Source organism: Rhizobium hidalgonense (assembly GCF_005862185.2).
In the GTDB taxonomy this organism is placed as follows: domain Bacteria; phylum Pseudomonadota; class Alphaproteobacteria; order Rhizobiales; family Rhizobiaceae; genus Rhizobium; species Rhizobium hidalgonense.
This window is the reverse complement of record NZ_CP054027.1, coordinates 4,280,001-4,336,333: the sequence shown is the minus strand read 5'-3', so window position 1 is coordinate 4,336,333 and position 56,333 is coordinate 4,280,001. Positions and strand designations below refer to the sequence as shown.

General features: G+C 61.6%; 53 protein-coding genes (1 of these 53 only partly in view). 24 read left to right on the top strand and 29 right to left on the bottom strand.

The window, feature by feature from the left end:
• Both secB and FFM81_RS21095 read right to left on the bottom strand, forming a co-directional pair.
• Positions 1 to 456 carry the 5' portion of a protein-export chaperone SecB gene (gene secB, locus FFM81_RS21100; protein WP_003571418.1) on the bottom strand. It extends 30 nt beyond the left edge of the window, so the window shows 456 of its 486 coding nt (coding positions 1-456); it begins with the start codon at positions 454 to 456; its stop codon lies off the left edge, out of view.
• Positions 457 to 557: 101 nt separating this feature from the next.
• Positions 558 to 1,064: an FxsA family protein gene (locus tag FFM81_RS21095; RefSeq protein WP_138386381.1), complete on the bottom strand. Its 507-nt coding sequence runs from the start codon at positions 1,062 to 1,064 to the stop codon at positions 558 to 560.
• A gap of 131 nt (positions 1,065 to 1,195) precedes the next feature.
• Here FFM81_RS21095 and FFM81_RS21090 point away from each other — a divergent pair, with 131 nt between their 5' ends.
• From FFM81_RS21090 to gyrB, 5 genes are all read left to right on the top strand, one after another.
• Entirely contained in the window at positions 1,196 to 1,900 is a 705-nt protein-coding gene (locus FFM81_RS21090) for a Tim44/TimA family putative adaptor protein (protein ID WP_138386382.1), read from the top strand.
• Positions 1,893 to 3,011 (top strand): murein transglycosylase A, encoded by a 1,119-nt coding sequence (gene mltA, locus FFM81_RS21085; protein ID WP_138386383.1) that lies wholly within the window; start codon positions 1,893 to 1,895, stop codon positions 3,009 to 3,011. Before FFM81_RS21090 ends, mltA begins: the two co-directional genes overlap by 8 nt.
• Positions 3,011 to 3,574, top strand: coding sequence for a Smr/MutS family protein (locus FFM81_RS21080; protein ID WP_025417402.1), 564 nt, complete (start codon positions 3,011 to 3,013; stop codon positions 3,572 to 3,574). Before mltA ends, FFM81_RS21080 begins: the two co-directional genes overlap by 1 nt.
• The gene (locus tag FFM81_RS21075) at positions 3,571 to 3,948 is read left to right on the top strand and encodes a helix-turn-helix domain-containing protein (RefSeq protein WP_025417403.1); all 378 of its coding nucleotides are present in this window, start codon (positions 3,571 to 3,573) and stop codon (positions 3,946 to 3,948) included. The genes FFM81_RS21080 and FFM81_RS21075 overlap by 4 nt, the downstream gene beginning before the upstream one ends.
• Positions 3,949 to 4,084: 136 nt before the next feature.
• Positions 4,085 to 6,520, top strand: a complete 2,436-nt coding sequence (gene gyrB / locus FFM81_RS21070; protein ID WP_138386384.1) for a DNA topoisomerase (ATP-hydrolyzing) subunit B — start codon at positions 4,085 to 4,087, stop codon at positions 6,518 to 6,520.
• Between the two features lie 66 nt (positions 6,521 to 6,586).
• Here the strand turns inward: gyrB and FFM81_RS21065 are convergent, their stop codons facing one another.
• Positions 6,587 to 7,186, bottom strand: coding sequence for a nitroreductase family protein (locus FFM81_RS21065; protein ID WP_003571410.1), 600 nt, complete (start codon positions 7,184 to 7,186; stop codon positions 6,587 to 6,589).
• 39 nt (positions 7,187 to 7,225) lie between these two features.
• The gene (locus tag FFM81_RS21060) at positions 7,226 to 7,510 is read right to left on the bottom strand and encodes a DUF2218 domain-containing protein (protein WP_003571408.1); all 285 of its coding nucleotides are present in this window, start codon (positions 7,508 to 7,510) and stop codon (positions 7,226 to 7,228) included.
• Here FFM81_RS21060 and FFM81_RS21055 point away from each other — a divergent pair.
• From FFM81_RS21055 to FFM81_RS21010, 10 genes are all read left to right on the top strand, one after another.
• Positions 7,509 to 7,784 carry a hypothetical protein gene (locus FFM81_RS21055; RefSeq protein WP_138386385.1) on the top strand — a complete coding sequence of 92 codons (276 nt, stop codon included), beginning with the start codon at positions 7,509 to 7,511 and terminating at the stop codon, positions 7,782 to 7,784. The genes FFM81_RS21060 and FFM81_RS21055 overlap by 2 nt on opposite strands.
• Positions 7,781 to 8,623 (top strand): fumarylacetoacetate hydrolase family protein, encoded by an 843-nt coding sequence (locus tag FFM81_RS21050; protein ID WP_003571407.1) that lies wholly within the window; start codon positions 7,781 to 7,783, stop codon positions 8,621 to 8,623. The genes FFM81_RS21055 and FFM81_RS21050 overlap by 4 nt, the downstream gene beginning before the upstream one ends.
• A 202-nt stretch (positions 8,624 to 8,825) precedes the next feature.
• Positions 8,826 to 10,103, top strand: a complete 1,278-nt coding sequence (locus FFM81_RS21045) for a polyhydroxyalkanoate depolymerase (protein ID WP_003571405.1) — start codon at positions 8,826 to 8,828, stop codon at positions 10,101 to 10,103.
• Positions 10,104 to 10,248: 145 nt separating this feature from the next.
• On the top strand, positions 10,249 to 10,683 hold the full coding sequence (locus tag FFM81_RS21040; RefSeq protein ID WP_003571403.1) for a DUF2852 domain-containing protein: 435 nt from the start codon (positions 10,249 to 10,251) through the stop codon (positions 10,681 to 10,683).
• A gap of 84 nt (positions 10,684 to 10,767) precedes the next feature.
• A complete protein-coding gene (locus FFM81_RS21035) occupies positions 10,768 to 11,526 on the top strand; it encodes a M48 family metallopeptidase (protein WP_025417406.1) in 759 nt (252 codons plus the stop codon).
• Between the two features lie 75 nt (positions 11,527 to 11,601).
• Positions 11,602 to 12,270: a phosphoribosylanthranilate isomerase gene (locus FFM81_RS21030; protein WP_025417407.1), complete on the top strand. Its 669-nt coding sequence runs from the start codon at positions 11,602 to 11,604 to the stop codon at positions 12,268 to 12,270.
• 2 nt (positions 12,271 to 12,272) lie between these two features.
• A complete protein-coding gene (gene trpB / locus FFM81_RS21025; protein WP_003571397.1) occupies positions 12,273 to 13,493 on the top strand; it encodes a tryptophan synthase subunit beta in 1,221 nt (406 codons plus the stop codon).
• A gap of 3 nt (positions 13,494 to 13,496) precedes the next feature.
• Positions 13,497 to 14,336, top strand: coding sequence for a tryptophan synthase subunit alpha (gene trpA / locus FFM81_RS21020; RefSeq protein WP_003571395.1), 840 nt, complete (start codon positions 13,497 to 13,499; stop codon positions 14,334 to 14,336).
• A gap of 142 nt (positions 14,337 to 14,478) precedes the next feature.
• On the top strand, positions 14,479 to 15,384 hold the full coding sequence (gene accD, locus FFM81_RS21015) for an acetyl-CoA carboxylase, carboxyltransferase subunit beta (RefSeq protein WP_003571394.1): 906 nt from the start codon (positions 14,479 to 14,481) through the stop codon (positions 15,382 to 15,384).
• A gap of 27 nt (positions 15,385 to 15,411) precedes the next feature.
• Positions 15,412 to 16,764, top strand: a complete 1,353-nt coding sequence (locus FFM81_RS21010; protein WP_097537073.1) for a bifunctional folylpolyglutamate synthase/dihydrofolate synthase — start codon at positions 15,412 to 15,414, stop codon at positions 16,762 to 16,764.
• Positions 16,765 to 16,828: 64 nt separating this feature from the next.
• Here FFM81_RS21010 and trxA read toward each other — a convergent pair whose 3' ends face one another.
• The 12 genes from trxA to FFM81_RS20950 all read right to left on the bottom strand — a co-directional run bounded on the left by trxA (position 16,829) and on the right by FFM81_RS20950 (position 34,462).
• Entirely contained in the window at positions 16,829 to 17,149 is a 321-nt protein-coding gene (gene trxA / locus FFM81_RS21005; RefSeq protein WP_003544118.1) for a thioredoxin, read from the bottom strand.
• 71 nt (positions 17,150 to 17,220) lie between these two features.
• Positions 17,221 to 20,772, bottom strand: a complete 3,552-nt coding sequence (gene addA, locus FFM81_RS21000) for a double-strand break repair helicase AddA (protein ID WP_138386386.1) — start codon at positions 20,770 to 20,772, stop codon at positions 17,221 to 17,223.
• Positions 20,765 to 23,959: a double-strand break repair protein AddB gene (addB, locus tag FFM81_RS20995; RefSeq protein WP_138386387.1), complete on the bottom strand. Its 3,195-nt coding sequence runs from the start codon at positions 23,957 to 23,959 to the stop codon at positions 20,765 to 20,767. The genes addA and addB overlap by 8 nt, the downstream gene beginning before the upstream one ends.
• 3 nt (positions 23,960 to 23,962) lie before the next feature.
• Positions 23,963 to 24,694, bottom strand: coding sequence for a nucleotidyltransferase family protein (locus tag FFM81_RS20990; RefSeq protein ID WP_003571389.1), 732 nt, complete (start codon positions 24,692 to 24,694; stop codon positions 23,963 to 23,965).
• 13 nt (positions 24,695 to 24,707) lie between these two features.
• A complete protein-coding gene (gene tsaE / locus FFM81_RS20985; protein ID WP_138386388.1) occupies positions 24,708 to 26,219 on the bottom strand; it encodes a tRNA (adenosine(37)-N6)-threonylcarbamoyltransferase complex ATPase subunit type 1 TsaE in 1,512 nt (503 codons plus the stop codon).
• The gene (locus FFM81_RS20980) at positions 26,216 to 28,798 is read right to left on the bottom strand and encodes a sensor histidine kinase (RefSeq protein WP_037092414.1); all 2,583 of its coding nucleotides are present in this window, start codon (positions 28,796 to 28,798) and stop codon (positions 26,216 to 26,218) included. Before FFM81_RS20980 ends, tsaE begins: the two co-directional genes overlap by 4 nt.
• 203 nt (positions 28,799 to 29,001) lie before the next feature.
• A complete protein-coding gene (gene ahcY / locus FFM81_RS20975; protein WP_003571384.1) occupies positions 29,002 to 30,402 on the bottom strand; it encodes an adenosylhomocysteinase in 1,401 nt (466 codons plus the stop codon).
• Positions 30,403 to 30,574: 172 nt separating this feature from the next.
• Complete coding sequence (locus FFM81_RS20970) at positions 30,575 to 30,850, bottom strand: HPr family phosphocarrier protein (protein ID WP_003571382.1); 276 nt, start codon at positions 30,848 to 30,850, stop codon at positions 30,575 to 30,577.
• Positions 30,851 to 30,859: 9 nt separating this feature from the next.
• On the bottom strand, positions 30,860 to 31,261 hold the full coding sequence (locus tag FFM81_RS20965) for a PTS sugar transporter subunit IIA (RefSeq protein WP_003544139.1): 402 nt from the start codon (positions 31,259 to 31,261) through the stop codon (positions 30,860 to 30,862).
• Between the two features lie 150 nt (positions 31,262 to 31,411).
• On the bottom strand, positions 31,412 to 31,861 hold the full coding sequence (locus FFM81_RS20960; protein WP_025417414.1) for an HPr kinase/phosphorylase: 450 nt from the start codon (positions 31,859 to 31,861) through the stop codon (positions 31,412 to 31,414).
• Positions 31,858 to 33,648 (bottom strand): sensor histidine kinase, encoded by a 1,791-nt coding sequence (locus FFM81_RS20955; RefSeq protein WP_003571379.1) that lies wholly within the window; start codon positions 33,646 to 33,648, stop codon positions 31,858 to 31,860. The genes FFM81_RS20960 and FFM81_RS20955 overlap by 4 nt, the downstream gene beginning before the upstream one ends.
• A 79-nt stretch (positions 33,649 to 33,727) precedes the next feature.
• Positions 33,728 to 34,462 carry a response regulator transcription factor gene (locus tag FFM81_RS20950; RefSeq protein ID WP_003571378.1) on the bottom strand — a complete coding sequence of 245 codons (735 nt, stop codon included), beginning with the start codon at positions 34,460 to 34,462 and terminating at the stop codon, positions 33,728 to 33,730.
• Positions 34,463 to 34,800: 338 nt separating this feature from the next.
• On the opposite strand from FFM81_RS20950, the gene FFM81_RS20945 reads away from it, so the two are divergent.
• From FFM81_RS20945 to FFM81_RS20935, 3 genes are all read left to right on the top strand, one after another.
• On the top strand, positions 34,801 to 36,411 hold the full coding sequence (locus FFM81_RS20945; RefSeq protein ID WP_138386389.1) for a phosphoenolpyruvate carboxykinase: 1,611 nt from the start codon (positions 34,801 to 34,803) through the stop codon (positions 36,409 to 36,411).
• 186 nt (positions 36,412 to 36,597) lie between these two features.
• The gene (arfB, locus tag FFM81_RS20940) at positions 36,598 to 37,041 is read left to right on the top strand and encodes an alternative ribosome rescue aminoacyl-tRNA hydrolase ArfB (protein ID WP_138386390.1); all 444 of its coding nucleotides are present in this window, start codon (positions 36,598 to 36,600) and stop codon (positions 37,039 to 37,041) included.
• Between the two features lies 1 nt (position 37,042).
• Positions 37,043 to 37,660, top strand: a complete 618-nt coding sequence (locus tag FFM81_RS20935; protein ID WP_138386391.1) for an alpha-ketoglutarate-dependent dioxygenase AlkB family protein — start codon at positions 37,043 to 37,045, stop codon at positions 37,658 to 37,660.
• A 17-nt stretch (positions 37,661 to 37,677) separates the two neighbouring features.
• On the opposite strand, the gene coaA is transcribed toward FFM81_RS20935, so the two are convergent.
• The 9 genes from coaA to hisB are packed head-to-tail and all read right to left on the bottom strand — an operon-like array spanning position 37,678 to position 43,110.
• Complete coding sequence (gene coaA, locus FFM81_RS20930) at positions 37,678 to 38,673, bottom strand: type I pantothenate kinase (protein ID WP_003571374.1); 996 nt, start codon at positions 38,671 to 38,673, stop codon at positions 37,678 to 37,680.
• On the bottom strand, positions 38,670 to 38,993 hold the full coding sequence (locus FFM81_RS20925) for a phosphoribosyl-ATP diphosphatase (RefSeq protein WP_003571373.1): 324 nt from the start codon (positions 38,991 to 38,993) through the stop codon (positions 38,670 to 38,672). Before FFM81_RS20925 ends, coaA begins: the two co-directional genes overlap by 4 nt.
• Before the next feature lie 16 nt (positions 38,994 to 39,009).
• Positions 39,010 to 39,798: an imidazole glycerol phosphate synthase subunit HisF gene (gene hisF, locus FFM81_RS20920; protein WP_138386392.1), complete on the bottom strand. Its 789-nt coding sequence runs from the start codon at positions 39,796 to 39,798 to the stop codon at positions 39,010 to 39,012.
• The gene (hisA, locus tag FFM81_RS20915; RefSeq protein WP_138386393.1) at positions 39,799 to 40,545 is read right to left on the bottom strand and encodes a 1-(5-phosphoribosyl)-5-[(5-phosphoribosylamino)methylideneamino]imidazole-4-carboxamide isomerase; all 747 of its coding nucleotides are present in this window, start codon (positions 40,543 to 40,545) and stop codon (positions 39,799 to 39,801) included.
• 6 nt (positions 40,546 to 40,551) lie between these two features.
• Positions 40,552 to 41,109 (bottom strand): hypothetical protein, encoded by a 558-nt coding sequence (locus FFM81_RS20910; protein ID WP_003571369.1) that lies wholly within the window; start codon positions 41,107 to 41,109, stop codon positions 40,552 to 40,554.
• On the bottom strand, positions 41,106 to 41,288 hold the full coding sequence (locus FFM81_RS20905; protein ID WP_097537062.1) for a hypothetical protein: 183 nt from the start codon (positions 41,286 to 41,288) through the stop codon (positions 41,106 to 41,108). The genes FFM81_RS20910 and FFM81_RS20905 overlap by 4 nt, the downstream gene beginning before the upstream one ends.
• 52 nt (positions 41,289 to 41,340) lie before the next feature.
• Positions 41,341 to 41,991, bottom strand: a complete 651-nt coding sequence (hisH, locus tag FFM81_RS20900; protein ID WP_003571365.1) for an imidazole glycerol phosphate synthase subunit HisH — start codon at positions 41,989 to 41,991, stop codon at positions 41,341 to 41,343.
• A gap of 2 nt (positions 41,992 to 41,993) precedes the next feature.
• The gene (locus FFM81_RS20895; protein ID WP_138386394.1) at positions 41,994 to 42,479 is read right to left on the bottom strand and encodes a DUF2628 domain-containing protein; all 486 of its coding nucleotides are present in this window, start codon (positions 42,477 to 42,479) and stop codon (positions 41,994 to 41,996) included.
• A 22-nt stretch (positions 42,480 to 42,501) separates the two neighbouring features.
• Positions 42,502 to 43,110, bottom strand: coding sequence for an imidazoleglycerol-phosphate dehydratase HisB (gene hisB / locus FFM81_RS20890; protein WP_003571362.1), 609 nt, complete (start codon positions 43,108 to 43,110; stop codon positions 42,502 to 42,504).
• Between the two features lie 177 nt (positions 43,111 to 43,287).
• On the opposite strand from hisB, the gene hslV reads away from it, so the two are divergent.
• From hslV to FFM81_RS20865, 5 genes are all read left to right on the top strand, one after another.
• Positions 43,288 to 43,815, top strand: a complete 528-nt coding sequence (gene hslV / locus FFM81_RS20885) for an ATP-dependent protease subunit HslV (protein ID WP_003571361.1) — start codon at positions 43,288 to 43,290, stop codon at positions 43,813 to 43,815.
• Positions 43,816 to 43,905: 90 nt separating this feature from the next.
• Entirely contained in the window at positions 43,906 to 45,213 is a 1,308-nt protein-coding gene (gene hslU, locus FFM81_RS20880; RefSeq protein WP_003571359.1) for an ATP-dependent protease ATPase subunit HslU, read from the top strand.
• Positions 45,214 to 45,402: 189 nt separating this feature from the next.
• Positions 45,403 to 46,350, top strand: coding sequence for a DUF1402 family protein (locus FFM81_RS20875; RefSeq protein WP_138386395.1), 948 nt, complete (start codon positions 45,403 to 45,405; stop codon positions 46,348 to 46,350).
• Between the two features lie 47 nt (positions 46,351 to 46,397).
• Positions 46,398 to 47,810 (top strand): cytochrome P450, encoded by a 1,413-nt coding sequence (locus tag FFM81_RS20870; protein ID WP_025417426.1) that lies wholly within the window; start codon positions 46,398 to 46,400, stop codon positions 47,808 to 47,810.
• A gap of 85 nt (positions 47,811 to 47,895) precedes the next feature.
• Complete coding sequence (locus FFM81_RS20865) at positions 47,896 to 50,067, top strand: malate synthase G (protein ID WP_097537059.1); 2,172 nt, start codon at positions 47,896 to 47,898, stop codon at positions 50,065 to 50,067.
• 77 nt (positions 50,068 to 50,144) lie between these two features.
• Here FFM81_RS20865 and FFM81_RS20860 read toward each other — a convergent pair whose 3' ends face one another.
• On the bottom strand, positions 50,145 to 50,828 hold the full coding sequence (locus tag FFM81_RS20860; RefSeq protein WP_138386396.1) for a L,D-transpeptidase: 684 nt from the start codon (positions 50,826 to 50,828) through the stop codon (positions 50,145 to 50,147).
• 179 nt (positions 50,829 to 51,007) lie between these two features.
• On the opposite strand from FFM81_RS20860, the gene FFM81_RS20855 reads away from it, so the two are divergent.
• Positions 51,008 to 51,502 (top strand): MmcB family DNA repair protein, encoded by a 495-nt coding sequence (locus FFM81_RS20855; protein WP_003571349.1) that lies wholly within the window; start codon positions 51,008 to 51,010, stop codon positions 51,500 to 51,502.
• A 12-nt stretch (positions 51,503 to 51,514) separates the two neighbouring features.
• On the opposite strand, the gene FFM81_RS20850 is transcribed toward FFM81_RS20855, so the two are convergent.
• The 3 genes from FFM81_RS20850 to hrpB form a co-directional block, all read right to left on the bottom strand.
• Complete coding sequence (locus tag FFM81_RS20850) at positions 51,515 to 52,093, bottom strand: ActR/PrrA/RegA family redox response regulator transcription factor (RefSeq protein WP_025417428.1); 579 nt, start codon at positions 52,091 to 52,093, stop codon at positions 51,515 to 51,517.
• Positions 52,094 to 52,161: 68 nt separating this feature from the next.
• Positions 52,162 to 53,490, bottom strand: a complete 1,329-nt coding sequence (locus tag FFM81_RS20845; RefSeq protein WP_003571345.1) for an ActS/PrrB/RegB family redox-sensitive histidine kinase — start codon at positions 53,488 to 53,490, stop codon at positions 52,162 to 52,164.
• Between the two features lie 23 nt (positions 53,491 to 53,513).
• Entirely contained in the window at positions 53,514 to 55,979 is a 2,466-nt protein-coding gene (gene hrpB, locus FFM81_RS20840; RefSeq protein ID WP_138386397.1) for an ATP-dependent helicase HrpB, read from the bottom strand.
• Between the last annotated feature and the right edge of the window lie 354 nt (positions 55,980 to 56,333).

Below are 56,333 nucleotides of genomic sequence, written 5' to 3'. Positions count from 1 at the left end.
GGCCTGCTCTTCGGCAACGCGCTGAGCGAACATCTGCGTGAAGTCGATCGGGTCGATCATCAGCGGCGGGAAACCACCGTTGCGGGTGACGTCGGCGATGATCTGACGGGCGAAGGGGAAGAGCATGCGCGGGCACTCGATGAAGAGCACCGGCAGCATGTGTTCCTGCGGGAAACCGGCAACGCGGAAGACGCCGCCATAGGCGAGTTCGGTATGGAAAACCGTCTTGTCGCCGTCCTTGGCTTCAGCATTCAGCGACAGCACGACGTCGAAATCCGTATCCGAAAGCGGGTTGGCGTTGACGTTCACATTGATGTTGATCGTCGGCGCCTTGTCGCGGGCCTGCAGCGAACGCGGTGCACCCGGATTTTCGAAGGAGAGATCCTTGGTATATTGCGCAAGGATCGAAAGGGTGGGGCTGGCCGCACCGTTGCTGTTGTTATCGTCGTCTGCCATTGGCTTTTCCTCGAGGGGCATGGGAATGGTGCCGCCATCTAACATTTCGGGGAAGGGCTTACAACCCTGGGCGCTTGGTCCGGTTGATCGGTCGAAGCGCCTCAATCGCCGAGATGTTTGCCGGACCATGGCGAGTTGCGGTCCGGCTCCCTATGATAGTCCTCATCGTCGAGATCGACCACCTTCGAGTTCGGCTTGCGGTCGCGGAAATCGGGTTGCGGTCCGGTGGAAAAGCCGCCTCTGGTATGGACGGTGACGAAGCGTTTGGCGACCCACCGCCAGACGAAATCACGCACCGGCGGAATGAGGATCAGGATGGCAATGACATCCGTGATGAAGCCAGGAATGATCAGCAGCAGCGAGGCGATGACGTTCATCGCCGGCTGTAGCAGCTCGCGGCCCGGCATCACCCCGTTTCGTCCTTCGCTCGACATGCGGCGCAAAATACCGATGCCCTGCCGGCGCAACAGAATCATGCCGAGAACGAAGCCCAGCATGACGAGCGCCAGCGTCAGCCACAATCCGATCGCCCGGCCGACGATGACGAAACCGGCAATTTCGGCGAGCGGCAGCAGCAGAATGAAAGCTGGCAGGATCGAAAAACGCATGGTCGTCATGTCCCGGGCTTGCCGGTCTCCTCTTAAGGCCGGCGAAGATGCCAGCCATCATTTGAATCATCTGTATAGGCAGACTATATGGGAGTACAAATCAGAGATGTTAACGGCGGCTGCGATACGATATGAGTTCGAACGACTTCATCACATTATTCTTCCTGGTGGCGGCTGTGCTGATTTTCTTTCAGCTGCGCTCCGTGCTCGGGCGCCGCACAGGAAATGAGAAGCCGCCGCGCGATCTCTATACGCCGCGGGATGCAGCGCCGGCTGAAGCCGCCGATGGCGGCAAGGTCGTAACGCTGCCGCGCCGCGATGCGACGACCGAGGATGAGGATCGCTTCGCCGCCATTGATGCCGTTGCTGCGCCCGGAACGCCGCTCAACGAATCGCTGCGCGCGTTGAACAAGGCTGATCCCGCCTTCAGCCCGAAGGAGTTTCTGAACGGCGCCCGCATGGCTTACGAGATGATCGTCATGGCCTATGCCGATGGCGACCGGAAAACGCTGAAGAATTTATTGTCCCGCGAAGTCTATGACGGCTTCGATGCGGCGATCGGCGAGCGCGAAGCCCGGGGCGACAAGGTGAAGTCCACCTTCGTCGGTATCGACAAGGCCGAAATCACCCATGCGGAGACCAAGGGCAGCGAAGCGCAGATCACCGTTCGCATCATCAGCCAGCTGATATCGGCCACCTACGACAAGGCGGAGGTGCTGATCGAAGGCGACGCCGAAAACGTCGCCGAGGTCAACGATCTGTGGACCTTCGCCCGCGACACCCGTTCGCGCGATCCGAACTGGAAACTCGTGGCGACCGAATCGGAACATGAGTGACCACTCATCGGACTTCGTCCTGCAGGCCATAAGTTTCGACACTCTGGAAGGCTGGAAGGATGATGATCCCTCCGGCCTTTTTGAAGTCATGCGAAATTGCCGTCGCCAGATCACCGATGTCAAACCCTACCGCACCGGATCGCTCGGCCTGAGCGCGGAAGATCTGCTTCCGCTTCTGCTGGCCGCCGAAGATGTCGCGCCGTCGTCTCCGGCATCGGCGCGCGGCTTTTTCGAGACGCACTGTCGGCCCTTCCTGATCCGCCGCAAGGATGGCAATTCCGGCTTCGTTACCGCCTTTTACGAACCGGATATCGAGGTGTCGGAGCGGCCTGACGCAACCTTCCGTTTCCCTTTCTACCGTCGCCCGGACGATCTGATCGATCTCGACGACACCAATCGCCCCGCCGAGCTCGACAAGTCTTATGCTTTCGGCCGTCTGCATGATGGGGGTATCGACGCCTATCCGGATCGCCGCGCGATCGATCAGGGTTATCTCGAAGGTCGCGGTCTCGAAATCGCCTGGGCGAAATCGAAGGTCGATGTCTTCTTCGTACATGTGCAGGGGGCGGCCCGCCTGCGTTACAGTGACGGCCGTATCGGCCGCATCACCTATGCTGCGAAGGCCGGCCATGCTTTCTCCGCTGTCGGCAAACTGCTGATCGACCGCGGCGAGATCGATCGTGCCGACATCTCGATGCAGACGATTCGTTCCTGGCTGGCGCTTAATCCCGAGCGCGTCGACGAGGTGCTATGGCACAACCGCTCATATATTTTTTTCCGCGAGACGCCGGTTGCCGATCCTGAGGCTGGTCCGGTCGCCGCCGCCAAGGTGCCGCTTCTTGCCGGCCGAACGCTTGCAGTCGACCGGTTGATCCATACGTTCGGTTTTCCCTTTTTCATCCGCGCCGAAAGCCTCACCCATCTCGATCACGGCCGGCCCTTCCGTCGGCTGATGCTGGCACTCGATACCGGCTCGGCGATCGTCGGACCGACGCGCGGCGATATCTTCACCGGCTCGGGGGATCTTTCGGGTGATATGGCTGGCACCGTGCGCAACGACGCCGATTTCGCCATTCTCATTCCCAACGCCGCCGCCGGACGATTCGACTGATGGCCAGGGATCGTAAACTCACTGCCGATGAGAGGATCCTCTGGGGCAAGGTCGCCCGCAGCACCCGGCCGATGCCCGGCAAGGCGGGTGAACTGACCGAACTCGACGCTTTTCTCGCCGAAACGACGGCCGAGCAGGAGAAAGCCGAAAAGCAGGTACACACATCACCGATGCCGATGCAGCCGGCAGCACCCGCGACGGCGAAACCATCCGCCGGGGTGCATCATCCACTGGAAAGGCCGGTCAAGCGCAAGATCGCCAAGGGCCGGCTGGCGCTCGAAGCGCGCATCGACCTGCACGGGCTGGTACAGAGCGAGGCTCATGTCATCCTGCTCGATTTTCTCATCCGCGCCCACGAGCGCGGCATGCGCCATGTCTTGGTCATAACAGGCAAAGGCAGCTCGATGGGCAGCGACGGCGCGCTGAAACGGGCCGTGCCGCTGTGGTTCTCGAAGCCGGAATTCCGCTACCTGATCTCGTCTTATGAGTCGGCCGCCCAGCATCATGGCGGTGAGGGCGCTCTCTACATCCGCCTGTCTCGGCGGCCAGGGGAAAGACCATGACACCCTTCGGAGAGGCGGTTCGCAGGCTGAGAGCACGCAAAGGTGTGTCGCAGAAGGAGATGGCGGAAGCGCTGAATGTCTCTCCCGCCTATCTCTCGGCGCTCGAACACGGCAAGCGCGGCTTGCCGACATTCGATCTGCTGCAGCGCATTGCCGGCTATTTCAACATCATCTGGGATGAGGCCGAGGAATTGTTCCTGCTCGCCCGTTCTTCGGATCCGCGCGTCATCATCGACACGTCAGGCCTGCCGCCGGAATATACCGAATTTGCCAACCGATTGGCGCGGCGGATCCGCAACCTTGACAGTGCAGAGATAGGCCGGCTATCGGCTCTTCTCGAAAATGACGGCAAAGGTGACGGAAAAGCGTCATAATCCCCTGATTTATGCCAGGTTCAGGGGAGTTGCCATTGGGAACCGGGTTCAAAAAACCCTATATACGAGGGTGAAGAAAGCCGGTGATTCGCAAGGCCCGCCGCTGCTTTACGACAACAGGGAAAATCTCGACAGAATGAGCGATACATCCGCGACGGAAAACGGCGTAAGCACCGAATATGGCGCAGATTCCATCAAGGTTCTGAAGGGCCTCGATGCCGTGCGCAAACGTCCCGGCATGTATATCGGCGATACCGACGACGGCTCCGGCCTCCATCACATGGTCTATGAAGTCGTCGACAACGCGATCGACGAAGCGCTCGCCGGCCATGCGGACATCGTTACCGTCAGCCTCAATCCGGATGGCTCGGTGACCGTCACCGATAACGGCCGCGGCATTCCGACGGACATCCACACCGGCGAAGGGGTGTCGGCGGCCGAAGTCATCATGACGCAGTTGCATGCCGGCGGTAAGTTCGACCAGAATTCCTACAAGGTGTCAGGCGGCCTACATGGCGTCGGCGTTTCCGTCGTCAACGCGTTGTCCGTCTGGCTGAAGCTGAAGATTCGCCGCCAGGGCAAGATCCATGAAATGAGCTTCACCCACGGCGTGGCCGATGCGCCACTGAAGGTCACCGGCGACGCGCCCAATGAGACCGGCACGGAAGTGAGCTTCATGCCGAGCAGCGACACCTTCACTATGACGGAGTTCGATTACGGCACGCTGGAGCATCGCCTGCGCGAACTCGCCTTCCTGAATTCCGGCGTCCGCATTCTGCTGACCGACAAGCGCCATTCCGATATCAAGCAGGAAGAACTGCGTTATGACGGCGGCCTCGAGGCGTTCGTCGCCTATCTCGACCGGGCCAAAAAGTCGCTCGTCGACAAGCCGGTCGCCATCCGCGGCGAAAAGGACGGCATCACCGTCGAAGTCGCGATGTGGTGGAACGACAGCTATCACGAGAACGTGCTCTGCTTCACCAACAACATTCCCCAGCGCGACGGCGGCACGCATATGGCCGGCTTCCGCGCGGCGCTGACGCGACAGGTGGTTTCCTATGCCGACAATTCCGGCATCACCAAAAAGGAAAAGGTGACGCTGCAGGGCGAAGATTGCCGCGAAGGCCTGACGGCGGTGCTGTCGGTCAAGGTGCCCGATCCGAAATTCTCCTCGCAGACCAAGGACAAGCTGGTTTCCTCGGAAGTTCGCCCTGTCGTCGAAAGCCTGGTCAACGAGGCGCTGAACACCTGGTTCGAAGAACATCCGAGCGAAGCCAAGATTCTCGTCGGCAAGGTCGTCGAGGCCGCCGCCGCCCGCGAAGCGGCCCGCAAGGCCCGCGAATTGACCCGCCGCAAGGGCGCGCTCGATATCGCTTCGCTGCCCGGCAAGCTTGCTGACTGCTCCGAACGTGATCCGGCAAAATCCGAAGTCTTTCTGGTCGAGGGCGATTCCGCCGGCGGCTCGGCCAAACAGGGGCGGTCGCGCGAAAACCAGGCGATCCTGCCGCTGCGCGGCAAGATCCTCAACGTCGAACGCGCCCGTTTCGACAAGATGCTGTCGAGCCAGGAAATCGGCACGCTGATCACGGCGCTCGGCACCGGCATCGGCAAGGACGAGTTCAACGTCGAAAAGCTGCGCTACCACAAGATCATCATCATGACGGACGCCGACGTCGACGGCGCCCATATCCGCACCCTGCTGCTCACCTTCTTCTTCCGGCAGATGCCGGAACTGATCGAGCGCGGCCATCTCTATATCGCTCAGCCGCCGCTCTATAAGGTCGCGCGCGGCAAGTCGGTGCAGTATCTGAAGGACGAAAAGGCGCTCGAGGAATATCTCATCAGCCAGGGCCTGGAAGACGCGGCGCTGAAACTCGGCAGCGGTGAAGTTCGCACCGGCCAGGATCTGCGCGAGGTCATCCTCGACGCGCTGCGCATGCGTGCTTTGCTCGACAATCTTCATTCGCGTTACAATCGTGCGGTCATCGAACAGGCGGCGATCGCCGGTGCCCTCAATGCCGAACTCGTCAGCGACCGGGCAAGAGCCCAGGCATTGACGAGCGAGGTGGCAAGGCGCCTCGACATCATTGCCGAGGAAACCGAGCGCGGCTGGCAGGGCGATCTGAGCGGCGATGGCGGTCTGCGCCTCGAACGCATGGTCCGCGGCGTCAAGGAAATCGTCGTGCTGGATATGGCGCTGATCGGCTCCTCGGATGCCCGGCACATCGACCAACTGACGTCACGTCTCAAGGAAATCTATCAGACGCCGCCGTCGCTGCATCGCCGCGAAGGCGATGTCGAAATCTCCGGCCCGCGCGCCTTGCTCGACGCAATCTTTGCAACCGGCCGCAAGGGCCTGAGCATGCAGCGGTACAAGGGTCTGGGTGAGATGAATGCCGAGCAGCTCTGGGAGACGACGCTCGATCCGAATGTCCGCTCGCTGCTGCAGGTCAAGGTCAACGACGCCACCGATGCCGACGGCCTCTTCGCCCGGTTGATGGGTGATGAAGTCGAGCCGCGGCGCGAATTCATCCAGGACAACGCGTTGAGCGTCGCAAACCTCGATATCTGATGGATATTCGACATTAAAAAAGCCCCGCCGTCCTTGGAATGGCGGGGTTTTCGTTTTCGAGATTGCTCAGTTCGCAACGAAACGGCCGTTGAAGGCGACCTCGGCGAGTGGCTTGCGCTGGCTGGGGAATTCGCGCGCCTGATTGCGTTCGGAAAGCACGCTCTTGTCGGCTAGGCGGCCGACGGCAACACCGGCCTCAACCCGGTAACCCTCGGGAATGCCGAAGGTCTTCATGATTTCCTGGTGTTTGATGCCGCCCATGCCGTGGGCATAGAGGCCCGAGAGGCGGGCCTGCAGCGCCAAGTATCCCCAGGCCGTGCCGGCGTCGAAGGAATGGGTATAGCTTGGTTTTTCCTCGCCGGAGCCGGCAGCGCCGGTGAAGCTGCGCGACACGACGAAGATCAGCGCCGACGCATTTTTAGCCCATTCCTGATTGGCATCGACGAGCAATGCGACGAATTTTTCCCAATGCTCCGAACCCTTGAGCGCGTAAACGAAACGCCAAGGCTGTTGATTGGACGAGGAGGGCGCCCAATGGGCGGCGTCGAGCAGGCTGAGCAGCTGGGCTTCCTCGATGATTTCGCCGGTGAAGGCGCGCGGTGACCAGCGGTCGAGAAATATCGGATCGATCGGATATTGCGATTCGCGGCTATTGCTCTGTGTCATGCTTATTCCCAGGGTTGGGGCGTAAATGCGCGGGTGCGGTCAGTCCGTCCAGACGATGTCGAGTTCCTCGCGGAAGGCGAAGCGCTTCAGATGATCGTCGATCACGCCCTGCATTCTTGCCTGCTGTGCCGGGTCGGCGACGGAAAGCATCATGGTCAGCGCCGCATCGTCGGCGGTGAACGTCACCTCGGCCGTCTCGCTGAACGGCACCCGGCCCTTGTGCGGATCGAAATCGACGCTGAATTTATGGCTCCAGTGTTTGCAGAGCTGCTGCAGGTAGCGGCTTGCATGTTCTGTGCGCACGACGGCCTGGGAGAGGTGCATGTCGAACTCCATCTCATCTTGGACTGGAGCCAAGTCATATTTCCTGCTTCGCAGCCTTGGCAAGCGCAGTGTCGTCGCAGTTGGATGGACGGACTGTCTTCAAAAAGCAGCTCACGCCAGCGTCGATGATGCCGCAATTCATGCGGGTTGCGCCGAAATCCATTCGAATTCGGGAAAAGCCGTACCGCTTGGCGGCAAAGCCGTAATGACACCGGTGAATAATTCGTTCATAGGTGGCTGCAAATCCGTTTTCGATGAGGAGGAAATTCCATGAAGCTGATGCGTGTTGGCGAAGCAGGCAGTGAAAAACCGGCACTTCTCGATGCCGATGGCAAGATCCGCGATCTCTCCGGTCATGTCGCCGATATCGGCGGCGAGGCGATTTCGCCGGCAGGCCTCGCAAAGATCGCAGCGATCGATCCGAACAGCCTTCCGGAGCTTGCCCCCGGCCGTATCGGCGCCTGCGTTGCCGGCACCGGCAAATTCATCTGCATCGGCCTCAATTTCTCCGACCATGCCGCCGAAACCGGTGCGACGGTGCCGCCCGAGCCGGTGATCTTCATGAAGGCGACCTCGGCCATCGTCGGTCCGAATGACAGCGTCCGGATTCCGCGCGGTTCGGAAAAGACCGATTGGGAAGTCGAACTCGGCGTCGTCATCGGCAAGACTGCGAAATACGTCAGCGAGGCCGACGCGCTCGACTACGTCGCCGGCTATTGCGTGTCTCACGACGTTTCCGAGCGCGCCTTCCAGACGGAGCGCGCCGGTCAGTGGACCAAAGGCAAGTCCTGCGACACCTTCGGACCAATCGGTCCCTGGCTGGTCACCAAGGACGAAATCGCCGATCCGCAAAACCTCGGCATGTGGCTCAAGGTCAACGGCCAGACGATGCAGAACGGTTCGTCCAAGACCATGGTCTATGGTGTCGCCCACATCGTTGCCTATCTCAGCCAGTTCATGTCGCTGCATCCGGGCGACGTGATTTCGACCGGCACGCCTCCGGGTGTCGGCATGGGCATGAAACCGCCACATTATCTCAAGGCCGGCGACGTGGTCGAACTCGGAATCGAAGGTCTCGGCACCCAGAAGCAGACCTTCGTAGCGGATCGTTAACAACGATTCCTGCTGAGAACCTTAAGTTTTCCAGTCGATAATGATGCCGGAGAGTCACTTCTCCGGCATTTCTTGTGCGGGTCTGGTTCGTCTATGTTGCTGCGCAACAAAAAACTGTTAGTCTGAGTGACGTGCCCGCGTAACGGAAAGAGTCGATGCCTTTCAATCGGCGTCATCTTTTCGATAGAGAAAGGTGGCGCCTTTGTTTTATCAGCTTTATGAATTGAACCATGCTGCCATGGCGCCGTTTCGCGCCGCGGCCGATATCATGCGGTTTGCCTACGCCAATCCGCTCAATCCGTTTTCCCATACGCCGCTCGGCCGGACGATGGCGGCAAGCCTCGAAATGTTCGAACGCACGACCCGCCGCTACGGCAAGCCGGAATTCGGATTGAAGCAGACGGCGATCGGTGATCAGACGGTTTTTGTCCGCGAAGAGATCGTCTGGTCGCGACCCTTCTGCAATCTCCTGCATTTCGCCCGCAGTGGTCCTGCCGCCCGCGGCAATGACCCGCGCATCCTGATTGTCGCGCCGATGTCCGGCCACTATGCGACGCTGCTGCGCGGCACGGTCGAGGCGCTGCTGCCGAGTGCCGATGTCTACATCACCGACTGGATCGACGCCCGCATGGTGCCGATGACGGAAGGCTCCTTCGATTTCGACGATTATGTCGACTACGTCATCGAGATGCTGCATTTCCTCGGCCACGATACGCATGTGATCGCCGTCTGTCAGCCTTCCGTCCCGGTGCTGGCAGCCGCAGCCGTCATGGAGGAAGCCAACGATCCGCTGTCCCCGTCGTCGATGACGCTGATGGGCGGCCCGATCGACACGCGCATCAACCCGACGGCGGTCAACAAACTCGCCCAGGAGCGCTCGCTGCAGTGGTTCTCTGACAATGTCATCATGAACGTGCCCTGGCCGCAGCCGGGCTTCATGCGCCCGGTCTATCCCGGTTTCCTGCAGCTTTCGGGCTTCATGTCGATGAATCTCGACCGCCACCTCGTCGCCCACAAGGAATTCTTCATGCATCTGGTGAAGAACGACGGCGAACCGGAAAAACATCGCGATTTCTACGACGAATATCTCGCCGTCATGGATCTGACCGCCGAATTCTACCTGCAGACGGTCGAGCAGGTCTTCATCAAGCATTCGCTGCCGAAGGGCGAATTGATGCATCGCGGCAAACGCGTCGATCCGGCAGCGATCCGCAAGGTGGCGCTTCTGACCGTCGAAGGTGAGAATGACGATATCTCGGGCGTCGGCCAGACCAAGGCGGCGCAGACCATCTGCGTGAACATCCCCGAACATATGCGCATGCATTATCTTCAGCCGGATGTCGGCCACTACGGTGTTTTCAACGGCTCGCGTTTCCGCCGCGAGATTGCGCCGCGCATCATCAATTTCGTCCGCGAGCATTCTCGTTCCGCCGTCAAGCCGCCGGTGCCGCGTGTCATCAAGGGCGGCCGCAGCGCCTGATTTAGGTGTAGCTGAATTAGAAAAACGGATTCAAGGCCTTGTCCGATTTCACGGGCAATCGTCTTGAAGGCCGTGGTTGCGGTAACCACATCGATTTCAGCGTTCGGTATTCTGCCGGGCGCGGAAAGCGAGGGATACCCGCACGATGAACCAGTCAGCATTGCTTCGACCGGATTGGACTCCGGCTACCATTGCCCTGATGATTCTCGGCTTCATGGTTTTCTGGCCTCTGGGTCTTGCCATGCTTGCCTACATCATCTTCGGCGACCGTCTGCGCGGCTTCAAGCGTGACGTCAACCAGGCGACCGATGGCTTCTTTGCCTCGTGCCGCCGCTCGAACGGCCGTCACCGCCCGCATTTCTCGACCGGCAATGTCGCCTTCGACGACTGGCGCAAGGCCGAGATCGACCGGATCGAGGAAGAGCGCCGCAAGCTCGATGAAATGCGCGAGGAATTCGACGCCTACATGCGCGAACTTCGCCGCGCCAAGGACCAGGAAGAGTTCGATCGCTTCATGCGTGACCGCAAGAACGCCAAGCGTGACGACAACGGCCCGGTCGCTGAATACCAGACGCCATGAAGGCCTGAACGCTGAAAATCACCGGCATCTTCCGATGCCGGTTTTTCTATGTCCGCTGCCCCGGTGAATCGGGTAGAAACAACCATGTTCTCGCTTCTGAAGACAAGGCCGAAAGCCCGAAAACCGGCGCCGCCCGAAACGCGGACGCTTGACGTGGCCGGCCGGCTGATGCCGCTGACCATCAAGCAGCACGACCGGGCGACGCGCATCACCTTGCGCATAGAGCCGGGCGGCCGGGCCCTGAAGATGACGGTGCCGAAAGGTCTTGCGGCGCGCGAGGTCAACGCCTTTCTCGATCGGCACCAGGGGTGGCTGCTGACCAAGCTTGCCAAGTTTTCGACCGATGCCGGCCTGCGCGACGGCGGTGAAATTCTCTTTCGCGGCGTTTCCCATCGCATCCAGCATACCGGCAGCTTGCGCGGCCTGACGGAAGCGGTTTCCATTGATGGCAGACCGGTGCTGCTGGTTAGCGGAATGCCGGAACATGTCGGGCGGCGCATCGCGGCCTTCCTCAAGAAAGAGGCGCGCGCCGACCTTGGGAAGCTGGCGACGTTGCATGCCGGCACGATCCGGGCGCCGATCCGTTCGATCTCGATGAAAGATACGCGAAGCCGCTGGGGCTCGTGCTCGTCGGAAGGAAATCTGAGCTTTTCCTGGCGCATCGTCATGGCGCCGCCCTCGGTGATCGATTATCTCGCTGCCCACGAAGTTGCCCATCTCAAGGAGATGAACCACGGGCCCCGCTTCTGGGCGCTTTGCAGGAAGCTTTGCCCCGGCATGGAGGAAGCGAAATCCTGGCTGAAGCGGCATGGCAGCCAGTTGCACGCCATTGATTTCGACTGACCGACGTGGGCGCTAAATACGGCGTACCATGCAAATTGGCTCGACTCTTGCCGCATTTCGTGTCACTTCGCTGCCATGAAAACCGATATTAAGATCTGTGGCTTGAAGACGCCCGAAGCGATCGATCGTGCGCTGAAACGCGGCGCGACCCATATCGGTTTTATCTTTTTCGAAAAGAGCCCGCGCTATATCGAGCCGGACCTGGCGGCAAAACTGGCCGAACCGGCGCGTGGCAAGGCGAAGATCGTCGCCGTCGTCGTCGATCCCACCAATGACGAGCTGGACGAGATTGTCTCGCTGTTGAAGCCGGATATTCTGCAACTGCACGGCAATGAGAGCCCCGAACACGTGCTGACGATCAAGGCGCTCTATGGCCTGCCGGTCATGAAAGTCTTTTCCGTGCGCACCGCCGATGATCTCAGGCGCGTCGAAGCCTATATCGGCATCGCCGATCGTTTCCTGTTCGACGCGAAAGCGCCGAAGGGTTCGGAACTGCCCGGCGGTAACGGGATTTCCTTCGACTGGAGCCTTCTGAGCTGGCTCGACGGCAGCATCGACTACATGCTGTCTGGCGGGTTGAACAAGGACAATGTCGCGGATGCGCTGGCCAATACCAAGGCGCGTGGTATCGACGTCTCCTCAGGCGTCGAAACTGCGCCTGGCGTCAAGAGCGTCGCAATGATCGATGAATTTTTCGATGCGGTCGAAGAGGCGGATGCGCCTGTCATGGCCTCAGGGAGTTGAGAGTGAACGAGACGCTTAAACCGAATTCCTTCCGTTCCGGGCCTGATGAAGACGGCCGCTTCGGCATCTATGGCGGTCGTTTCGTTGCCGAAACATTGATGCCTTTGATCCTTGATCTGCAGGACGAGTGGGATAAGGCGAAGAACGATCCGGCATTCCAGGCCGAATTGAAGCATCTCGGCGCGCATTATATCGGTCGCCCGAGCCCGCTCTATTTCGCCGAGCGGCTGACGGCCGAACTCGGTGGCGCCAAGATCTATTTCAAGCGCGAGGAGCTGAACCACACCGGCTCGCACAAGATCAACAACTGCATCGGCCAGATCCTGCTGGCCAAGCGCATGGGCAAGACCCGGATCATCGCCGAAACCGGCGCCGGCCAGCATGGCGTTGCCTCCGCCACCGTCGCCGCCCGCTTCGGCCTTCCCTGCGTCGTCTATATGGGCGCTACCGACGTCGAGCGTCAGGCGCCGAACGTTTTCCGCATGAAGCTGCTCGGCGCCGAAGTCAAACCGGTGACAGCCGGCAGCGGCACGCTGAAGGACGCCATGAACGAGGCGCTGCGCGACTGGGTCACCAATGTCGAGGATACCTATTACCTGATCGGAACGGCAGCCGGTCCGCATCCCTACCCGGAGATGGTCCGCGATTTCCAATCGGTGATCGGCGCGGAAGCGAAAGAACAGATGCTGGCCGCCGAAGGCCGCCTGCCGGATCTCGTCATCGCTGCCGTCGGCGGCGGTTCGAACGCCATCGGCATCTTCCATCCTTTCCTCGATGATCCCACCGTCAAGATCGTCGGCGTCGAAGCCGGCGGCAAGGGCCTGCAGGGCGACGAACATTGCGCGTCGATCACCGCCGGTTCGCCGGGTGTGCTGCACGGCAACCGCACCTATCTGCTGCAGGATGGCGACGGCCAGATCAAGGAAGGCCATTCGATTTCGGCCGGTCTCGATTATCCCGGCATCGGCCCCGAACATTCCTGGCTGAACGATACCGGCCGCGTCGATTATGTACCGATCATGGATCACGAAGCGCTGGAGGCCTTCCAGACGCTGACGCGCCTCGAAGGCATCATCCCGGCGCTCGAGCCCTCGCACGCGATTGCCGAGGTGATCAAGCGCGCGCCGAAGATGGGCAAGGACGAGATTATCCTGATGAACCTCTCCGGCCGCGGCGACAAGGATATCTTCACCGTCGGCAAGATTCTGGGAATGGGACTGTAAGACATGACCGCACGCATGGACAAACGCTTTGCCGAGCTGAAGGCCGAGGGCCGTCCGGCGCTTGTGACCTATTTCATGGGCGGCGATCCTGATTACGATACCTCGCTCGGCATCATGAAGGCGCTGCCGGAGGCGGGCTCCGACATCATCGAGCTCGGCATGCCCTTTTCCGATCCGATGGCCGACGGCCCGGCGATCCAGCTCGCCGGCCAGCGTGCGCTGAAAGGCGGTCAGACGCTGAAGAAAACGCTGCAACTGGCGGCCGATTTCCGCAAGAGCAACGACGCCACGCCGATCGTGATGATGGGCTACTACAACCCGATCTATATTTACGGCGTCGAGACATTCCTCGATGACGCGCTCGCCGCCGGCATCGACGGCCTGATCGTCGTCGATCTGCCGCCTGAAATGGATGACGAACTCTGCCTTCCGGCGATCCGTAAAGGCATCAACTTCATCCGCCTGGCGACGCCGACGACGGATGAAAAGCGCCTGCCGAAGGTTTTGAAGAACACTTCCGGTTTCGTCTATTACGTCTCGATGAACGGCATCACCGGATCGGCGCTGCCGGATCCGTCGCTGGTTTCGGGCGCGGTCGAACGCATCAAGCAGCACACGCAGCTGCCCGTCTGCGTCGGCTTCGGCGTCAAGACGGCGGAACATGCAAAGGTCATCGGCGGTTCGGCCGATGGGGTCGTCGTCGGCACCGCCATCGTCAATCAAGTCGCCACGAGCTTGACCGCGGACGGCAGGGCGACGGCGGACACGGTTCAGGCGGTCGCAACGCTGGTGCGCGGCCTTTCCTCGGGAACCCGTTCGGCACGCCTTGTTGCTGCCGAATAGTATGCCCACATTGGCACCAAAGCATGTCGCGCAAAAGTGTGCAGCGGTTTTGCGGCAACGACATGCGGGAAACAAAGACCTAAAGCGTCGGCCAAGCAGCTGACAGCCCGGGACGCGCTTTAGTCAATCAGGAGTATTCGAGTTGAACTGGATCACCAACTACGTTCGCCCGCGGATCAATTCCATGCTGGGCCGTCGCGAAGTGCCGGAGAACCTCTGGATCAAGTGCCCGGAGACCGGAGAGATGGTCTTCCATAAGGACCTGGAAGGCAACAAATGGGTCATCCCGGCCTCCGGCTATCACATGAAGATGCCGGCGAAGGCTCGCCTGGCCGACCTTTTCGACAATGGGGAGTTCGAATCGCTGCCGCAGCCGAGGGTCGCCCAGGACCCGCTGAAGTTTCGCGATTCGAAGAAATATAGCGATCGCCTGCGCGACAGCCGCCTGAAGACCGAACAAGAGGACACGATCCTCGCCGGCCTCGGAAAAGTGCAGGGCCTGAAGCTCGTCGCCGTCGTGCATGAATTCAACTTCATCGGCGGTTCGCTCGGCATGGCCGCCGGCGAGGCGATCGTCAAGGCTTTCGAGCGCGCGACCTCCGAAAAGTGCCCGCTGGTGATGTTCCCCGCTTCCGGCGGCGCGCGCATGCAGGAAGGCATCCTGTCGCTGATGCAACTGCCGCGCACGACCGTTGCCGTCGATCTGCTCAAGGAATCCGGCCAGCCCTATATCGTCGTCCTGACCAACCCGACCACCGGCGGTGTCACGGCCTCCTACGCCATGCTGGGCGATATTCACCTTGCCGAACCCGGCGCCGAAATCGGCTTTGCCGGCAAGCGGGTGATCGAGCAGACCTTGCGTGAAAAACTGCCCGAAGGCTTCCAGACCTCCGAATATCTCTTGGAACATGGTATGGTGGACATGGTCGTAAAGCGTCACGACCTTCCGGAAACGCTGGCGCGTCTCCTGAAGATCCTGACGAAGAAGCCCGTTTCGGCGGCGAATGACATGAATAGCGGCGCGATCGCTCTGGCGGCGAGCGCCTGATAATCGACAAGCAGGCGGGGTGCCGAAATGATACCCAGGGGCCAAACCGCGGTGAGTGAGGCAGCACAGGAGATCGACAAGCTCATGGGATTGCATCCCAAGGGCTTCGACCTGTCTCTGGATCGCATCACCCGTCTTCTCCAGGTGCTCGGCAATCCGCACAGGAGATTGCCGCCGGTGATCCATGTTGCCGGCACCAACGGCAAGGGGTCGGTCACCGCCTTCTGCCGGGCTCTGCTCGAAGCCGGCGGTTACAGCGCGCATGTTCACACCTCGCCGCATCTCGTCAATTGGCACGAGCGTTATCGCATCGGTGTGCCGGGCGGACGCGGGCAGCTTGTCGATGACGCAGTCTTTGCAGAGGCCCTGCGCCGTGTGGCTGGTGCCAATGCCGGACAGCATATCACCGTCTTCGAAATCCTGACGGCCGTCACCTTCATCCTGTTTTCCGAACAGCCGGCCGATGCCGCGATCATCGAAGTCGGTCTCGGCGGCCGTTTCGATGCCACCAATGTCATTTCCGATCCGGCCGTCTCGGTGATCATGCCGATCTCGCTGGATCACCAGCCCTATCTCGGCGACCGGGTCGAGCTGATCGCCGCCGAAAAGGCCGGTATCATGAAGCCGGGATTTCCCGTCGTCATCGGCCATCAGGAATATGATGCGGCACTCGACGTGCTGATGTCGACGGCTGAGCGGCTGCATTGCCCGAGCGCCGTCTTCGGGCAGGATTTCATGGCGCATGAGGAATATGGCCGGCTCGTCTATCAGGACGAATTCGGTCTTGCCGACCTGCCGCTGCCGCGCCTTCCCGGCCGCCACCAATATGCCAATGCGGCCGCTGCCATTCGCGCCGTCAAGGCCGCGGGTTTCACCGTGACCGAGACGATGATGGAAAAGGCGATGAATCTCGTGGAATGGCCGGGCCGGCTGCAGCGTCTCGGCGAAGGCCGGCTACTGGCGCATGCGCCCGCCGGCGCCGAGATCTGGATCGATGGCGGGCACAATCCCGGTGCCGGCGAAGTCATCGCCGAAGCTATGGCCAATTTCGAAGAGCGCCAGTCACGGCCGCTTTTCCTGATTATCGGCATGATCAACACCAAGGACCCTGTCGGCTATTTCAGGGCCTTTGCCGGCTTGGTCGAGAAGGTTTTCTGCGTGCCGATCCGCGGCAGCGACGCGATGATCGACCCGGTGATATTGTCGAATGCCGCCTATGATGCCGGCTTGGTTGCCGAACCGATGTCGACGGTCGGCGATGCGCTGGAAGCCATAAAAGCCCTCCTCGATCCGGAAGGCCTACCCCCGCGCATCCTCGTCGGCGGCTCTCTCTATCTCGTCGGCGATGTACTTTCCGACAACGGCACGCCCCCCAAATGAAGATTGCGACATGAAAAAAGCCCGGTCGAAGCCGGGCTTTTTCATCAATGCGAGGCGATATCAATCAGGCAGCGCTCGAAATCCAGTTCGAAAGCGCGGTCTTCGGCTTGGCGCCGACCGAGATATCGGCAACTTCACCGCCCTTGAAAATTGCAAGGGTCGGAATGGAGCGCACACCGAACTGTGCGGCGAGTTCCGGGTTTTCATCGATATTCAGCTTGGCGACCTTGACCTTGCCTTCCATCTCGACGGCGATTTCTTCAAGGCTCGGCGCAATCATCTTGCACGGGCCGCACCATTCAGCCCAGAAATCGACGACGACGGGTTCTGCAGATTCCAGAACTTCCGACTGGAAATTGTTGATATCGACTTTCACGGTAGCCATGGGCTGCTCCTTTAACTCAAGTGTTGAACCACATGTGATGGTGCGGTGCCGAATTTTCAATGTCCGGTATTTCACTTTGTCTTGACCGCTGCAAGCGCCAAACCGAGCGCCTTTTCGCTCAGCGTGTAGAGCGAGGCGTTCTCGGTGTAGACAAGCATGCAATCGATAGGCTTGTCGGGATAGAGCGGCGCCAGGATCTCGCGATAGATTGCCAGCTGCGCCCGATGGGCGAAGGGGATGGCCGCCTCTGTCGCCGGCGGCACCCGATTGGTCTTGTAGTCGAGGATGACGACACGATCGGCAAGGACGGCAAGCCGGTCGATGCGGCCGGAGACGGCATAACGCCTGTCATCGAACGTCAATGTTCCCATGATCGAGACCTCGGGCTGGGCCTCAGTCCCCAGGACGGCCTGCAGTCCCTCTTCGTCCAATAGTTTCAGAACCGAATCGACTAATTTGCGCCGTTCGGCTTCCGGCCAGAACCGCGCCGCCCGTTCGGCATAACGGCCTGCGGCATCCGCCCGTTCGCCAAGTGGAATTTCGGGAAGTGCCTGCAGCATGCGATGAATCAACCGGCCCTTCTCCAGCGAACGATCGCTGCGCTCCTTCTCGCTGAACAGCGGAGATGCGACGAGCAATCCGCCCTCGTCTTCATCGATGATCGTCCCGGCGCCGGAGGGGCTGAGCGGGCGGGGCAGCGCGGCCTGCGGTGGCAATGGCCGCAACAGACCGTCCGGCAAGGCCTCCTCGCTGTCGCGCTCTCGGGCGCGGTCGGCCCGCTCGAAGCGTCGTTCCACCCGTGGCACGCGCCATTTGATCCCCGGCCATTGCCCATCGGGACTGGAGAATGTGGTTGCCTCCACATGCGGATGGTCGTCGCGCAGTGCCGTCGAAATCATCATATGCCACGTGTCGTTGTTCACACGCACGCCGCGGTAACCGCAAACGACCAACCGGTCGGCGGCACGCGTCATGGCGACATAGAGCAATCGGCGGTACTCTTCCTCCGCCAGCATCTGGATACGAACGGCGTCGTCCTGGGTCAGCGAATTGGCGAGATCGGAGACGGGAACCCAGACGGGCATCGGCGGCTCATCGGCGTCGGTCTCGATCAGCCGCAGCTTCGGCAGATGGGTATGGGTGAAGGCCTTCGAACCGCCGTCGACGAGGAAAACGATCGGCGCCTCGAGGCCCTTGGAGGCATGCACCGTCATGATCCGCACTTCGTTGCGCCCCTTGTCCTGCTCCCGCTTCACCACCGGGGCTTCGAGCTCCAGCGTCGAGATGAAGGATTGCAGCCCGGGAAGGCCGGAGCTTTCGTGATCCAGGGTGAAGGTCAGGAATTCGTCGAGAATATCGCTGACCTCGGTGCCGAGCCGGGCAAGGAATTGCCGCCGCCCGCCATGGCTACCGAGCACCCGCGCATAGAAATCATGAACCGACAGGCTCCTGGATTGCCGAAGGAACAGCTCCAGCGTCTCCACGGCAGCGCGGAAACGCTCGGTGCCGTCGGCGGCGAAGCGTTTGAGATGGCTCCAGACGCTCTCATTGTCGCCGCGCAGGCCGGCGACCGCAAAGATGCCGTCCTCGGAGAGATCGAAAAGCGGGCTCTTCAGCACGGCGGCGAGCGAAAGATCGTCTTCCGGCAGCAGCAGGAAACGGCCGAGCGCCAGCAGATCCTGCACGGCGATATGGCTGGTCAGCACCAGCCTGTCGGCGCCGGCGACCGGAATGTCGCCGCGGCGCTTCAACGCGCGCGTCAACGCATTGACGAAGGCATCGCGCTTGCGCACCAGCACCAGGATGTCGCCGGCCTCGATCAGGCGCTCCCTACCCTTGTCGACGATCGTCTCACGCCCGACGAGCGCGCCGATCGAATGGGCGATCCGTCGCGCCAGGATGGCCGCCGGCGCGCTTTCCGGCGTCGCGTCGAATGGCGCCGTCCAGTCCTCCTCCTTCACCACAGCTTCCGGCGCGACCATTTCCCAGAGATCGACGGCGCCGGGATGGCCGATGCGGCTGGAGCGATGCACCACCGGTTCGCCGAGCGCGCTGAGGCCGCGTGAATTGTCGGGCTCCCTGAAAATATGGTCGACGGCTTCGAGCACGTCGGCGGTCGAGCGGAAGGAGAGGGGCAGCCGGACAGAGGAAAAATTCTGGCCGCTGTCGGTCACACGCCGCCGTGTTCGATCGCTTTCCTCGGAAAAACGCTCCGGCCTTGCGCCCTGGAAGGAATAGATCGACTGCTTTTCGTCGCCGACGGCAAAGAGCGTGCGCACGACCGGCCGGGCGCTCTCGCCGGAGAAGAAATCCTCGGCGAGCGACTGGATGACGCTCCACTGGATCGGGCTGGTATCCTGCGCTTCGTCGACGAGGATATGGTCGATGCCGCGATCGAGCTTATAGTGGATCCAGGGGCCGACGCCGCTTTTCGTCAAAAGGTCGGCGGTGCGGGTGATCAGATCCTCGAAATCGAGCTGGCTGCGCTGCTTCTTCAGCTCCTCATAGTCGCGATTCAGTCGGTCTGCGAGCACCAGCGCGGCATGGGTTGCGCCATACATCCGCATGAGTTTCAGCCGGTCGCGGCTTGCGGCGACATGGGCGCGGGCAGCGGCGACGGCCTCCGTCAACTGCGGTGCTTCGGTCAGCATGGCCTTGACCGTGAATTGCGAGTCCGCCTTTGGCTCGCCCTTCACGGTCAGAAAGATTTTCTCGAGAAACTCGGCGCGCTTTGCGTCATCGTGTTCACGCCCGGCAAGCCTGAGGCCGTAGGCAACTTCCTGCGCCTTCGCGCCGCCCTTCTGGTCGGCAAGCGACAGATAAAGCTCCAGCATGTGGCCGGAAAGCGCCGGCAGCGGCCAATACTGCGCCGCGATCCCGCTCTCGGTGTCATCGGGGGCAAGGCCAAGCCGTTGACGCAGAAACATCTCGATACCGCCCTGCCGTTCGGCTGTCGCCGTGAAACGACGGATGGCGTTGCGGTTGGCGACGATGTCGCCGAGCAGATTTTCCAGTCCGGATTCGTCGCCGAGATCGAGCACATAGGCGAAGGCCTCGGCGAGGGCGCTGTCTCCCTCCGGCGCGGTCGCCGTCAGCAGCGCCCGGCGCGCATCGGAAAGCAGTGCTTCCGCCGCGCGGTCGTCGAGAACCGAGAAATGCCCGGCGACGTTGGCCTCCAGCGGGAACTGATGCAGCAAGGCTTCGCAAAAGGCATGGATCGTCTGGATCTTCAACCCACCGGGCGTCTCCAGCGCCTTGGCAAACAGCCGGCGGGCCTCGGCAAGCTTAATTCCGTCAGGCGGCGTCCCCTCGATCTGGGTGATCCGCCGGCTCAGATCCTCATCGTCGAGCACCACCCAGTCTGCCAGCCTCTCGAAGACGCGGTTCGACATTTCCGAAGCTGCAGCCTTGGTATAGGTGAGGCACAAAATCGCGGAGGGCCGCGCCCCGGCAAGCAGGAGACGGATGACGCGCTGAGTCAGCACATGCGTCTTGCCGGAACCGGCATTGGCCGAGACCCATGCGGAACGCTCGGGATCGGAGGCAATCGCCTGCTGGATCGTCGTCCAGCCGATCCAGGCGCCAGGATCATCGTCGCTCGGAAGAGGCGTTACATCACTCATCGCCGCCGCCCTCCTCGGTCTCGGCTGTCGACCATTCGGAGACGCGGGCGAGATGATCATAATCGCCGCCGAAATCGAATTGCTGTGCCGGGATGAGCCGCGAGGTAAAGCCTTTCTCGCCGGATTGCAGCAAGCTCACGAACTTGACCAGCTGATCGATCGATTCCTCGGCGAGATCCATCGCCGATTTCGCCTTGTCACTGCGCGCCGAACTCTCATTGTTGACGGTGTCGACCAGAAAACGGCGTCCCGGCCGCAGGCGCACATAGAGCAGGTCCTGCGGCACCAGACTGCCGGCATCACGGAAGGCGCCGGCGCTCAGGGCCGCCGCTTCGAGCGCGAGCTGCGGATCGAGAAGCACGCGTGCCTGCGTCGGCGAGGGATTGTAACCGGTCTTGTAGTCGATGATATCGGCGGCGTTCGGTCCGGTGACGTCAATCCGGTCGGCAACGCCGTTGAGCCGGATATTGATTGCTTCCAGTTCGACGCCGCCCCGCACTTCTGTCAGCGTCTTGCGGATGCCGGGCCGCCGTCCGGCCTCCCAGTCGAGGAAGGCGCGGGCCACCGCGCGAAAGCGTGGCCGCCACACGGCATCGATATGCGGCGGCAGCCGCTCCATGTCGAAAAGCTCGGAAAGAATGCGCTCCATCGCCGCTGCCGCATCCGGAGTGCCGGCGACATGGGCCTCGCGAATGAACCGGTCGATGATCGTGTGGTAGAGCGTGCCGCGTTCGGCCGCGCCCGGATCGCGGTTGAACGGATCGACGGGATCGAGCCGCAGGATGCGGCGGGCATAGATGGCGTAGGGGTCGCGGCGCAGCCGGCCGACCTCGCTGAAGGAATAGGATTTTGGCTGCAGTACCAACGGGGGTTTCGGCGAGGGTCGCTGTGCCGGGGCCTGGGCCTCTCCGCGATCGATCAGCCCGGCCCATCGAAGGAAGCGGTTGCCGCGTCCCTTCAATTCCGCTTCGAACGCCTCTCCGGCAAGCGCCAGCAGTCGCTGCAGCCAGCGCGAGGCGACCGTCGGCGTCGAGCCCTGGCGTAGCGCTCTGGAATAGATCAGATGACGCGTGCCGTTTGCCATTTCGAAGTCATGCGCCAGCTGGCCGATGCGCCGCTCCGGCGGTTCGAGGCCGATCTCCGTCTTCATCATGCGCGGAATGAAGGGATTGTTGGCGGTCTGCCCCGGCCAGGTGCCCTCGTTCAGGCCGCCGAGGATGAGGGTGTTGACGCTCTGCAGGCGGGCTTCCAGCGTGCCGAAGATGAAGAGGCGGGGATGGCTGAGCGCCCGCGGCTTCACCGCATGACCGGCGGCAAGGGCTGCCATGATGTCGATCCATTGCGGCCCGTCGGCCTCCATCTGGCCGTTGGTGTCGATCACTTCGCTGAGCAGGGCGGCAAGGGCATCGCCGGCTTCATCAGACCAGAGATCGGCGAGATTGCCGTGCGGATCGACCGCCACCGCTTCAAGCGACCGGCCGGTTCGCTCCGCCCAATCGGACAAGGTGAAACTCGCGGTCCTCCCACGATCTTCCGGCCGGTGCCGCATCAAGGCCGAAGCCAGAGGTTCGGTTGCTTGCGTGACCCGGCGGGCAAGGTCGTATGCCGCCTCGGCTGCGTCAGGCGCAAGCGCCTTTCGCCATTGCGGCGCGTGCCTGTCCTCAGCCTGTTCGGCAAGCTGATGGGTCAGCAGCGACTCGAGCCTGCTGATATCCACCTCCGCCACGCCGCCGCGCAGCGCCAGCATCTCGAGCGCCCGGGTCGCCGAAATCAACGCGTCGCGTTCCAGGCCGAAACGGGCCAGCGGATGTTTGAGCAGCGAGACGATTGCCACGGGATCGCCCGGGCGTAGCGTTGCCTCCAGCAGCAATTGCAGGAGCGTGCCCTGCGGCGTGGCCGCAAGCGGTGTCCCTGCCGAATCGTCGGCGAGAATGCCGAAGCGGGAAAGGTCGGCCATCACCCGCCGGGCGAGATTGCGGTCCGGCGTGATGAGCGCCGCCCGGCTTTCGCCGTCCTGCCCCGGTCTTTCCAGTGCCAGCCGGAGCGCGATGGCAATCGCTGTTGCTTCTTCGCGCTCGTTGGCGGCTTCGATCAGCGAAACATCGGCGAAGGCTGACGTGAACGCACCCTCCGGCAGCGCGTTCTTCCACGCACCCCAATCGCTGGTCGCCTCCGCCGGGACGAGCGCCCGAGACAGGATTTCGGCGCGCCGGTCAAGGTCGGGCTCCGGCCTGTCGAGGGCCGTCACCTCGGCACGTGTGAGTTTCAGCCGCTTCAGCAGCGATGACAGGCCATATTGCGGATGACTCCGGCTTGCAGGATTGGCAAGCTGGCCGGGTGCCGGTTCCGGCGCGACCATCTGCCAGTCTTTCTCGGGCATGGAGAGATCGAGGCCCGGAAGCACGATCACCCCTTCAGGCATATGGGCGACAGCGGCAATCAGATCGGCGGTGGCGGGAACCGAACCTGTCGAACCGGCAATGATGATCGGCCCGGTGGTTTTCGTCGCCGAAAGCCTGGATGCTTCGGCCCGGAGAATGGCGTTTCGGTGCCGCGCCGGCGAGGATTTGCCGAGTTCGGAAAGCCGCTCCGGCCAGAAGGCGCTGGCGATCTGGAGGAATTCCGCCGTCAGCTGCCACCAGGCGGCATAGTCGCCGGTGTCGAGTTTCGACAGTTCCGACCAGTCGATGTCTTCGGTTTCGATGGAATCGATCAGCTCCGCGAGGTTGCGGGCGAGCCAGATCGCATCCGCCGGGCTGGCTGGGGCGACCAGCGGCGAGTCCGAATGAATGTGGCGGACGATCTCCGGCAGTTTGTTCCGCCAGGCAAGGATCAGTCGCGCAAGCTCCAGCAGTCGGGCGGTATTCGACAGCGGCTGGGCGAGATCGATCGTTGCCGGCAGTGCCTCGTCGAAATAGCCGCTGTCGTCGTCGGTTTCGCCGAGAGGACGAATAACAGGCAGGATCGCCGAGCGGCCGCCGAGCAGGTCGACGAATTCCGAGCGCAACACACGCACGGCGCGCCGCGTCGGCAGGTAGATCGTCACCCGGGACAGCGACAGCGGATCATCGGTCTCATGCCGGAAGAGCGGCGTGAGCCGGCCGTCGCAAAGCGTCGTTGCCAGCGTTTTCAGGAAGGAGAGGCCCGCCGGGATCGTCAGAATGCGTGGCTGGTGCCGCTCCGCCATATCTCACGCAAACGCCCGCAGCCGTCGGATCGTTTCCTCCGCTTCGCCGATCGCTTCCGGCGTTCCCACCGTCAGCCAGTGGCCCTCGAGCACCATGCCGAAAAGCCGCCCGCACGCGATCGCCTTGTCGAAATAAATATTGAGGTTGAAGGCATCCTGTGGCGCGTCATCGAGCAAGGACGGGTTCATAACGATCGCTCCGGCATAGACGACGGGATTGGTCGGATCGTCGCGATACCGCGTCAGGCTGCCGTCGGCCGCCATGCCGAAATCGTTCTTGCCGTTGTGACCCGTCGTATCCTCAATCCTCACGCAAAGCAGCGCCATGTCCATGCGCTCCGCATCGAAGAATCCGGCTAAGCGTTGCAGGTTCGTCGGCCGCCCGGGCTGTTCGCCGATCCAGAAGAGATCGGCATTCATGACGAAAACATTCTCGCGTTCGAGCAGCATCAGACCCTTGGCCAGCCCGCCGCCGGAATTCATCAGTGCTTCCCGCTCGTCCGAGATCATGATGTCGAGGCCGCGATAGGCCTCGAGATGATCGAGCATCTGGCCGGCAAAGTGGTGAACATTGACGACCGTCCGTTCGACGCCGGCCGCCACCAGCGCATCCAGCGCATAGTCGATCATCGGCTTGCCGTCGATCTTCACCAGCGGCTTCGGGATCGTGTCGGTGATCGGGCGCATACGGGTGCCGAGACCCGCGGCCAGTACCATGGCTTGTCTGATCGTCATGCTGATCCGGAACTTATGATTCGCTTTGGCCTATTCCAGCCCTTGCGCACCAATCGCGCAAGGGGGCAAGCGCCTCGTGCTCGAACGCGACCTGGAGATAGGCAAGCGTTCGCGGCATATGTTTGAGATAACCGGGCTTGCCGTCGCGCTGCAACAGCCGCACCCAGAGACCGGCAAGCTTGCAGTTGCGCTGCGCCGACATGATCGCCCAGGCTTTCATGAACCCGGCTTCGTCAAAGCCACCCTGGGCACGGCGCAGGGTGAGGTAATCGACCATCAACTGCCGGAAGAGCTCCGGTTCGATCGTTACGCGCGCATCCTGGACGATGGAAGCAAGGTCATAGGCGGTTGGGCCGATCATCGCATCCTGGAAGTCGATGATGCCGACCTTGCCAATACCGCTTTCGCCCTCGCGCCAGATGATGTTCGGCGAATGGAAGTCGCGCAGCAGCAGGTTCTTCTCGGCTGTGGCGAGCTCGTCGATCAGCGCGTCCCAGATCGCCAGATACTCCGCCCGTTCGCTATCGGTGGGAGGTGTACCGCGCTTCCAGGCAATATGCCAATCGAGCACAAGCTGCACTTCCATCTTCATTGCCGTGCGGTCGAAGTCCGGAATGTGATGCGTATGGGTTGCGGAAACCGGGATATCCTGCGGAATCTGCATCGAATGAAGATGGGCGAGGCAGGCGACGCTTTGCCGGTAACGTTCGGCGATCGGCCGTCCGTCGTCGTCGAGCACGCCTTCCGTGCCGAGATCCTCGATCAGCAGGATGCCTTTGATATAATCAACCTTGTAAATCTCCGGCGTCGCAAACCCCCGCCCGCGCAACGCATCGGCAATCGCAACGAAAGGGTAGGCGTTCTGTGCCAGATGCGCGACTTTGGGGTAGGATTTGCCGTCATAGACTGGCGGTCCCTCAGGATGCGGGCGCCAATCCATCAGTATTTTTCGCTGGCCATCGTCCTGATAGATCGCCTCATAGGCGCGCAGTGAAGCGTCACCGGTCAGGAAGCGGCGTTTGGCATCGGGATAGCCGGCTTCGTCGAGGAAAGCGCGGATCGCCAGGACCCTGCGGATTCGCGAGGCCTGTGGGTCCGAGACCTTGATCGTTGCCCGGCGGCCGCTGCCCTCATGTTCCAGGCCCAGTGCGATACGCTGGGCGGGCAGTTCGATCTCTGCCATCTCCGGCCATTCGACGAGACAGATGCCGCTCTCCAGGGCGTCGTCGAAGCCGAGTTCTGTCAGTTCCGAGGGATCGCCGAGCCGGTAGAGATCGAAATGCGAAATGGGAATGCGCAGATCGTAGGATTGCACCAGCGTGAAGGTCGGGCTCGGGACTTCGAGCCCCTCGTCGTCGGCGATGGCGCGCAGGATCGCCCGGGCGAGCGAGGATTTGCCGGCACCGAGATCGCCGGAAAGGGCGAGGCAGTCACCGGCTTTCAAGGCCAGCGCCAGGTCTTCGCCGAGTCGAATGGTGGCCGCCTCGTCTTTCAGGAAAAGCGAGATCGTATTGCCGGTCGTCATTCGGCTGCCGCGGTATGCGGAATATCGACCGAGGGGATACGGCAGACGACGGTGGTGCCCTTGCCGGGCTCGCTGTCGATCGTCACGTCGCCATGATGCAGGCTGACGAAGCTGTCGACGATCGACAGGCCGAGGCCCGCGCCGCCGCGTTTGCCGCTTTTCGCTCCGGTCGCAAAACGATCGAAGACCGTCGCGATCATGTCAGGCGAGATGCCGGGGCCGCGGTCGCTGACGGCGAAGACGAAATCCGTGCCGTCGCGGCTGCATTCGAGCGAGATCGAGGTGCCCTCGGGGGAAAAATTCGCCGCATTGGCAAGCAGCTTCAGCAGGATCTGCTTCAGCCGCTGCGGGTCGGCGACGATCGAGCCGAGATAGGCCGGCGCGGTGATTTCGAGCGCCACGCCGCTTTCGTGCAGGCGATCGGCGATCTGCATCGAGACGTCGTCGAGCAGGTCGTTGAGATCGATATCCGCGTAGTTCAAGCGCATGATGCCGGCGTCGACGGTCGCAAGATCGAGAATATCGTTGACGAGCGTCAGCAGAACCGACGACGAGGTCGAGATGTGGTCGATATATTCGGCCTGCCGCTCGTTCAGCGGTCCGACCCCTTGGGTACGCAGTAGATCGGTGAAGCCGATGATATTCGTCAGCGGCGAGCGCAGCTCATAGGAAACGTGCTGGACGAAGTCGTTCTTCAGCTCGTCGGCCTTGCGGAGCGCTTCGTTCTTTTCAGTCAGCGCCCGCTCGGCACGCACGCTGTCCGTCATATTGACGAAGGTCAGCATGGTCTGGGCATTCGGCAGCGGGATCACGGCGTAGTCGAGCACCAGGCCGGAGAAGAGTTCCAGCGTTCCCTGGCCCGAGCGGCGTTCGTCGTCGAAGCTGGTGATCAGTTCCGCGAAGGCCTTCCAGCCATCCGGCCGGTCATAGGACGGCGCGCAGGCCTCGCCCAGTGCGCGGATATGGGTGCCGGGCTTGGCTTCGGTTTCCGTGATCCCCCACAGCGCGCGGAAGGCCGGGTTCGACAGACGGATGCGTCCATCCGGGCCGAACACCGCCACACCTTCGGAAAGATGGTCGATCGTTTCGCCCTGCACCTTGACCAGCGTGTTGTAGCGGGTTTCGAGATCGACCTGCTCGGTCAGGTTTTCGAACACCCAGGTGGCGCCGCCTTGCGGGTGGGCGGTGGCAAAGACACGCAATGTCTGCCCGTTCGGCAGGTGCCAGAGATCGGATTGCGTGTCGAGTGCGCGATAGACGGAAAGGGCCGCCTCCTTCCAGCTTTTCCAGTTGAGCTGGTCCGGCAGCTTCTTGGCTGCCCGCAGCCGCTCGAGCAGTTCGCTATTATCAGGTCGGCCCTCGAGGAAAGCGATATCCAGCTCCCAGAGCGCGACAAAGGCCTGGTTGTAGAATTGCAGCCGGCGGTCGCCGTCGAAGATGGCAACCGGCGTGGCGAGATGGTCGAGCGTTTCGGCATGGCTCTTCAGCGTCCGTTCCAGCTCGGCGCGCACCGCCTCGATGTCGGACACATCGATCGCGATCCCGGCGGAGCCGCCGGCAAGCCTGACATCGACGACATCGAAGAATGTGCGGTTGCCGTGCACGACCGTCGAAATCGTGTCGTGGAAGGGCGATTCCGGCGTCGTCGTCGCGCGAATGCGTTCGCGCGCCACCGTCGTCAGCATCTCGCGGCCTTCATTGATCGCCTGCTGCGGCGAGCGCGCTTCGACGGCCTCGCCATAGGCCTGGTTGACCCAGGTCAGCCGACCGGCCGGGTCGCGTTGCCAGGCCGGCATGTCGATCGCGTCGAGCATGGTCTGGAAGGCCGAGATCGAGGTCATCAGCCGGTCGCGCTCGATCCTGAGCTCCGCGAGCTCGGCGCGCAAATTGTTGAGCGCCACGAAACGGACGAAGGCGCGGCCGCCGGAAACCCGGCCCTGCGCCTCGAGGATTTCATCGCGGATGGTTTCGACCACCATGTCGAAGCTCTGTGCCCCGTCGCGCAGCCGGTCGATCGCCTTTTCCAGATCGGCGGCCGAGCGTGACTTCAGCCAGAGGCCAAAGGCCAAAAATTCGCCGTCCTGCGGCGCGCCGGTCTCGGGCGGAAGCTGGCCGAGCAATTCGGGACGAGCATTACCGTCCCAGATGACGATCCGCCGGTTCTTGTCGGCGATCAGCGCCTGGTATTGCGAAATGCGCTGCTGGGCATCGGAGAGTGCCGAGCGGATCTCCCGGCTCTCGCTTTCCAGATTGCCGCGCTGGCGCACCAGCCACAGCGTCGAAAGCAGGGCCGCCGATATGACGCCGATGACGACGGAAACGCCGACAACCTGCGACGATGTGAAGAGGTGAGCCGAGGCCGCCGCCTGCTGCTCCGTCTGTGCCAGAACCGGCCGCGCCAGCGCGGCAAACGCCGTGCCGGCCGCGCAGGCTTTCAGAAAGCGCGCCAATGATCTCTCTTGCGATGCGGCCTCGTGTGCCGTTGCAAATTGATGTTCTTGGCCTGCCATCAGCGGGCGGCGACCGGCGCGAACGCCATCATCCGCCTGACCGGGCAGGCTGTTTTTCATTTCCGACATCCGCGGTATGTCTCCGTCCTTCAATGTGCCGCATTACGACAAGACATCCCATTTTCGGAGCGGTCGGACGGTGTCCGGCGTCCCGAATCAAGTCTTAAAACAATACTTCGGAAGGGAATCTGCGGGAAGGGAGCGTCCAAAAAATAAGCCGCGGCATTTGTCAATGCCGCGGCTTCTACATCTTGTGGATATTAACTATGAGATCAATATCTGTAGTGGTCGGACTTGAACGGGCCCTTCGGCGAGACGCCGATATAGGCAGCCTGTTCCGCAGAAAGCTCCGTTAGCTTCACGCCGAGCTTGTCGAGATGCAGGCGGGCGACCTTCTCATCGAGATGCTTCGGCAGGATATAGACCTGGTTGGAATACTGGTCGGGCTTGGTGAAGAGCTCGATCTGCGCCAGCGTCTGGTTGGTGAAGGAAGCCGACATCACGAAGGACGGATGACCGGTGGCGTTGCCGAGGTTGAGCAGACGGCCTTCGGAAAGCAGGATGATGCGGTTGCCCTTGGGGAACTCGATCAGATCGACCTGCGGCTTGACGTTGGTCCACTTGAGATTGCGCAGCGCGGCGACTTCGATTTCATTGTCGAAGTGACCGATATTGCCGACGATCGCCATGTCCTTCATCGCACGCATATGGTCGATGCGGATGACATCCTTGTTGCCGGTGGTGGTGATGAAGATATCGGCCGAGGAAACAACGTCTTCGAGCAGCACGACTTCATAACCGTCCATGGCGGCCTGCAATGCGCAGATCGGATCGGCTTCGGTGACCTTGACGCGGGCGCCGGCGCCGGAAAGCGAGGCGGCAGAACCCTTGCCGACGTCGCCGTAGCCGCAGACGACGGCAACCTTGCCGGCCATCATCACGTCGGTGCCGCGGCGGATGCCGTCGACCAGCGATTCCTTGCAGCCGTATTTGTTGTCGAACTTCGACTTGGTGACGGAGTCGTTGACGTTGATCGCCGGGAAGGGCAGCAGGCCCTTCTGGCTGAGCTGGTAGAGGCGGTTGACGCCGGTCGTCGTTTCCTCGGTGACACCCTTGATGGCGTCGCGCTGCTTGGTGAACCAGCCAGGCGATGCGGCAAGACGCTTCTTGATCTGCGCGAAGAGGATTTCCTCTTCCTCGGAATGCGGATGCGACAGCACGTCTTCGCCGGCTTCAGCGCGGGCGCCGAGCAGGATGTACATGGTGGCGTCGCCGCCGTCATCGAGGATCATGTTGGAAAGGCCGCCATCGGCCCACTGGAAGATCTTGTCGGTATAGACCCAGTAATCCTCGAGGGATTCACCCTTGATGGCGAAAACAGGAACGCCGGCAGCGGCGATTGCGGCAGCGGCGTGATCCTGCGTCGAGAAGATGTTGCACGAGGCCCAGCGGACTTCGGCACCGAGCGCCACCAGCGTCTCGATGAGCACGGCGGTCTGGATGGTCATGTGCAACGAGCCGGTGATGCGCGCGCCCTTCAGCGGCTTTGCATCGCCGAATTCGGTGCGGCAGGACATCAGCCCCGGCATTTCGGTTTCGGCGATCGTAATTTCCTTGCGGCCAAAATCCGCAAGCCCGATATCGGCGACGACATAATCTTTTTCAGTGCTCATAGAGGTCTCCAGGCTGAAAAACGTCTCAAAATTGGCGCAGGCGCGAAAATGACCGCGCGACGGATAGGCCGGATGCAAGCTCACGGCATGTCCGCCGTTTAGCAGGCTTCGGATGCGAAGGCAATAAGGATATAAAGAAGTCTTTATATGTTTATATGAGCTCGGCCGAAGCCTATATCTCTTCGCCGAAGCGATTCTGGATCAGTTGGTCCAGGGCCTCCAGCGCTTCTTCGGCCTGGCTGCCGCTGGCCGAGACGACGACGCTCGAGCCGGGGCTCGCGGCAAGCATCATCAAGCCCATGATCGAGGTGCCGCCGACCGTCATTCCGTCTTTGGAAACGGTGATGGCGGCATCGAAAGTCTCGACCATCTGCACGAATTTTGCGGAGGCGCGCGCGTGAAGGCCGCGCTTGTTGATGATGAGGAGTTCCCGGGAGAGCGATGTCATGAAGGGCCGTTATTTTCCGCTAAGCACGCGGCTCGCGACATTGATATATTTCCGTCCGGCTTCGGAGGCCTCCACCAGCGCCTTCTCCATATTGTTCTCGCCGCGCACGCCGGCGAGCTTGATCAGCATCGGCAGGTTGACGCCGGCAATGACTTCGGTATGGCCGCTGCTCATGACTGAAATGGCGAGATTGGACGGCGTACCGCCGAACATGTCGGTCAGAATGACGACGCCATGGCCGTCATCGGCACCGGAAACAGCTTCCAGAATGTCCTGCCGTCTTTGATCCATGTCGTCTTCGGGGCCAATGCAGACCGTCTCGATGAATTTCTGAGGACCGACGACGTGCTCGACAGCATGACGAAACTCTTCAGCTAGCTTGCCATGAGTGACAAGCACAAGTCCGATCATGATATTACTGCTCCCATATACGCGAACGGTGGCCCCAATATCGCAATGCAGCAATTACGTCCACCGGTGGCGGCACATCTTGGCTATGAAAAGCCGAAGTGCAAGATAAAAATGCGAATATATAAGGCAGATTGATCAATCCGGAAGGCGTCAATGCCCGATATCGGGTGCTTTCGCCATCAGCATGGCAAGGGGTGAGGAGACGCCTGTGAGCAACCGCAATGCGGGAAGCGAAAAACCCGGTGCAAGGTTGACGATTTCGCCCTCCGGCGGCACGCGGTTTTCACCGGCAGCACTGCCCGGAAGCACGGCATAATGCATCGCCGCCTGTGGCACATGCTCCTGTCGGACGATGCCAGTGCCGCGAAGCTCGATCAGCCCGGCGATCGACGGCGGGCAGGTGGCCACCACGGTGCCGGTCTCCTCGGAGAGAAGAACCTGGTCGTCGGCGACCAGTGCCGTAAAGAGCCCGAGCCGGCGTGCTTCGGTCATGCAGGTAAAGGCCAGCATCGATTTTCCCCAGCCGGAGGGGCCGCTGAACAGCAGTCCCGTGCTGCCGACGACGATTGCCGTCGCATGGATGTTTAAGGCCGCCGTCATGCGGCGGCATCGAGCGGCAGGGTCAGGATAAAGCGCGCGCCGAGCACCTTTCCGCCTTCGGCGTCGGTGATGTTTTCTGCTCTCAGCGAGCCGCCATGGGCTTCGGCGATCTGCCGGCTGATCGACAGGCCGAGCCCCGAATTCTGTCCGAAGCCTTCCGATTCCGGTCGGTCCGTATAGAACCGCTCGAAGATGCGGTCGATATTTTCCGCCTGGATGCCGGGGCCGTTGTCTTCGATCGTGGTGACGCAGCGCGAACGTGTCCGCACCAGCCGCACGGTAATCTTGCCGCCCTTCTCAGGCACGAAAGAGCGGGCGTTCTCGATCAGGTTGGCGATGATCTGGCCGATGCGCAGATCGTGGCCATTGATGACGAAGCGCGTCTTGACGTTCGCCTTGCGATCGATCGCATATTCGATTTCCACCTGCTTCTTGCTGCTCCTGACCTGGCGTGAAACCTCGATGAGGTCGCGCAACAGCACCTCCATGTCGACGGAGCCGGCATCGACACGCGCGAGTTCGGCATCGAGGCGGGAGGCGTCGGAGATATCGCTGATCAGCCGGTCGAGGCGGCGGACATCGTGCTGGATGACGTCCATCAGCCGCTTCTTGGAATCGTCGGACCGGGCAAGCGGCAGCGTTTCGACGGCGCTGCGCAGCGACGTTAGTGGATTCTTGAGTTCGTGGCTGACATCGGCGGCGAAACTCTCGATCGCATCGATGCGGTCGTAAAGCGCCGTCGTCATTTCGCGCAATGCAATGGAAAGATTACCGATTTCATCCTGGCGGGCGGAGAAGTCAGGAATCTGCTCACGCGTCTTGGCCCCGCGGCGCACACGGATGGCGGCGGCCGAAAGTCGGCGCAGCGGATTGGCGATGGTCGACGAGAGCACTAGCGAAAGCAGCACGTTGACCAGCGTCGCGACACCGAAGACGCGCATGATCGCAAGCCGCTCGGCATGAACGATATTGTCGATGTCGCCTGCCTGTGTCGACAGCAGCAGCACCCCGAGCACAGCGCGGAAACGCTGGATCGGCACGGCGACCGAAACGATGAGCTCGCCTTTTTCCGTCGTGCGCACGACGGCGCCGCGCACGCCGGTGAGCGCGTTCATCACCTCTGGATAGATCGAGCCGTCGCCGCCCGGCGCTTCCTTGTAAAGCGGCAGGTTGCCGGGCTGCAGCGCCTTGTTGAACAGGGTGGCGAACCAATCGCTCCAGGTCTGCTTCTCCTCCTCGACCGGCGGCAGGTCGAAGCGCAGCACTTGGCCGCGCGAATAAAGATGGCGGGAATCCAGCAGCAGATTGGCATCGGCATCGAAGATGCGGGCGCGCGTGCGCGTCGGAGAGATCAGCCGGCGCAGCACCGGCGCGACCTTCTCGGGATCGATCGGGAATTCGAGGTCTTCGTCGTTCGGTACCGGGGTGATGCTCTGGCCAGCCTGCAGCTCGAGCAGTTTCTGCGGATCGATGGTGATCGAATTCGTATCGACCGATGCGGAAGCTGAAATGGCGCCGGCGATGATTTCGCCTTGCGTCAAAAGGCTCTCGGCGCGGGCGTCAATTAGTCCCTCGCGAAACTGGTTGAGGTAGAGGATACCGCCGACCAGCACCAGCAGTGCGACGAGATTGAAGAAGACGATGCGCCGCGTCAGGCTCGAAAACACGGCATTGCCGAAGATGCGGCGGATCAGCGTGAAAGGATGCGACCAACGGCGGTCTCGGACGCGACGGGTGCTCACGCCCTCCGCATCGTCGAGATCCCTATCCTGCACCAACTGTGCCAACGACTGGCCCTTTCGAAGGGCAGGGCCGGATAATCCGGCCGGCAGCCCTCAACAATGTCTCGCGCTGCGCCGTCTGGGCTCAGGCTGCTTCGCGGAAGCGGTATCCCACTCCGTAGAGCGTTTCAATCATATCAAAGTCGTTGTCGACCATCTTGAATTTCTTGCGCAGCCGCTTGATGTGGCTGTCGATGGTCCGGTCGTCGACATAGACCTGTTCGTCATAGGCTGCGTCCATCAGCGCGTCGCGGCTTTTGACGACGCCGGGGCGCTGCGCCAGCGAATGCAGGATCAGGAATTCGGTCACCGTCAGGGTCACGGCCTCACCCTTCCAGGTGCAGGTATGACGTTCCTGATCCATGACCAGCTGCCCGCGCTCCAGCGAGCGGGCCTGCTGTACGGCGCCGTTCTTCGGTGCGCCGACGGGGCTGGTGCCGGCAGCTGCGGCTTCACGGCTAGAGGCGCGGCGCAGCACGGCGCGGACGCGCTCGACCAGCAGACGCTGCGAAAAAGGCTTGGTGATGAAATCGTCGGCGCCCATCTTCAAGCCGAAGAGCTCATCGATCTCCTCATCCTTGGAGGTAAGGAAGATGACGGGAATATCCGACTTCTGTCGCAGGCGGCGCAGCAGTTCCATGCCGTCCATGCGCGGCATCTTGATGTCGAAGATCGCCAGCTGCGGTGGTCGCGCCAGAAGGCCGTCGAGCGCCGAAGCACCGTCCGTATAAGTCTCGACCTTATATCCTTCGGCCTCCAGTGCGATCGACACCGAGGTGAGGATGTTGCGGTCGTCATCAACGAGCGCGATTGTCGGCATGGTGTTGGTCTCCATCATCAGTGCGCAATCTCCCGGATTTTGCTCTCCCCAGGCGGTCTCAGTGACCGGATGCGCTTATGGAGGATAAAGGTGGAACAAATTGTGGCAAAGATAAAGGGAAAGATTGTCGTGAGAATCGCCGGCAATCTTAAGTAGCGAGGGAAAATGTTTCAACGCGCTCACCTAAAACGATTTAAAACAGAGGCAATAAATTTAAATCGATTAAATATTTGATATTACTATATTTTTTCAAGTTCTGTGTCTTGTGTTTTAAAATTTCTACCCGTATTTTCGCGGTTAGTTTTAACGGCAACGCGCCTGAGCAAAGGGAACTAGCCATGGAAAAGTTCGGAGTTCATAACCCGGCAACGGAGCTGGCAACGGTTGGATTGGGCGGCGCAGCCAGCGTTCGCTACAACTTTTCCGCCGCCGCACTCTATGAAGAAGCGATCCGCCGGGGTGAAGCCGAACTGACTGCTCAGGGCGCGCTGCGGGCTATCACCGGCCAGCACACCGGCCGTTCGCCGCGCGACAAGTTCGTCGTTCGCGACAGCAATACCGATGGCCAGATCTGGTGGGACAACAACAAACCGCTTTCGCCGGAACATTTCGCCCTGCTGCGCGCCGATATGCTGGCGCATGCCGCTGGTAAGGACCTGTTCGTCCAGGACCTCGTCGGCGGCGCCGAGGAACGCCATGCTCTGCCGACCCGCGTCGTCACAGAGTTTGCCTGGCATTCGCTGTTCATCCGCAATCTGCTGATCCGCCCCGATGCCGCAGCACTCCCCAGCTTCGCGCCGAAGCTGACGATCATCGATCTGCCGAGCTTCAAGGCCGATCCGGCCCGCCACGGCTGCCGTTCGGAAACCGTGATTGCCTGCGACCTGACCAACGGTCTCGTCCTCATTGGCGGCACCTCCTATGCCGGCGAAATGAAGAAATCGGTCTTCACCGTTCTCAACTACCTGCTGCCGGCCAAGGGCGTGATGCCGATGCATTGCTCGGCTAATGTCGGCCCGGACGGTGACGCGGCGGTGTTCTTCGGCCTTTCCGGCACCGGCAAGACGACGCTGTCGGCCGATCCGGCCCGCACGCTGATCGGCGATGACGAACACGGCTGGAGCGAAAACGGCATCTTCAACTTCGAAGGCGGCTGCTACGCCAAAACAATCCGTCTGTCGGCCGAGGCCGAGCCGGAAATCTATGCGACGACCCAGCGTTTCGGCACCGTGCTCGAAAACGTCGTGTTGAACGAAGGCCGCGAGCCGGATTTCCACGACGGCTCGCTGACCGAAAATACCCGCTGCGCCTACCCGATGCATTTCATTCCGAACGCCTCGGAAACCGGCCGGGCCGGGCATCCGAAGACGATCATCATGCTGACCGCCGATGCCTTCGGCGTCATGCCGCCGATCGCCCGTCTGACGCCTGATCAGGCGATGTATCACTTCCTGTCCGGCTACACCGCCAAGGTGGCCGGCACCGAAAAGGGTGTCGTCGAGCCGGAAGCGACCTTCTCCACCTGCTTCGGCGCGCCCTTCATGCCGCGGCATCCGGCCGAATACGGCAACCTGCTGAAGGAACTGATTGGCCGCCACGGCGTCGAATGCTGGTTGGTCAATACCGGTTGGACCGGCGGCGCTTACGGCACCGGCAAACGCATGCCGATCAAGGCGACGCGCGCGCTTCTCGCTGCTGCTCTCAACGGCAAACTCGGCCAGGTCGAATTCCGTGCCGATACCAACTTCGGCTTCGCCGTGCCGGTCTCCGTCAATGGCGTCGACAGCGGCATTCTCGATCCGCGCTCGACCTGGGCCGACAAGGCAGCCTATGACGCACAGGCCGAAAAGCTGGTCTCGATGTTCATTGCGAACTTCGCTAAGTTCGAGAACCACGTCGACGGCGGTGTTCGCGACGCGGCTCCCGGCGTGAAGGTTGCCGCCGAATAAGAAGCGCAAGCAATTCCAGCAAAAGTGTGCAGCGGTTTTGCCAGGCAAAGCGCGAAGCGCTTTTGTCGGGAATTGCGCTAAACAGACTCTCTGATTCACGTGAAACCCGGCATCGCAGGATGGCCGGGTTTTTCTTGATGATGGCCGATGTTTTCAATTAGCGGCCGATGTGAGATAGAACGCCGCATGGCCAGCGACGCACTCTACATCGATGACAGGATCACCATCGCCGGATGGGAGTTGACGGAACAGTTCGTTCTGGCGGGCGGCCCCGGCGGGCAGAACGTCAACAAGGTTTCGACCGCGGTCCAGCTGTTCTTCAACATCCCGAACTCGCCGTCGCTGAACGATCGCGTCAAGGCCAATGCGGTCAAGCTCGCCGGCCGGCGCCTGTCGAAGGACGGCGTGCTGATGATCGAGGCGAGCCGCTTTCGCAGCCAGGACCGCAACCGCGAGGATGCGCGCGACCGGCTGAAGGAGCTGATTCTGGAGGCCGCCAAGCCGCCGCCGCCGCCGCGCAAGAAGACCAAGCCGACCAAGGGTTCGGTCGAGCGCCGCCTGAAGGAGAAATCCGGCCGCTCGGAAGTCAAGAAAATGCGCGGCCGCCCTGGCGGCGGAAGCAGTGAATGACATGCCGGAACTCTTGAGCGGCATTCGCCATCTCCCCAGCTATCTCGACCGGGCGCGCCAGGAGGCGTTGGTCGAGGTCATCCGCACTATTGTCGCCGAGGCGCCGCTTTATGTGCCGGTCATGCCCGGCACCGGCAAGCCGATGTCGGTGCGCATGACCAATTGTGGGGCGCTCGGCTGGGTAACCGACAAGCAGCGCGGCTATCGCTACCAGCCGACGCATCCGGCAACCGGCAGGCCTTGGCCCGATATGCCGCAGGAATTACTCGATATCTGGAATGATGTGGCCGGTTACGACAAGCCGCCGGAAGCCTGTCTGATCAATTTCTACTCCGACGATGCCCGGATGGGTCTGCATCAGGACAAGGATGAGAGGGATCTGCAGGCGCCGGTCGTCTCGATCTCGCTCGGCAACAGCTGCCTGTTTCGCATCGGCGGCCTCAACCGCAATGATCCTACGCTATCCCTAAAGCTGTCGAGCGGCGATCTGGTCGTTCTGGGCGGCGAGGGGCGGCTGTGTTTCCACGGCGTCGACCGCATTCACCCGGCGACATCGACGCTCTTGAAGAATGGCGGCCGCATCAATCTGACGCTGCGCCGCGTCAATCCCTCGAGCTGATAGCCCAGGATCGCCTGCTATAGTTTGCGCAGCGCGACCTGCTCGATCAAATGATCCTTGCCCTTTTTCAGGATCAGATCGGCACGCGGCCGCGTCGGCAGGATGTTCTGGCGCAGGTTTTTCAGGTTGATGTTCGCCCAGAGATCCCCGGCGATTTCGAGCGCTTCCGCGTCGCTGATCGAAGCGTAGCGATGGAAATAGGAATTCGGATCGCGGAAGGCGGTCTCGCGCAGCCGCATGAAACGCGCGACGTACCAGTTGTGAATCTGGTCTTCCGCTGCATCGATATAGATCGAGAAGTCGAAGAAGTCGGAGACCATCGGCACGATCTTGCCGCCGGCGGGCAGGTCGCGCGACTGCAGTACGTTGATGCCTTCGAAGATCAGGATGTCGGGCCGGTCGACGATCTTGTAATCGTCGGGCAGCACGTCATAAACGAGATGCGAATAGCTGGGCGCCTTGACATCCGGCTGGCCGGCTTTGATCGCCGAGAGAAAACGCAGGATCGCGGCCGTGTCGTAACTCTCCGGAAAACCCTTGCGCTGCATCAGCTTTTGCCGCTGCAGCACGGCGTTCGGATGAAGGAAGCCGTCGGTGGTGACGAGATCGACCTTCGGGCTGGAAGGCCAGCGCCCCAGAAGCTCCTTGAGAATACGGGCGGTAGTCGATTTTCCCACAGCGACCGAGCCGGCGATGCCGATGACGAACGGCGTCTTCGTCACATCGGACAGGCTGAGGAAGCGGTTGCGCTGATCGAACAGCATCTGCGAGGATTCGACATGCGCCGACAGCAGCCGCGACAGCGACAGGTAGATGCGCCGGACCTCGTCGAGATCGATCGGGTCGCCCATCGAACGCAGCCGCTTGACCTCGTCGCTTGTCAGCGTCAGCGGCGTGTCGGCGCGGAACTTCGCCCATTGCTCGGAAGAGAAGAAGTGGTAGGGCGAATAGGATTCCGACTGGAAGTGATCCAACGTTTCCGGCACCCCGATAATCTCAGTCGCGATACTCATGAACTCTGCCGGCCGGCCTTTTCCTTGAGGCCGGACTGCGCGGTTCTGCGCTCGAGCTCGGCCATGACATTCTCTAACGGTATTTCAGCAATCTTCAATACGACCAAAAGGTGATAGAGCACATCGGCGGCTTCATAGGTCAGATTGTCGCGGTCGCCGGTCACCGCCGCCATTACGGCTTCGATCGCCTCTTCGCCAAGCTTCTTTGCCGCTTTCGGCTGGCCGGCAGCGACGAGCTTCGCCGTCCAGGATTGCTCCGGTGAGGCTTTCGACCGCTCGGCGACGATGCTTTCGAGATCGGAAAGGGAAAATCCGCTCATAGGTCCGCTTTCAAGTTCAGTCGAGACGCATGTCGATGCCGCACTTCGACATATAGCGCTTCGCCTCGCCGACGGAATAGGTGCCGAAGTGGAAGATCGAGGCGGCGAGCACGGCATTGGCATGGCCCTCCTTCACCCCGGCGACGAGATCGTCGAGATCGCCGACGCCGCCCGACGCGATGACCGGCACACGCACCGCATCGGCGATCGCCCGCGTCAGCTCCAGATCGTAGCCAACCTTGGTGCCGTCGCGGTCCATCGAGGTCACCAAGAGCTCGCCGGCGCCGCGCGCCACCATCTTCTGGGCGAATTCGACGGCGTCGATGCCGGTCGCGTTGCGGCCGCCATGCGTATAGATTTCCCAGGCGCTGAGATTGTCGCCGCCGACCGCCTGCGTGCGCCGGCGCTTGGCGTCGATCGAGACGACGATGCACTGGTCGCCGAACTTGTCGGCCGCCTCGGCAACGAAGTCGGGATTGCTGACGGCTGCCGAATTGATCGAGACCTTGTCGGCGCCGCACAGCAAGAGCTTGCGGATATCGGCGATGGTGCGCACCCCGCCGCCGACGGTCAGCGGCATGAAACATTGGTCGGCCGTGCGCGACACGACATCGAAGATCGTCTCGCGATTGTCCGAGGAAGCGGTGATATCGAGGAAGCAGAGCTCATCGGCGCCGGCCGCATCATAGGCCTTCGCCGCTTCGACGGGATCGCCGGCATCGACGAGATTGAGGAAATTGACGCCCTTGACGACGCGGCCGTCCTTGACGTCGAGGCAGGGAATGACACGGGCCTTGAGGGTCATTTACGCGGTCTCCTTCGCCCTGCTGGCCTTGATCAGCGCCAACGCTTCCGCAGGATCGATACGGCCGTCATAAAGCGCACGGCCGGAGATCGCACCTTCCAGCTTTCGTGCATCGGGCTGCAGCATCCGTTTGATGTCCTCAAGCGAGGCGAGGCCGCCCGAGGCGATGACGGGAATGGAGACGGCGTCGGCAAGCTCCAGCGTCGAAGCCCAGTTGATGCCGGCCAGGATGCCGTCGCGGTCGATGTCGGTATAAATGATCGCGGCGACGCCGGCGCCTTCGAATTTTTTGGCGAGTTCGATGATGCCGAGTTCGGAAGCCTCCGCCCAGCCTTCGACCGCCACCTTGCCGCCTTTGGCATCAATGCCGACGGCGACGTGGCCTGGAAATTTCCGGCAGGCCTCGATGACCAGCTCAGGATTTCTGACCGCGACGGTGCCGAGAATGACTCGCCGCAGCCCGCGCGACAGCCAGGCCTCGATATGATCGAGGGTTCGGATGCCGCCGCCGAGCTGCACCGGATTTTTCGTCGCCTTGAGGATCGCTTCGACGGCGTCGCCATTGGCCGAATGTCCCGCAAAGGCGCCGTCGAGATCGACCACATGCAGCCATTCGAAACCCTGGTCTTCGAAGGATTTCGCCTGGGCGGCCGGATCAGTGTTGTAGACCGTCGCCTGCTGCATGTCGCCGAGCTTCAGGCGGACGCATTGGCCGCCCTTCAGATCGATCGCGGGAAAAAGGATCATGTCGTCTTACGTCCGTAAAGTGGTCGGTACCATCAGCGCATTCCACGCATCTACGATATCCGAGTGGAAAAAGACAGCGGCAATGGTGGCCGCGCCGAAAAGCAGAAGAAGGAGCAGGGTAACGGTCAAACCGGCCCGCACCTGACGCCAGAAACCCAGCCGCCGTTTCACCGACTTTTCGATGTCGCGCACCTTTCGCAGCGCGTCGTTGTTGACGGCGGCGAGACGGATCTCCGGCTCCATCGCCTCGACATAGGTTTCGGCATAACTCGACAGGATCTGCGAGGCGCGGTCGCGCAGCGTATTGCGCAGGTCGGTGGAGAGATAATTGCTGGCGACCGCGGCAAGCTCCGCTTCATTGGGCGAACGGCCGGCATTGCGCTTGCGATAGCTGATGACGAAATCGCGCTTCTGCCGCTCGTAAAGCGCATAGGCAAGCAGGCCGATCAGATCGTCTTCGCCCTCGATATAAAACTCCAGCACGGCTTCGGTAATGTCGCCGGCGCTGATGCCGTTGGCGCGCAGCTGGGAATTCTCGTTGCCGGCAAGGATTTCATGGATCATCGGTCCAGCCTTTCTTTCAACGCCTTGGCTGCATTGGAAAGCGCTCTTTTGTGAATGGTCTCATCGACACGGCGGATGATCGTCCCATCGGCAAGCCGGATGTCCGAGAAGGGAGGCTGCCCCTCCCGGGAGGGTCTCAGCGTGTAGAACACCTTGCCTGATTTCCGCGACGCCGGCATCGAGCGCACTCCTGTTCCGCCGTTTCCATAAAGGGGAAATAAGGCGGCGGTATTACGGGTTCCAGCGCAGGAAATTGGCAATCAGCGCCAGCCCGAGCTTCTGGCTCTTTTCCGGGTGAAACTGTGCGCCGACCATGTTGTCGCGCCCGACGAGAGCGGTCATCGCACCGCCATAGTCGACGGTCGCGATGACATCGTCGGCCTTTTCGGCGGCAAGATGGTAGGAATGCACAAAATAGGCGTGCAGCCCCTCCGGGCCAGTCGCAATGCCGTCGAAAAGCGGATGTTCGCGTTTCAGGTCGAGCGTATTCCAGCCGATCTGCGGGATCTTCAATTGAGGATCATCAGGCGTCATCCCGACGACATCGCCGGGAATCCAGTTAAAACCGTGCGTCACGGTCTTTTCGAGGCCGCGCGAGGACATCAGCTGCATACCGACGCAGATGCCGAGGAACGGCCGCGCCTTCTTCTCGACGGCCTCGATCAACACCTCGGCCATCCCGGGCACGGCATCGAGACCGCGCCGGCAATCGGCATAGGCGCCAACACCGGGAAGCACGATACGATCGGCCGCGGCAACATTTTCCGCCCTGTCGGTGAGATCGATATGCGCATCGATGCCCGCTTCACGGGCGGCACGTTCGAAAGCCTTGGTCGCCGAGCGCAAATTGCCGGAACCATAATCGATAATCGCGACGCGCATCGTCAGCGTCCTCCATCAAATCCAAACAGGCCAAGCGCTGTGCCATGGCCATGTGGGCCGCGCGGCCGGGGCTTGTTCTCCCAGTCCGGTGCCGTGTTGTCGTCACTCTGCGCGATATCCGCCTGGTCCGAAAAATAGACCTGCTCGGCAATGCCGATCGTATCGGCGGCAATCAGCGCGTCTTCGGTCCAGCCCTTGCCAGCAAGGTTGCGGATGCGAAAATTCTGGCCCTCGAGGCCGACCAGCACATTCACGCCCAGCATGATAGCCGCTCCCATAGGCCAGAGACCCGGCTCCTCCATCAGCGCACCACCGATGCCCTGCAGCAGAAAGGCCACTGCCGCATGCAGCCAAAGCCGATGTGCCAGGAGCCACGGCCAGGGGAAGAGAAAGCCGAGCAGCGTGAAGCCGTCGCGAATGGTTCGCGTCTCGTCGATCGTGGCGCGCGTACCGCCGGGCGGCGTCAGGAAGATATAGCTTGATGTCATGGTCGCCGCTCCCTTGAGAGGCTCAGACGAGCGTGCCCTTGGTTGAGGGAACACGGCCCGCCTGTCTCGGATCGATCTCTGTCGCCGTGCGCAATGCGCGGGCAACGGCCTTGAAGCACGTCTCGGCAATATGGTGGTTATTAGCGCCATAATGATTGAGAATATGCAATGTGATGCCGGCATTCTGGGCGAGCGCCTGGAAGAATTCGCGAACGAGTTCGGTGTCGAACGTTCCGATCTTCGGCGCGCTGAAGCCGACGTTCCAGACCAGGAACGGCCGGCCGGAAAGATCGACGGCGGCCTTGGTCATCGTCTCGTCCATGGCGAGGTCGATCGACGCGTAGCGGGTGATGCCGCGCCGGTCGCCGAGCGCCTTGGAGATCGCCTGGCCGATGGCAATGCCCGTATCCTCGACCGTATGATGATCGTCGATATGCAGGTCGCCCTTGGCCTCGATCTCCATGTCGATGAGGGAATGCCGCGAAAGCTGGTCGAGCATATGGTCGAAGAAGCCGACGCCCGTCGAAATCTTCGATTTGCCGGTGCCGTCGAGATTGACGGAAACCGAAATCGAGGTCTCGTTGGTCTTGCGGGAAACGCTACCCGTGCGGCTTGCTGCGGTCTCGGCCATATGGCCCTCCATCGGGAATAAGGCCGTTCCTTATCAGGCGCATCGGCAAATATCCAGAAGCCGGCCAAGAGAAAAGCCGGCCCATTTGCAAACGGCGCCGCCCTGCTTACATAGGGCTTAACAGGGCCGGTGTGCGGCCCGGTGGAGTAGCCCGCGTCAAGGGCAGACAGGTGTTTGATGACAACGATCATTACAGTTCGAAAAGGCGGCAAGGTGGTGATGGCGGGCGACGGCCAAGTCAGCCTCGGCCAGACCGTCATGAAGGGCAATGCCCGCAAGGTGCGCCGCATCGGCAAGGGCGAAGTCGTCGCCGGTTTCGCCGGCGCGACCGCCGATGCCTTCACCCTGCTCGAACGGCTCGAAAAGAAGCTGGAGCAATATCCCGGCCAGCTGATGCGCGCCGCCGTCGAGCTCGCCAAGGACTGGCGTACCGACAAATACCTGCGTAATCTCGAAGCCATGATGCTCGTCGCCGACAAATCGATCACGCTGGCGATCACCGGCAATGGCGACGTCCTGGAGCCCGAGCATGGCACGACGGCGATCGGTTCGGGCGGCAACTACGCTTTCGCCGCTGCCCGCGCGCTGATGGATACCGACAAATCGGCCGAAGAGATCGCGCGCCGCGCCCTCGAGATCGCCGCCGATATCTGCGTCTACACCAACCACAATATCGTGGTGGAATCGCTTGACGTCGAAGGCTGAATTCCCGGCCTTCCGGCCGCTGCCGCGGCCAACAAAGACGAATTGCGGCCGGGCGCTGATGGCCCTGGACCGCCAGGAGAATGATACGCAATGACGACTTTTTCCCCCCGCGAGATCGTTTCCGAACTCGACCGCTACATTATCGGCCAGCATGATGCCAAACGCGCTGTCGCGATCGCGCTGCGCAACCGCTGGCGCCGCCAGCAGCTCGATCCCAGCCTGCGCGACGAAGTCATGCCGAAGAACATCCTGATGATCGGCCCGACCGGTGTCGGCAAGACCGAGATCTCCCGCCGCCTGGCAAAACTCGCCGGCGCGCCCTTCATCAAGGTCGAAGCCACCAAATTCACCGAAGTCGGTTATGTCGGCCGCGATGTCGAGCAGATCATCCGTGATCTGGTCGAGGTCGGCATCGGCCTGGTGCGCGAGAAGAAGCGGGCCGAGGTCCAGGCCAAGGCGCATGTCAGTGCCGAGGAGCGTGTTCTCGATGCGCTGGTCGGCACCACCGCGTCGCCGGCCACCCGCGAAAATTTCCGCAAGAAGCTGAGGGACGGCGAACTCGACGACAAGGAAATCGATATCGAGGTGGCCGATGCCGGTTCCGGCATGGGGGGCTTCGAAATACCCGGCATGCCGGGCGCCAATATCGGCGTGCTCAACCTGTCGGAAATGTTCGGCAAGGCGATGGGCGGCCGCACCAAGAAGGTTCGCACGACGGTCAAGGCCTCCTATAGCGACCTGATCCGCGATGAATCCGACAAGCTGATCGACAATGAGGTGATCCAGCGCGAGGCCGTCCGCTCCACTGAGAATGACGGGATCGTCTTCCTCGACGAAATCGACAAGATCGCCGCCCGCGACGGCGGCATGGGCGCCGGCGTCTCCCGCGAAGGCGTCCAGCGTGACCTCCTGCCGCTCGTCGAAGGCACGACGGTCTCGACCAAATACGGGCCGGTGAAGACGGACCATATCCTGTTCATCGCGTCGGGCGCCTTCCATGTCTCCAAACCCTCGGATCTTCTCCCCGAGCTGCAAGGCCGCCTGCCGATCCGTGTCGAATTGCGGCCGCTGAACAAGGAGGATTTCCGCCGGATCCTGACCGAGACGGAAGCAAGCCTCATCCGCCAGTATCGCGCGCTGATGGAGACGGAAAGCCTGAACCTCGAATTCACCGACGACGCGATCGATGCGCTGGCCGATGTCGCCGTGCACCTGAACTCTTCCGTCGAGAACATCGGCGCCCGCCGCCTGCAGACGGTGATGGAACGGGTTCTGGATGATATTTCCTACAACGCGCCGGATCGCGGCGGCACGGCGATCACCATCGACGCTGCCTATGTACGCGAACATGTCGGCGATCTCGCGCAGAATACCGATCTCTCGCGCTTCATTCTGTGATATCGGCGCACCGGTTCATGTCTTTACCGATATGAATGCCGGATTGTGGCGAACTCTCTCTCGACAGCGGGCCTTTTACTTTTTAGTGAAGGCCCGTTTTGTTTTCCGTTCCGGCTTTATTCGGCCAAGATTCTGGTCCAGTCAGCCGCATCGCAAGCAGGACGATGGAACGGGACGGGATAGCGGATCGTGCGACGCCTTTTGACAAGCCTTTTGATTGCCGTTGCCCTGGTGAATTCGGCGCCTGCCTTCGCCATGCAGACGGTGCCGGCCGGCAACCGTCATGCCGAGCAGCCCGATATTCCGGGCGCCTCTGTCCGGCGCACCAAGGGAACCAAAAGCAGCTTCGATCTGAAATATGAAAAGGTCCACGAGCTTCTGGCGACCGATCGCGAGCTGATGGCCAAGATCCGCAAGGTCTCCAGCGCTTACGGCATCAACCCCATCCATGTCGTCGGCGCGATCGTCGGCGAACACACCTATAATGTCGACGCCTACGACCGGCTGCAGGCCTATTATGTCAAGGCCGCTTCTTATGCCGGCGAAAGCTTCCGCTTCGCCTATGACGGCGAAAATGTCGATGATTTCGTGGCGCGGCCGCAATTTGCGCAATGCAAGGGCAAGAGCGATTCCTATACGCTCTGGTCCTGCCGCGACGATGTCTGGGAAAGCGATTTCCGCGGCAAGACGGTGGGCGGCCAGAGCTTCCCCAACAACCGTTTCAGCGCGGTTTTCTTCCAGCCCTTCTATGCCGGCCAGACTTTCGGCCTCGGCCAGGTCAATCCGTTGACGGCGCTGATGCTCTCCGATCTCGTCAGCCGCGTATCCGGTTATCCGAAGCTGAACGAGAAGAATGCCGGCGCCGTTTACAAGTCCATCATGGATCCCGATATCTCGCTCGCCTTCGTCGCCGCTTCGATCCGCAGGTCGATCGACGATTACAAGGAGATTGCCGGCATGGACATCTCAGGCAATCCCGGCCTGACGGCGACGCTTTACAATGTCGGCAATTCGCGCCAGCGTGCCGCGGCACTCGCGGCGAAGAACCGTTCTTCCGGCGCAACCGTCTGGCCGGAAGAGAATTATTACGGCTGGCTGATCAACGACAAGCTGGACGAACTCAAGGGCCTGCTCTAGCTTCAAGCCTGACGGGAAGCGTTGATCTTCCCCGAAAGGCTTTGACGATGGACATGCGTCCTGACCCCTTCGTTCCGCCGGCACCGCTGCCGCGCACCGTGCCGCCGAGCCGGCTTGATATCATCCGCATTATCCTGCGCAACCCGCTCGAACTCTGGGGCGAGCCGTCCTATACGCTGCCCTGGATCAAGACGAGCTTCTTCGGGCAACATACCCTGATCGTCAACGATCCCGGCCTGATCAAGCATGTGCTGGTCGACAATGCTAACAATTACCGCATGTCCGACATACGCCAGCTGGTCCTGCGGCCGATCCTGCGCGACGGCCTGCTGACGGCGGAGGGCCAGGTCTGGAAACGGTCGCGAAAGGCGGTCGCCCCTGTTTTCACGCCGCGCCACGCCAAGGGTTTCGCCGGCCAGATGCTGCGGCAATCGGAAGAATATATCGGCAAATATGAGGGGTCCGGTTCGGCGGGCCAAGTCTTCGATATCGCCAGTGATATGACTGACCTCACCTTTGCGATTCTTGCCGAAACGCTCTTCTCCGGCGAAATCGTCTCCTCGAGCGGCCATTTCTCCGACGACGTCAACCAGCTTCTCCACCGCATGGGTCGCGTCGACCCGATGGATTTGCTGCGTGCGCCCTCCTGGGTGCCGCGCCTCACCCGCATCGGCGGCCAGAAGGTGCTGGAGAAATTCAGGGCGATCGTGCGCGACACCATGGATTTGCGTCTGGCGAAGATGAAGGCCGATCGCGCCGCCGCACCGGACGATTTTCTGACGCTGCTTCTCGAACAGGCCGGCCCCGATGGCCTGACCAAAGAAGAGATCGAGGACAATATCCTGACTTTCATCGGCGCCGGGCACGAGACGACCGCTCGTGCGCTGGCCTGGACGCTTTATTGTGTGGCCAACAGCCCGCATATCCGCGAGGTGATGGAAACGGAAATCGACGCTGTTCTTGCAACCGGCGCCGAGCCGGTAGAATGGCTGGATCTGATGCCGGTGACGCGGGCAGCCTTTGAAGAGGCTCTCAGACTTTATCCGCCGGCCCCTTCGATCAATCGCGCCGCAATCGCCGATGACGTCTGGACGAATGCGAAGGGCGAGGAGGTCGAAATACCGGCCGATATCACCGTGCTCATCATGCCCTGGACGTTGCATCGACACGAGCTCTATTGGGATAGGCCGCGCGCCTATATGCCGGAACGTTTCCTGCCGGAGAATCGCGGCAGTATTGGCCGCTTCCAGTTCCTGCCGTTTGGCGCCGGTCCGCGGGTCTGCATCGGCGCGACCTTCGCGCTGCAGGAGGCGGTGATCGCGCTGGCGGTGATGATGCATCGCTATCGCTTCGATTCGACCGATGAGACCAATCCCTGGCCGGTGCAGAAACTGACGACCCAGCCGCAGAACGGGCTGCCGATGCGTGTGACGCCGCGCATAATTTCCACGAAAGCATAAATCTTTCGAATTATTGCGGAATTGACTGTGAATGAAAGCCGGGCAAAGTGGCAGCATTCAAAGTCGTTGCCAGGGAGAATGCCGCATGAGCCGCGTTGATAAGAACGGTCTTGCCGTCGAAACCGTCCTTCATGATTTCCTGACCCAGGAGGTTCTGCCGGGTCTGGCGGTGGATGCGGACAAGTTCTTTGCCGATTTTTCGGCGATTATCCATGATCTCGCCACGAAGAATCGGGCGCTGCTGGCCAAACGCGACGACCTGCAGGTCAAGATCGACGACTGGTATCGCCGCCATGGCGCGCCTGCGGATATGGACGAATACCAGTCCTTCCTCCGCGAAATTGGCTATCTCCTGCCTGAGGGATCTGACTTTCAGGTTTCGACCGACAACGTCGATCCCGAGATCGCATCGATCGCCGGCCCGCAACTGGTCGTTCCCGTCATGAACGCCCGTTATGCGCTGAACGCCGCCAATGCCCGCTGGGGCTCGCTCTATGATGCGCTCTACGGCACGGATGCCATTGCTGAGAGCGACGGCGCCGAGAAAGGCAAGGGTTACAATCCGAAGCGCGGCGAGAAGGTCATCGCCTGGGTGCGCGATTTCCTCGATATGTCCGTGCCGCTGCAGGATAGCAGCTGGAAGGACCTCGGCAGCCTGATCGTCAAGGACGGAGCGCTTGTTGTCAGATCGACTGATGGCGAGCAGGCAATGCTTAGGAATACTGGGCATTTTGCCGGTTATCGCGGCGATGCGGCCGCTCCGACGCATATTCTCCTGAAGAACAACGGTATCCACATCGAGATCGTTATCGATGCGACGACGGCGATCGGTAAGACCGATCCGGCCCATGTTTCCGACGTCTGGCTGGAATCGGCGATCACCACGATCATGGACTGCGAGGATTCGATTGCCGCCGTCGATGCCGAGGACAAGGTCATTGTCTATCGCAACTGGCTCGGCCTGATGAAGGGCGATCTGCAGGAAGAAGTGGCAAAGGGCGGGACGAGTTTCGTCCGCAAGCTCAACCCGGATCTGCAATATACCGGCCCCGACGGCGCCGCCTTCGAACTGCATCGCCGCTCGCTGATGCTGGTGCGCAATGTCGGCCACCTCATGACCAATCCGGCCATTCTTGACCGCGACGGCAAGGAAGTGCCGGAGGGCATCATGGATGCCGTCATCACCGGCCTGATTGCCCTTTACGATATCGGCCCGGCCGGCCGGAGAAAGAATTCCCGTACCGGCTCCATGTATGTGGTCAAGCCGAAGATGCATGGGCCCGAGGAAGTCGCCTTCGCCGTCGAGATCTTCTCGCGGGTCGAAGATGCGCTTGGCCTGCCGCGCAACACCATCAAGATGGGCATCATGGATGAGGAGCGCCGCACGACGGTCAACCTCAAGGAGTGCATTCGCGCCGCCCGTGAACGTGTCGTCTTCATCAATACCGGCTTCCTCGATCGCACCGGCGACGAGATCCACACCTCGATGGAAGCCGGTCCGATGATTCGCAAGGGCGATATGCGCCAGGCGGCCTGGATCTCGGCCTATGAGAACTGGAACGTCGACATCGGTCTCGAATGTGGACTTTCCGGCCATGCTCAGATTGGTAAGGGCATGTGGGCGATGCCGGATCTGATGGCGGCGATGCTGGAGCAGAAGATCGCCCACCCGAAGGCCGGCGCCAACACCGCCTGGGTGCCGTCGCCGACGGCTGCGACCCTGCACGCCACCCACTATCACCGCGTCAATGTCGCCCGCGTTCAACAGGGACTGAAGGATCGTGCCCGCGCAAAACTCTCCGACATTCTCTCCGTGCCGGTTGCGGTGCGGCCGAACTGGACGCCGGAGGAAATCCAGCGCGAGCTCGACAATAATGCCCAGGGCATCCTCGGCTACGTCGTGCGCTGGGTCGATCACGGCGTCGGTTGCTCGAAGGTGCCCGACATCAACAATGTCGGTCTGATGGAAGACCGCGCCACATTGCGCATCTCGGCCCAGCATATGGCGAATTGGCTGCATCACCAGGTCGTCACCGAGGCTCAGATCGTCGAAACGATGAAGCGCATGGCCGCCGTCGTCGACCGGCAGAACGAGCAGGACACCGCCTATCGGCCGATGGCCGGCAATTTCGATGGCTCGATCGCCTTCCAGGCCGCACTCGATCTCGTGTTGAAGGGCAGGGAGCAGCCGAACGGCTATACTGAGCCGGTGCTGCACCGCCGCCGCCTTGAGCTCAAGGCGAAGCAAACCGGGTGAGAGTATAGTTTTGAATGTGAAAAGGCCGCCGAGACGACAGTCCGGCGGCCTTTTTTATACCGAATTCGATATCTAGCTTACTGGATAACGACGACCTTGGACGTGCCCTTGCCCGGACGAACGCGGCTATAGAGGTCGATGACGTCCTGGTTCATCAGGCGAATGCAGCCCGAGGAAGCGGCGGTGCCGATCGAAGCCCATTCCGGCGTGCCGTGCAGGCGAAACAGCGTGTCCTTGCCGTCCTCGTTGAAGAGATACATGGCGCGCGCGCCGAGCGGATTGCTGAGACCCGGGCCCATGCCGTCTTCGACATACTTGGCGACGTCGGGGCGGCGAACGGCCATTTCCTTCGGTGGATGCCAGGTCGGCCATTCCTGCTTCCAGGCGACGTAGGCGGTGCCGGCCCATGCGAAGCCCTGCTTGCCGACGCCGATGCCGTAACGCATCGCCTTGCCGTTGGCCAGGATGTAATAGAGGAAGCGCTCACGCGTGTTGACGATGATCGTTCCCGGACGCTCGGTGGTCTGGTAGCTGACGACCTGGCGGCGGAACTGCGGCTTGACCCTGTCGATCGGGATCGCCGGCAGGGAGTATCCGGCATCCTTCGTCACGCCATAGGCGTCGTCGAAGATCTGAGCTGTCTGTACCGTCGGGCCTGCGCCCTTGTCGTCGACGGATGCGCTATCGGAGTTGGTGGAGCAACCGGCCAGTGCGAGCGTTGTCAGCAGGCCAAATACAGGGAATGCATTGCGGATGCGCATAGATGACTCTTGAAGTTTTGGAGCAGGGAGAACAGTCTTTCGACCATCGTTGATTATGGTTTATTTTCGATTAACTTGCGCTTTGCAAGGCTACTGCAGCGCGACAAATCCGTCCGTGGCGCAAATTAGAAGCGCATGGTTTTTTTGCAACAACACGCCAGCCCCTGCGATGGTTATCCATGACGATTTTGAGTGTTTACAATAACAATCCGTTAATCGATGGCCGGCAATCGGACAGGGCCATGATGGTGCGGCGGGGAACGCAGATTTTGCTGCATGAAATGCGCCATGCCGTGCTGCCCGAACTGCCGCTGGCCAGCGGCCGTCGTGCCGATTTGATCACGATTTCGGAAAAGGGCGAGGTCTGGATTGTCGAAATCAAGACGTCGATCGAGGATTTCAGAGTGGATCGCAAATGGCCGGAATACAGGCTGCATTGCGACCGGCTGTTCTTTGCGACTCACGAAGGCGTGCCGCTCGACATTTTTCCCGAGGAGTGCGGGCTTTTCCTCTCGGACGGTTATGGCGCCCACATGATTCGCGAGGCGCCCGAACACCGCATGGCTCCGGCCACGCGCAAATCCGTCACGCTCAATTTCTCGCGCGCCGCCGCCCAACGGCTGATGATGGCCGAATGGGCGAACGGAAAGCCATTCACCGTCGACGATGTTTGACGGATGTCTCGGCTATTTCGGCGCGCGTTTGGCAAGGATGCGCTGCAGCGTCCGCCGGTGCATGTTGAGCCGGCGCGCCGTTTCCGAAACATTGCGCTCGCACATTTCGTAGACCCGCTGAATGTGTTCCCAGCGCACCCGGTCGGCCGACATCGGGTTCTCGGGGAGCTCGGCCTTTTCGCCTGCCCGCTGCGTCAGCGCCGAAAACACGTCGTCGGCATCCGCAGGCTTCGCCAAGTAATCGACGGCGCCGAGTTTTACGGCCGTCACTGCCGTTGCGATATTGCCGTAGCCGGTCAGCACGATGATCCTGGTGTCGTCGCGCCGCTGGCGGATGGCTTCGATGACGTCGAGCCCATTGCCGTCGCCGAGCCGAAGGTCGACCACTGCATATTTCGGCGGCCTGCCTTTCGATTTCGCAACGCCCTCCGCCACTGATTCGGCCGTTTCCACCTGGAAACCGCGCGTTTCCATCGCCCGGGCCAGGCGGCGCAGGAACGGCCCGTCGTCGTCGACGATCAGCAGGCTGGCGTCGGGACCGATATGGTCTTCATCCGTCGCGGCGAAATTTTCGTGATTTTGTTCTGTCATCGTCTTGGCCCTGGCGCTTGAACGCCCGATCTGCGTCAACCGCTTATATCCTACTTATGCCGACAAAGTCACTTTGTCGAATTTGCGTCGATCAGCATGCGCGGCCATTCGATTCGGATACGCGCGCCCGCACTTTCCGGGTCGCGATTCTCGAAAATCAGCGATGCTCCCGAGCGCTCCAGCAGCGTCTTGGCGATGAAAAGCCCGAGCCCGAGGCCGCCCGCCGTGTCCTCTTTCTGCCGCTTGGTCATATAAGGCTCGCCGATCCGCGTCAGAATCTCCGGCGCGTAACCGTTGCCGTCGTCCTCGATGACGATCAGCACTTTATCGTGATCATGCTCGACGGTGACGATCACCTTCTCCCGCGCATAATCGACGGCGTTTTCGATCAGATTGCCGAGCCCGTACATGATGCCGGCGTTGCGGTCGGTCACCGGCTCGTCCTTGCGCGGGCTCTTTTCGATCAGCTCGAGCGTGATGCCGAATTCCCGGTGCGGCGCGACGATCTCCTCGATCATCGAGGAAAGCGGCAGCCGGCGCATATGCGCTTCGCCTTCGGAGGACAGTGTCGTCAGCCGCCGCAGGATGTCACGGCAGCGTTCGCTCTGGCTGCGCAGCAGCATCACGTCCTCGCGGAACCGATCGTCGTTTTTGAGTTCCCGCTCCATTTCCTTGGCGACGACGCTGATCGTCGCCAGCGGCGTGCCGAGTTCGTGGGCAGCCGCGGCGGCCAGTCCGTCGAGCTGCGAAAGATGCTTTTCCCGCTGCAGCACCAGTTCGGTCGCCGCCAGCGCATCGGCAAGCTGGCTTGCCTCCATCGAGACCCGGTAGGCATAGAAGGCGGCGAACGCCATCGTCGAGGCGATCGAACACCAGACACCGAACTGCATGACGTTGTGGACGTTGATCTCGACGCCGTCGAACCAGGGCAGCGGAAAGGGCGAAAAGGCAAGCACCGTGATGCAGACCATCGCAAAGCCGATCAGCGCCGTGCTGTAGCGAATCGGCTGCGAGGCAAAGGAGATGATAACCGGCACGCAGACGAGCGCCGCAAACGGATTGGCAAGGCCGCCGGTGATGAAGAGCAGCGCGCAGAGCTGCAGAAGATCGAAGCCCAGCAGTGCGAAGGCGGCCGGCGCTTCCAGGCGGTGCGTCGGCGGATAGCGGATCGTCAGGTAGAAATTCACCCAGGCAAGGGCGGCGATCAGCGAAGAGCTGGCAATCAGCGGCAAGGGAAATTTCAGCCAGAAGGCCACGATGAACACCGTCATCGCCTGTCCGCCGACCGCCAGCCAGCGCAGCCGCACCAGCGTCTGCAGGCGCAGCCTGCGGCTGCTGTGCCGGTCCTCCAGCGTATAGCTTTCCGTCTTGTCAGTTATGCCAGGCTTGTCGATCATTCCGGGGGCTCCTTGAATGGCCGTCATGTACCACGCGGCTTTGCCCGTGTCGTCGGCAACGCCTCTTCCGGCCGCTCCGGCCAGGGGTGCCGGGGATAGCGGCCGCGCATATCGGCGCGCACATCCCTCCACGAGCCGGCCCAGAAGCCCGGCAGGTCGCGTGTCGTCTGGATCGACCGATGCGCCGGCGAGGTGAGTTCGAGCAGCAGCGGCAGGCGGCCGCCGGCAATGGCCGGGTGCTGCTTCAACCCGAACAGCTCCTGCACGCGGATCGTCAGCACCGGCTCCTCGCCTTCATATTGGATCGGGTGCCTCTGGCCGGTCGGCGCTTCGAAATGGGTCGGCGCAAGTCGGCTAAGGTCGCGCTGCAACTCGTGCGGTACCAACGACATCAGCCCGTTCGAAAGCCCGGCCGCGGAAATCTCCGAGAGGCCGCGGGCCTCCGTCTGAAAGGGGCCGAACCAGTCGTCCAGCTTTGACAGCAGGGCAGCATCGCTGACATCGGGCCAGGGATCGCCGATCGTCCGGTGAAGAAATCCGATCCGCTCGCGAAGTTGCACGGCCTCCTTCGAGAAGGAAAGCTGATCGAGCCCCAGCTCGCGAACCCCCTCCACTAGCGCCTGGGTGACCGTTGGCCCCGAGGGCCGCGGCAAGGGCGTCTCTTCGAAGACGATCGCGCCGAGCCGGGTTGCCCGCCGCGCCCTGACTTGCCGGCTTTGCCGATCGAAGAAGATCTGATCGCCGGTTTTGATCTCGCCGGGCAGCTCGGCTTCGATATCGCCGCGCGTCACCTCGGCTGCCGAGAGAATCCGCGCCTGCGCTGCCCGTCCGGTGAGATCGGCGATGACAAGCATCTGGCTGCCGGCCAGCCTTTCGGTTTCCGGCAGCTCCGCGCCGCGACCGTTCGCCATCACGAATCGGCCGCGCCCGCCGCGCTGAAGTGCGATTCGATCCGGGAATGCATGCAGCAGCAGCTGGCCGGCAAGCGCCGGCGCCGTTGAGGCAACGGTGTCGAGACCGCTCGCCAGCCGCCCCGCCAGCCGCCGCGAGGCGTCGGCTCTTTCGCCGCGCTCGGCCTTGAAGCGCCGCAACCGGTCCTCGATATCGATGCTTGTTCCGCCAAGCCCCTGTTCGGTGAGAAGCACTGATATCATCGCCGCATCCCTTGCATGGCCGGATTCGCCTGACGAAACCACCATGGCGGCAAGCCGCGGCGGCAAGGCGAGGTCGCGCATCACCTTGCCGCGCGCTGTCAGCGTCCCATCCTTGTCGAGCGCGCCCAACTGGCCAAGCAGCGTCCGCGCCTCCCGGAGCGTCGTTTCCGGCGGCTGATCTACCAAGGCAAGCGTTGCCGGATCCTGGACGCCCCAATACGCGAGATCGAGCACCAGGCCGGCGAGATCGCTGGACAGGATCTGCGGCGGCGTGAAGGCCGGCAGCGCTGCTGTCTGGCCCTGATGCCACAGCCTGATGGCGATCCCCGGCTCCGTTCGCCCGGCGCGTCCGGCCCGCTGATCGGCCGACGCCCGAGACACACGCACCGTCTCCAGCCGCGTGATCCCGGTCGACGCCTCGAAGACCGGCAGGCGCTGCAACCCGCTGTCGATTACGATCCTGACGCCGTCGATGGTGATCGATGTTTCGGCGATCGAGGTCGCCAGCACGATCTTGCGCGTTCCCTTCGAGGCCGGGCGGATTGCCGCATCCTGGTCCTTCTGGCTGAGATTGCCGTAGAGCGGTGCAATCAGCGTTTCGGCTCCGAATCGTCCCTGCAGACGTTCGACCGTCCGGGTGATTTCCGCTTGGCCCGGCAGGAAGGCGAGGATCGAGCCGGCTTCGTCGGCATGCGCATCGAGGATCGCCCGCGTGACGGCATCCTCGATGCGCTCGCCGCCCGGCCGGTCGTGATAGCGGATATCGATCGGAAAGCTGCGCCCCAGGCTTTCGATGACAGGCGGATGGTCGAGCAGGGCGGCCACACGGTCGACGTCGAGGGTCGCCGACATCACCAGGATACGCAGATCCTCACGCAGCGCCGATTGCACGTCGAGCGCCAGCGCCAGCCCGAAATCGGCATCGAGCGAACGCTCGTGGAATTCGTCGAAGATCACCGTCGAGACACCGTTCAGTTCCGGATCGTCAAGGATCATCCGGGCAAAAACTCCTTCGGTCACCACCTCGATCCTGGTCGCTGCCGATATCCTGTTGTCGAGGCGCATGCGATAGCCGACCGTGCCGCCGACCTGTTCGCCGAGCAGTGACGCCATCCGGCTTGCCGCCGCCCGCGCCGCCAGCCGCCGCGGCTCCAGGAGGATGATCTTGCCATCGCCGCGCCAGGCCTGGTCGAGCAGGTAAAGCGGCGCCAGCGTCGTCTTGCCGGCGCCGGGCGGCGCCGAAAGAACGGCGCGTTTCTGCTCGGCCAGGGCGGCGCCGACGGCCGGCAGGACATGTGTAACCGGAAGCTCCGGCAATGATGCGTTGATTGTCACTTTCGCCCTGTCACCATCTCATAGGCAAGGAATAGCGCCGGCCAGCGGTTCTTCGTCGAGGACTGGTGTCCTTCACCCCGCCGGATCGGTCTTCCCTCCCAGACTAGCGAGTGAGGGGCGTTATGGGCAAGCACCTGGAATTCCCTCAGAAGCTTCCCATATAAGCCTTGCCTCTCTCGCCGAAGCCATTCTGTGGGAATTCGGCGAAAACGAATCCCAAAAACCACCCGATCGGGGCGGCGAATTTCTTTGTTTTGAGAGATAGGCGCTAAAAGCCCTTCATTTTCAACCTGTTACAAAATTGTCAAAAAACTTTTGATTGGTGTGTTGACTTGGAAAAGGGGTTAGTTCTAT

What these genes read in the sequence shown, in the direction of transcription:
- FFM81_RS20905 (WP_097537062.1), bottom strand. Translation starts at nt 41,288, where the DNA reads ATGCCGGCGTCGCGGAAATCAGGCAAGGTGTTCTACACGCTGAGACCC.
- FFM81_RS20950 (WP_003571378.1), bottom strand. Translation starts at nt 34,462, where the DNA reads ATGCCGACAATCGCGCTCGTTGATGACGACCGCAACATCCTCACCTCG.
- hisH (WP_003571365.1), bottom strand. Translation starts at nt 41,991, where the DNA reads ATGCGCGTCGCGATTATCGATTATGGTTCCGGCAATTTGCGCTCGGCG.
- FFM81_RS20895 (WP_138386394.1), bottom strand. Translation starts at nt 42,479, where the DNA reads ATGACATCAAGCTATATCTTCCTGACGCCGCCCGGCGGTACGCGCGCC.
- hisA (WP_138386393.1), bottom strand. Translation starts at nt 40,545, where the DNA reads ATGATCCTTTTTCCCGCGATCGATCTGAAGGGCGGCCAATGCGTCCGC.
- FFM81_RS21035 (WP_025417406.1), top strand. Translation starts at nt 10,768, where the DNA reads ATGTTCTCGCTTCTGAAGACAAGGCCGAAAGCCCGAAAACCGGCGCCG.
- FFM81_RS21050 (WP_003571407.1), top strand. Translation starts at nt 7,781, where the DNA reads ATGAAGCTGATGCGTGTTGGCGAAGCAGGCAGTGAAAAACCGGCACTT.
- FFM81_RS20970 (WP_003571382.1), bottom strand. Translation starts at nt 30,850, where the DNA reads ATGACATCGCTCTCCCGGGAACTCCTCATCATCAACAAGCGCGGCCTT.
- hisB (WP_003571362.1), bottom strand. Translation starts at nt 43,110, where the DNA reads ATGGCCGAGACCGCAGCAAGCCGCACGGGTAGCGTTTCCCGCAAGACC.
- FFM81_RS20925 (WP_003571373.1), bottom strand. Translation starts at nt 38,993, where the DNA reads ATGAGCGGATTTTCCCTTTCCGATCTCGAAAGCATCGTCGCCGAGCGG.
- hisF (WP_138386392.1), bottom strand. Translation starts at nt 39,798, where the DNA reads ATGACCCTCAAGGCCCGTGTCATTCCCTGCCTCGACGTCAAGGACGGC.
- FFM81_RS20980 (WP_037092414.1), bottom strand. Translation starts at nt 28,798, where the DNA reads ATGTCGGAAATGAAAAACAGCCTGCCCGGTCAGGCGGATGATGGCGTT.
- coaA (WP_003571374.1), bottom strand. Translation starts at nt 38,673, where the DNA reads ATGAGTATCGCGACTGAGATTATCGGGGTGCCGGAAACGTTGGATCAC.
- FFM81_RS20850 (WP_025417428.1), bottom strand. Translation starts at nt 52,093, where the DNA reads ATGACAGAACAAAATCACGAAAATTTCGCCGCGACGGATGAAGACCAT.
- FFM81_RS20935 (WP_138386391.1), top strand. Translation starts at nt 37,043, where the DNA reads ATGCCGGAACTCTTGAGCGGCATTCGCCATCTCCCCAGCTATCTCGAC.
- FFM81_RS21065 (WP_003571410.1), bottom strand. Translation starts at nt 7,186, where the DNA reads ATGACACAGAGCAATAGCCGCGAATCGCAATATCCGATCGATCCGATA.
- tsaE (WP_138386388.1), bottom strand. Translation starts at nt 26,219, where the DNA reads ATGACGACCGGCAATACGATCTCGCTTTTCCTGAAAGACGAGGCGGCC.
- FFM81_RS20945 (WP_138386389.1), top strand. Translation starts at nt 34,801, where the DNA reads ATGGAAAAGTTCGGAGTTCATAACCCGGCAACGGAGCTGGCAACGGTT.
- FFM81_RS20870 (WP_025417426.1), top strand. Translation starts at nt 46,398, where the DNA reads ATGGACATGCGTCCTGACCCCTTCGTTCCGCCGGCACCGCTGCCGCGC.
- hslV (WP_003571361.1), top strand. Translation starts at nt 43,288, where the DNA reads ATGACAACGATCATTACAGTTCGAAAAGGCGGCAAGGTGGTGATGGCG.
- FFM81_RS21075 (WP_025417403.1), top strand. Translation starts at nt 3,571, where the DNA reads ATGACACCCTTCGGAGAGGCGGTTCGCAGGCTGAGAGCACGCAAAGGT.
- addB (WP_138386387.1), bottom strand. Translation starts at nt 23,959, where the DNA reads ATGGCGGAGCGGCACCAGCCACGCATTCTGACGATCCCGGCGGGCCTC.
- FFM81_RS21055 (WP_138386385.1), top strand. Translation starts at nt 7,509, where the DNA reads ATGTCGAACTCCATCTCATCTTGGACTGGAGCCAAGTCATATTTCCTG.
- FFM81_RS20990 (WP_003571389.1), bottom strand. Translation starts at nt 24,694, where the DNA reads ATGACGATCAGACAAGCCATGGTACTGGCCGCGGGTCTCGGCACCCGT.
- FFM81_RS20960 (WP_025417414.1), bottom strand. Translation starts at nt 31,861, where the DNA reads ATGACGGCGGCCTTAAACATCCATGCGACGGCAATCGTCGTCGGCAGC.
- FFM81_RS20860 (WP_138386396.1), bottom strand. Translation starts at nt 50,828, where the DNA reads ATGCGCATCCGCAATGCATTCCCTGTATTTGGCCTGCTGACAACGCTC.
- FFM81_RS21060 (WP_003571408.1), bottom strand. Translation starts at nt 7,510, where the DNA reads ATGCACCTCTCCCAGGCCGTCGTGCGCACAGAACATGCAAGCCGCTAC.
- trxA (WP_003544118.1), bottom strand. Translation starts at nt 17,149, where the DNA reads ATGGCTACCGTGAAAGTCGATATCAACAATTTCCAGTCGGAAGTTCTG.
- mltA (WP_138386383.1), top strand. Translation starts at nt 1,893, where the DNA reads ATGAGTGACCACTCATCGGACTTCGTCCTGCAGGCCATAAGTTTCGAC.
- FFM81_RS21040 (WP_003571403.1), top strand. Translation starts at nt 10,249, where the DNA reads ATGAACCAGTCAGCATTGCTTCGACCGGATTGGACTCCGGCTACCATT.
- FFM81_RS20845 (WP_003571345.1), bottom strand. Translation starts at nt 53,490, where the DNA reads ATGATCGACAAGCCTGGCATAACTGACAAGACGGAAAGCTATACGCTG.
- FFM81_RS20910 (WP_003571369.1), bottom strand. Translation starts at nt 41,109, where the DNA reads ATGATCCATGAAATCCTTGCCGGCAACGAGAATTCCCAGCTGCGCGCC.
- hslU (WP_003571359.1), top strand. Translation starts at nt 43,906, where the DNA reads ATGACGACTTTTTCCCCCCGCGAGATCGTTTCCGAACTCGACCGCTAC.
- trpA (WP_003571395.1), top strand. Translation starts at nt 13,497, where the DNA reads ATGACCGCACGCATGGACAAACGCTTTGCCGAGCTGAAGGCCGAGGGC.
- ahcY (WP_003571384.1), bottom strand. Translation starts at nt 30,402, where the DNA reads ATGAGCACTGAAAAAGATTATGTCGTCGCCGATATCGGGCTTGCGGAT.
- FFM81_RS20965 (WP_003544139.1), bottom strand. Translation starts at nt 31,261, where the DNA reads ATGATCGGACTTGTGCTTGTCACTCATGGCAAGCTAGCTGAAGAGTTT.
- FFM81_RS21080 (WP_025417402.1), top strand. Translation starts at nt 3,011, where the DNA reads ATGGCCAGGGATCGTAAACTCACTGCCGATGAGAGGATCCTCTGGGGC.
- FFM81_RS21010 (WP_097537073.1), top strand. Translation starts at nt 15,412, where the DNA reads ATGATACCCAGGGGCCAAACCGCGGTGAGTGAGGCAGCACAGGAGATC.
- arfB (WP_138386390.1), top strand. Translation starts at nt 36,598, where the DNA reads ATGGCCAGCGACGCACTCTACATCGATGACAGGATCACCATCGCCGGA.
- FFM81_RS21095 (WP_138386381.1), bottom strand. Translation starts at nt 1,064, where the DNA reads ATGCGTTTTTCGATCCTGCCAGCTTTCATTCTGCTGCTGCCGCTCGCC.
- FFM81_RS20865 (WP_097537059.1), top strand. Translation starts at nt 47,896, where the DNA reads ATGAGCCGCGTTGATAAGAACGGTCTTGCCGTCGAAACCGTCCTTCAT.
- FFM81_RS21030 (WP_025417407.1), top strand. Translation starts at nt 11,602, where the DNA reads ATGAAAACCGATATTAAGATCTGTGGCTTGAAGACGCCCGAAGCGATC.
- addA (WP_138386386.1), bottom strand. Translation starts at nt 20,772, where the DNA reads ATGAGTGATGTAACGCCTCTTCCGAGCGACGATGATCCTGGCGCCTGG.
- FFM81_RS21090 (WP_138386382.1), top strand. Translation starts at nt 1,196, where the DNA reads ATGAGTTCGAACGACTTCATCACATTATTCTTCCTGGTGGCGGCTGTG.
- gyrB (WP_138386384.1), top strand. Translation starts at nt 4,085, where the DNA reads ATGAGCGATACATCCGCGACGGAAAACGGCGTAAGCACCGAATATGGC.
- FFM81_RS20855 (WP_003571349.1), top strand. Translation starts at nt 51,008, where the DNA reads ATGACGATTTTGAGTGTTTACAATAACAATCCGTTAATCGATGGCCGG.